The sequence below is a fragment of the Bacillus sp. 03113 genome (assembly GCF_006546985.1).
In the GTDB taxonomy this organism is placed as follows: Bacteria; Bacillota; Bacilli; order Bacillales; family Cytobacillaceae; genus VATK01.
The window spans coordinates 1-57,671 of the sequence record NZ_VATK01000014.1 but is presented as its reverse complement, the minus strand read 5'-3'; the positions used below and the strand labels follow the sequence as shown (position 1 = coordinate 57,671).

Here is a 57,671-nt window from a genome sequence, read left to right as displayed (position 1 = left end):
CGGTCCTGTTAATTAGTTATGATTCTACTAAGAAAAGCGGAAGCGCCCTTGCTCATCGACGTAAAGTGCTGGACTGAATCGAGTGAGATATAGGAGAGTCGAAGGACGTTAGTCGTTCGTTCTCGACTTATCGTAGACGAGGTGAGGGAAGCACTTATAGTCGAAAGGGTGCTGGAGCTAGACACCAGTCTACCTTTCAAAAATTATCTTACCTTTTAATAAAGGAATGGTCCTTCTTGGTAAAAAAAACAAATTACTATCTGATGATATTGATCGCTAGTTTCATTCTTATAGGCTGTATGAATCCAAAAATAAATCAACAAAATCATCAAATTCCTTCAATTGACGAGATTAATACCGTACAAGCTGCTGTCGATCATTACCAAAAAGAAAATGAAGGTTTATTACCAATTAAAACTAAAGATATGAAAACTCCGATTTATGAAAAATATCCCATTGATTTCAACAAGCTTGTTCCTAAATATTTACCTAATCCTCCTGATCATTCTTATGAAATGGGCGGGGTCTTTCAATACGTTCTGATTAATCCAGAGACAAATCCAAAGGTAAAAATATTTGATTTAAGAATTGCCGAGATTATTCGAGATATAACCCTTCGAATTAAGGCACAGGGCTTTCCTCCTTTTAAAGATCAAATTGCTGATAATGTCTATACGATAGATTTTCAGAAACTAGGCTATAAAAAAGATCCTGTAGTTACAAGTCCATATACACACGACGATCTTCCCTTCGTCATTACAAGTAACGCTGAAATTTATGTAGACTATCGAAGTGATATTGTGCATGTGATGAAGACTACACATCAAAAAGCAGATCTCGTAAACATGGATATTAGAACAATTCTTTTAACAAATTCCCTATTTGTTCCCGCTTATTCACTCCCTTATACATTGGATAAACATTTAAATAAGCCAATCTTTTTGGTGAAGTAGTCATAACCCTTCTCTATAAAAATATATTTTAAGAGAAGGGATTTTTTTTACCAAAATGAATGAACAGAATGAAATCAGACAGTTTTGTGATAGTCGCAAAAAAATATAGAAAACAGTCATAACTATCTAGGACAACGTCATACACTTATACTGTCATAAAATAATTATTTGGATAATATTATCCCACTAACTCTACGATTCGGGAGGGGATCGCTTGGAAAAGGTCGATATATTTAAAGATATTGCTGAGAGAACAGGCGGCGATATATATTTTGGAGTAGTAGGTGCAGTTCGCACTGGAAAATCAACGTTTATAAAGAAATTTATGGAACTTGTCGTTATCCCAAATATGGAAAATGAAGCAGATCGGGTACGTACCCAAGATGAATTGCCTCAAAGTGCAGCTGGGAAAACAATTATGACAACAGAACCGAAATTTGTCCCAAATCAAGCAGCAAGTGTACATGTTGTTGAAGGCCTAGATGTTAATATTCGACTCGTGGATTGTGTTGGTTATACGGTGCCTGGCGCTAAAGGGTACGAAGATGAAAATGGCCCAAGAATGATTTCGACTCCATGGTACGAAGAGCCGATTCCTTTCCATGAAGCTGCTGAAATTGGTACGAGAAAGGTGATACAAGAGCACTCGACAATAGGAGTGGTCATTACAACGGATGGGACGATAGGGGAGATACCAAGATCCAATTATCTTGATGCGGAGAAAAGGGTTATTGATGAACTGAAAGAAGTTGGAAAGCCGTTTATTATGATCATTAATAGTGCTCAGCCTTACCATCCTAATACCGAAAAACTACGCAGTAAATTGTCTGAAGAATATGATATTCCTGTATTAGCAATGAGTGTAGAGAGCATGCGAGAATCAGATGTTTTAAATGTCATGCGTGAAGCTTTATATGAATTTCCTGTTCTAGAAGTTAACGTGAATCTACCAAGCTGGGTTATGGTGCTAAAAGAAAACCACTGGCTTCGCGATAGCTATCAAAATGCAGTAAAGGAAACCGTGAAAGATATAAAAAGACTTCGTGATGTTGATCGAGTTGTTCATCACTTTAACGATTTTGAATTTATTGATCGTGCGGGACTAGCAGGAATAGAAATGGGGCAAGGAATAGCTGAAATTGATCTTTTTGCTCCTGATGATCTTTATGATGAAATCTTAAAAGAAATCGTTGGGGTTGAAATAAGAGGGAAGGATCATTTATTAGAGCTGATGCAGGATTTTGCGCATGCTAAAATGGAATATGATCAAGTTTCTGAAGCGTTGAAAATGGTTAAACAAACAGGCTATGGCATTGCATCTCCTTCATTAGCAGATATGAGTCTGGATGAACCGGAAATTATTCGCCAAGGCCCTCGGTTTGGCGTTCGATTGAAGGCTGTAGCTCCATCTATTCATATGATTAAAGTTGATGTAGAATCTGAATTTGCACCTATTATAGGGACGGAAAAACAAAGTGAAGAATTAGTCAGGTATTTAATGCAGGATTTTGAAGATGACCCATTATCTATATGGAACTCAGATATTTTCGGAAGAAACTTAAGCTCCATTGTTCGAGAAGGCATCCAAGCGAAGTTATCATTAATGCCTGAAAATGCCAGATATAAGTTAAAAGAAACGTTAGAAAGAATCATAAATGAAGGATCAGGCGGTTTAATAGCGATCATTTTGTAAAAGAAGGGCTCTGTATAAGAGTCCTTTTTGCTGTTAGCTTTGTTAAAGAATATTGTTAACAAAATACTATAATTTTTCAATATATTCAAGAAAAAGGGTGCAAAATACCCCATTGAAGAAAAGTTTGCCAATAAAACACGAAATTTCCTTGATATGCTGAATTGATTATGATAATCTTTTATCAGACTTAACCATGCAACTGCCTGTAACCCTTATAAATAAAGGATTATTAGTTAAAAAACATTGAAATCTTTTCTTTCTTGTTTTAATATTAGAGCGTGTTCAAACAAAAACACGTTAAGAAGTATAGAATTCAGTAAATTTGTTTACAAATGAAGATAAGAGTTCTTATTTTTAAAGGATGATTGAAATTTTGGGAGGAGGTGAAAGGCATGAACAAGACAGAATTAATTAATGCAGTTTCTGAAGCAAGTGAGCTTTCTAAAAAAGACGCTACTAAAGCAGTAGATGCTGTTTTTGATACAATTTTAAATGCTTTAAAAGATGGTGACAAAATCCAATTGATTGGTTTTGGAAACTTCGAGGTACGTGAGCGTGCAGCTCGTAAAGGACGTAATCCTCAAACTGGTGAAGAAATTGAAATCGCAGCAAGTAAAGTTCCTGCTTTCAAACCAGGAAAAGCATTGAAAGACGCAGTTAAGTAATTACATACAGTGTCATACTCTTGTAAATGAAAAAAACCGCGATTATCGCGGTTTTTTTTCATTATCTTATAAAAAAGCGATTTCACTCAAAACTAAAAACAGCAGGTTTATATTAACTTTCAGAAAAGTAAATGGGTTATTTTAACCTCGCTTTCAATATAAATAAAATGAATATGCAAATATGAAAATGTTATAATAGACAGATAGAGTGTTTAGGAGGAAGAAAGATGTCAAATGTAAACCTCGCTCAGATCGAAGATGCTGTGCGATTAATTATAGAGGCGATTGGGGAAAATCCTAATCGTGAGGGCTTATTAGATACTCCAAAGAGAGTAGCGAAAATGTATGCTGAGGTTTTTTCAGGTTTAAATGATGATCCAAAAGAATATTTTGAAACGGTATTTGGCGAAGACCATGAAGAGCTCGTTTTAGTGAAGGATATCCCATTCTTCTCAATGTGCGAACATCATTTAGTACCGTTTTTTGGGAAAGCACACGTTGCATATAATCCTAGAAATGGAAAAATTACGGGGTTAAGTAAGCTAGCTCGTGCGGTTGAAGCAGTAGCAAGAAGACCACAGCTACAAGAACGTATTACAGCCACAATTGCAGATGCTATACAGGATAAGCTTGAGCCGCATGGAGTAATGGTTGTAATTGAAGCAGAGCATATGTGTATGACCATGCGTGGTGTAAAAAAGCCTGGGGCTAAAACCGTTACCACAGCCGTGCGCGGATTATACAAAGAAGATTCTAAAGCACGCGCAGAAATCCTTTCTCTCATAAAATAATGACTTTGTTTTAAGGGATATATTAATCAAATACTTCAGATGGAGAGTCATCTCCATCTGAATAATCTTCTTTTAGCAAAGAAAAGATCAAGGGCTTAATTATTAGAAATACATGCTAATATGATTATATTTGTTCAATATGTTATAATGTTGAATGCCTTATTTAAAGGGGAAGCTTAATACATAATATAAAACAAAATGCATAACATGAGAAATCTTTGTGGAACAAGGGTGATAAATATGCAAGATATTTACAATTGCATCGATAACATAAAAGAGAAAATAGAGGGAAAAATCTTGCACCCGTATTTACTCCAATATATTGATTCTCCAGTCATTGACGAAGACAAATTATTAATGCTTGTTCTGCTTATGGAGCATGCCAATTTACCAGAAAGTAAAATTCATAACTATGCTTTAACCACAATGCTGATACAAATTGCCCTTGATACCCATGAGATTGTTACAAACTCTAAATTGAATGAGTCCAGCATGAAAACTAGACAGCTAACCGTTCTTGCTGGAGACTATTATAGTGGTTTATATTACAAATCACTTGCAGAAGTGGATGATATCTTAATGATTCGAACATTAGCTGAGGGCATTAAAAATGTAAACGAGCATAAGATCGCACTTTATAGAAAAGTACCAAACGAATTGGAAGAATTAATGAATAGTGTGAAAATGATTGAATCTTCTCTTTTTGAAAGATTAACTGATTATTTTCATTTGTGTGAATGGAACGATGTCATTTTTAATCTACTATTTGTAAAAAGATTAATTGAGGAAAAAAATCAATTCATACATACAGGAACTTCAGTTGTATTTGAAGCTTTAAAGAAATTGTCATTCTCAAAGAGTGATTATAAGGTGAAAGAATTAACCTTTGATCAGAAAAAAAAATTAATGACTATTTGTGACCATTATATCGATTTTGCAAAGCTTATGATTGAAAATGGACTGAAAAAGCTGCCATATATTCGGGAGAGAATGGGGGATCGGATTTTCTCGATCATTAACCAACATCAACCAATGACCAAATCATTTGTGGAAGAAGGATAGGTAATATGCAACAATCGAAAGAAGAACGAGTTCATCATGTTTTTGAAAAAATATATAAGCGTTATGATCAAATGAACTCTCTTATAAGCTTTAGGCAACATAAAAGATGGCGAAAAGACGCTATGAAGCAAATGAATGTGAAACCAGGTTCAACTGCATTAGATGTTTGCTGCGGGACAGCTGATTGGACGATTGCTCTTGCAGAAGCAGTTGGACCAATAGGAGAGGTTCATGGTCTAGATTTTAGTAAAAACATGCTAAAAATTGGCGAGAAAAAGGTGGAACAGCTATTAATGAAGAATGTTCATCTTGTGCATGGAAATGCAATGGAACTCCCTTTTTCAGATAATAGCTTTGATTACGTAACAATCGGTTTTGGCCTTCGAAATGTCCCTGATTATGTTAAGGTTTTAAAAGAAATGCATCGAGTAGTGAAACCAGGTGGTATGATTGTATGCTTAGAGACATCACAGCCTACTAATTTTATTTATAAGAAGATTTATTATATATATTTCCGACATATCATGCCTTTTTTTGGAAAATTCTTCGCGCGAAGCTATAAAGAATATTCATGGCTTCAAGAGTCAGCAAAGGACTTCCCGGGGATGAAAGAACTTGCTAATTTATTTGCTGCAGCCGGAATTGCAGATGTTCGCTTTAAACCATATAACGGTGGAGTGGCTGCAGTTCATATCGGATACAAGCAAAATTAAACTATACATTCTGTATACTAAAGTGAAACAAAACTTAGTGTGTAGATATTAAAGCTAGGTGGAAATAGACATGAAATTATCAATGATCTATTCGTTTTTGAATTCAGATTTAACGTTGATTGAACAAGCTTTAGAGGAGACTGTAAATGCAGAGTCTCCTTTGTTACGTCAGGCCTCCTTGGAGCTTTTGCAAGCAGGTGGAAAAAGAATACGGCCTGTTTTTGTTTTGCTTGCAGGTAAGTTTGGTGATTATGATATTCAGAAAATAAAAAAAGTTGCTGTATCACTTGAATTGATACATATGGCTTCCCTCGTTCATGATGATGTCATTGATGATGCAGAGGTGCGACGTGGAAAGCCGACAGTCAAAGTGAAATGGGATAATCGTGTTGCTATGTATACAGGTGATTATATTTTTGCGCGCTCGCTGGAACTGATGACGCATATTGAAAAAATAGACGCACATAGAATTTTAGCGAATACGATCGTTGAATTGTGTATAGGGGAAATTGAACAAATAAAAGATAAGTTCCGTTTTGATCAACACTTAAAGGACTATTTGCGCAGAATTAAAAGGAAAACGGCATCTCTCATTGCTGTTAGTTGTCAATTAGGTGCAATTGCTGCAAATGCTCCTTGTTCTATACATCAAAAGCTTTATCAATATGGCTACTATATTGGAATGTCTTACCAAATCATTGATGATATCCTTGATTTTGTAGGAACAGAAAAGCAACTAGGAAAGCCTGCAGGCGGAGACTTGCTTCAAGGGAACGTCACCCTGCCTGTTCTATTTGCCATGGAAACGAAAGAAGTTCGATCACAAATAGTAAAAGTTCATGAACATATGGAACAAAATGAAGTAGACTCGATCATTGCTTCGATTAAAAGTACGGATGCTATTGAACGTTCCTATAAAGTTAGTGAACGTTATTTGCATAAAGCTTTGTCTATATTAGAAGAGCTCCCTGATAATAAAGCAAGAAAAGCGTTAAGGGATATAGCAAAATACATAGGGAAAAGAACTTTTTAAGCGTTGCCAAAATTTTTAATAAATGTTAACATTTTCATAAAGTGAAACTTCAAACAGTGGGGGTTTTCCGACGTACAGGACGTGGCGCTCTTAAACGGCCGCATTTCTTATTGTCCAGCTTCAGCGCCTAGCCCTTGTGAAAAATAACCTCATGCCTCTAAAAGTAAAAAACACTTTTTGAGTCATGAGAACATTTTTCTTCAGGGCTGATCAAGGCGCTTACGCATTTCTTATTGTCCAGCTTCAGCGCCTAGCCCTTGTGAAAAATAACCTCATGTCTCTAAAAGTAAAAAACACTTTTTGAGTCATGAGAACATTTTTCTTCAGGGCTGATCAAGGCGCTTACGCATTTCTTATTGTCTAGCTCTGGCACCTAGCCCTTGTGAAAAATAACCCTTTGTCTCTTAAAGCAAAAAGCGCTTTATGAGCCAAAGGAACATTTTTCTTCAGGGCTGGACAAGGTGCCTCCGCATTTCTTATTAGGAGTGGAATTCATGGAGAAAACGTTTCTAATGGTTAAACCTGATGGTGTACAACGAAATTTAGTAGGGGAAATTGTTTCACGCTTTGAATCGAAAGGGTACAAGCTTTGCGGAGCAAAATTAATGGTCATCTCGATGGAATTGGCAGAACAACATTACGCTGAGCATAAGGGAAAGCCGTTTTTTAATGATTTAGTTCATTTCATTACCTCAGGTCCCGTATTTGCCATGGTGTGGGAAGGAAATCAAGTCATTGCAACTGCTCGCCAAATGATGGGTGCAACCAATCCAAAAGATGCTGCAGTTGGAACTATTCGCGGAGATTACGCTGTAATTATGAATAAAAATGTAATCCATGGTTCTGATTCACCTGAAAGCGCAAAAAGGGAAATAGGGCTTTTCTTTAAACCTGAAGAGATAGTAGAATACAATAAAGCTATCCAACAATGGGTTGAATAAAAGAAGATTGATGTGAATGCTTAATTGTTTTCAAGACTCTGATAAAAAATACAAATGTATTAAGAGGATGCCAGTCATTCATTGGTTCATCCTCTTTTTTCTTGTATAATCAGAATTTATATCTGAAGTTAGATTACTGTCTAGCTCCAGCACTCTATCGACTAGAAGTGCTTCCCTCACCTCGTCTACGATAAGTCAGCATTGACGCTTGCGCTCTTCGTGTTTCCTATATCTCACTCGATTCAGTCCAGCACTTTACGTCGATGACCAAGGGCGCTTACGCTTTTCTAATCGAAATGTAAAAAGCTCTAAGATCTATGATAATAGTTTTACACAAATGGAACGAGTAAAAAATAAATCTACCATAAAATTCGGTTTGATAAAAGACTATCCATAAACTTTTAAAATTCGATATACTAGAGATATGTGATTAAATTTATGGGGTCAAGGGGAGAACATAAATGACTCTTGAATATGATGGGTTTGTAAAAGATGTTAAAAGAATAACAGGAATTGATATCTCCTTGTATAAAGAAGCACAAATGAAGAGAAGATTAACATCCATGTATGAAAAAAAAGGCTTTAAATCTTTTAATGAATTCTCAAAAGGATTGAATGAGGATAAGAGATTATTAACAGAGTTTTTAGATCGTATCACGATTAATGTTTCAGAATTCTATCGTAATTCAAAAAGATGGGAAATTCTTGAACATAAAATATTACCTAAAATATTATCGTATAATAATCGTCCTAAAATCTGGAGTGCTGCTTGTTCAACAGGTGAAGAACCTTACACAGTGGCAATGATACTGTCAAAATATATTCCACTATCTGAAGTGCAAATATTAGCAACGGATATTGATAAAAATGTGATAAATAGGGCAAAAATAGGGATGTACAACGAAAAATCACTTATGGAGGTTCCAAGTACTGAAAAGAATAAGTTTTTCAGAAAAGACGGTTGTCATTATTTTGTTTCCGAAGACATTAAAAGAGCTGTCAGATTTAAAAAGCATAATTTATTAGCAGATCCATTTCAAGGTCCTTTTGATTTAATCATTTGTCGGAATGTCCTTATCTATTTTACAGAAGCTGCAAAAAATGATTTATATTATAAGTTTTCAAAATCCCTTCGATCTGAGGGAATCCTTTTTGTTGGCAGTACAGAACAAATTTTTTATCCAGCAAAATTTGATTTAATTCCAGAGGATACTTTTTTCTATCGTAAAAAATAATGGCTGTTTTCTCAAAGTTTGTTGCTTTTGACATAAAAAACATTGGGAGAAACGTTTTGGAGCAGCCTGCAAACACGTAGACTCCTGTGGGAATGCGAGAAAGGCGAGACCCCGCAGAGAGACCCCACAGAAGCGAATGCGACGAGGAAGCTTGACGCTCGCCCACGGAAAGCGAAGTATATGCAGGCTGCGTGTTTAAAAGCAACAATCTATACGAAAACAGCCAAAATAATAAATCTGTTTTTAAGCACTTTTAAATTTCTTTTGTTTTTAAAAGCTATTCCATGTTAAAATGACTTCGTTCGTGTATTTTTTTATGCTTTAATTTATTTTTTTTATTTCTTTTACTATTTTTATGATGAAACGTATGATATATTGAAACATATTTATTTCCTTTAACGAGTTGAAGGGGGAAAGGATTTTTATGAGATACTTAACATCAGGGGAGTCACACGGCCCCCAACTAACCACAATTATTGAAGGACTGCCAGCTGGAATGCCTATTCTTGCGTCAGATATTAATGAAGATCTTGCAAGAAGGCAAAAGGGTCATGGCAGAGGAAGAAGAATGCAAATTGAGAAAGACCAGGCAGAAATAGTCGGAGGGGTTCGTCACGGATATACTCTTGGGTCTCCAGTTGCTCTTGTTGTCCATAATAATGATTGGAAGCACTGGACAAAAATCATGGGACAAGACCCTATTTCTTCTGAAGAAGAAGCAGAGGTAAAAAGAAAAATTTCACGTCCTCGTCCTGGGCATGCAGATTTAAATGGAGCGATTAAGTATGGTCATAGAGATATGAGAAACGTACTTGAAAGATCTTCTGCAAGAGAAACAACTGTAAGAGTTGCAGCCGGAGCTGTAGCGAAGAAATTATTATCATTGCTAGGAATTGAAGTAGCTTCTCACGTGATTGAAATTGGCGGCGTGAAGTCAGCTGTTCGTACATATGATTCCATTCAAAGCTTAAAAGAAATAACTGAAAACTCACCTGTTCGCTGTCTTGATAAAGAAGCTGAACAAAAAATGATGAATGCCATAGATCAAGCAAAAGAAAATGGAGATTCGATTGGCGGAATTGTTGAAGTTATTGTTGAAGGAATGCCAGTTGGAGTAGGCAGCTATGTCCATTATGACCGTAAGCTTGATGCAAAGCTTGCTGGAGCTATAGTGAGTATTAATGCTTTCAAAGGCGTTGAAATTGGAATTGGATTTGATGCTGCACATATTCCTGGAAGTCAAGTTCATGATGAAATCATTTGGGATAAAGAAAAAGGTTATACGCGTAAAACGAATCGTCTTGGTGGTTTCGAAGGTGGAATGACAACTGGAATGCCGATTGTTGTAAGAGGAGTTATGAAGCCAATTCCAACGCTTTATAAGCCATTACAAAGCGTTGATATTGAATCAAAAGAGCCATTCGCTGCAAGCATTGAAAGATCTGATAGCTGTGCGGTTCCAGCAGCAGCGGTTGTAGCAGAAAGTGTCGTTGCTTGGGAGCTGGCAAGTGCTATTGTCGAGCAGTTTTCTTCCGATCGATTTGAGACATTAAAAGCGGCGGTTGAAGAGCAAAGAGCATATGCGAGGGAATTCTAATGAAAGCCATTTCTATAGAAACTGGCTCAAAAAGCTATCCGGTTTTTGTTGATTCTCATTCACTTGAGCATTTAAATGTTTTCCTTAAGGAGAATTTTCCATCTTTGACAAAGCTGCTCATTATTACAGATGAAACGGTTGAAAGGCTCCATCTTTCAACTTTGTTAAAATATGTATCGTCCTATCATCCTGTATCATACACTGTTCCAAGTGGAGAATTAGCCAAAACATTTGATGTGTATTATCAATGTTTAACTTATTCCTTACAAGAAAAGCTTGATCGCCATTCTGTCATTCTTGCTCTTGGGGGAGGAGCTGTTGGCGATTTAGCTGGCTTTGTTGCGGCTACATATATGCGGGGAATTCCTTTTATTCAAATTCCAACAACCATATTGGCTCATGATAGTGCGGTAGGGGGAAAGGTTGCGATCAATCATCCCTCTGGAAAAAATATGATAGGTGCTTTTTATCAACCAGAAGCGGTATTTTATCATATCGATTTTTTGAAATCCTTGCCGATCAATGAAAAAAGGTCTGGTTTTGCAGAAGCGATTAAGCACGCATTAATTAGCGACGAAGCTCTCTATGATTGGATGCGCTTGAACCTGCTTACGCTTGATTCTATCCCTGAAGAAACATTAATAAGTATTTTGACAAGAGGAATAGAAATAAAAGGGGAAATTGTAGCTCAGGATGAAAAAGAAACGGGAGTTAGAGCATTTTTAAATTTCGGTCATACACTTGGTCATGCTATAGAGGCTGAGATGGGATACGGAAACATGACACATGGAGAAGCGGTTGTCATTGGGATGCATTTCGCTTTAAGACTCAGCCAAAAAGTGTCAGACTTGTCCTTCCAATTAGTTGAATGTAATCGTTGGCTTCGGAAGCTAGGTTATGATATTAAAGTTCCAGAACATTTACAAATTAATCGTTTAGTTGATCGTATGAAGCAAGATAAAAAAGCCTATGGTCAAAAACTGCGATTCGTTCTACTTGAAAAAGTTGGTCGTCCAACAATTGTTGAGTTAGAAGAAGAATTTGTTATTAAAGAATTAGAAATGTTTATGAATGGAGGGGAGTGCTGATGATCAGAGGTGTGAGAGGAGCCATCACAGTAAAGGAAAATACTGAAGCTGAAATGACTTCAGCAACAGAAAGACTTATCAATGAGGTCATTGTTAAAAATGGCATCGAAGCTGATCAAGTCGCCTCCGTTTTTATCTCAGTAACAGATGATTTAAATGCGGCATTTCCAGCAAAGGTATTGCGGTCAATGGAAGGATGGACTTTTGTTCCAGTAATGTGTATGAAAGAAATTTCTGTTCCATCTGCCTTACAGAAATGCATCCGTGTAATGTTCCATATTAATACAGATATGTCACCAATGGATATTGAGCATATTTATTTAGAAGGAGCAGCTGTATTAAGGCCAGATTTAATTACTGAATAGAACCCCTATATGCTAACTCATTTTCACATAGGATTATAATAAATAATAGAAATACTGGTGTTGGATGCTCCAAAATGAGGTGGACAAAAAATGAAGTGGAAGAAACAGCTGTTGCATTTAACAGCATATCAACCAGGAAAATCGACAGATGCAGTCAAAAAGGAATACGGATTAAGTGATATTGTAAAGCTTGCTTCAAATGAAAATCCATTTGGGTGCTCGAAGAAAGCAAAAAAAATATTAGAGAGTATGACTGAATCTCTAGCGATTTATCCAGATGGCTATGCAAGTAATTTGCGTTTCCCATTAGCACAATCTTTAAAAGTGAATCCAGATCAACTGATTTTTGGAAATGGTTCTGATGAAATTATCTTAATGATTTCAAGAGCTATGCTTGAGCAAGGAAAGAATACAGTCATGCCTGCTCCAACGTTTCCTCAATATCGACATAATGCCGTTGTTGAAGGGGCTGAAATTAGAGAAGTACCACTTGTGGATGGGGAGCATGACCTAAATAAAATGCTTCAGGCTATTGATCATGAAACAGCGATTGTGTGGCTTTGCAGTCCAAATAATCCTACGGGTACTTATATTACAAAGGAAGATATTCTTTCCTTTTTAAGAAAAGTTCCATCTGATGTTTTGGTCGTTTTAGACGAGGCGTATTATGAGTACGTTGTTGCCAATGACTATTATGACGCTATTGATCTTTTAAATGAATTTTCAAATTTGATCGTATTAAGAACGTTTTCTAAAATATATGGTTTAGCAAGTCTTCGAGTAGGCTATGGTGTTGCAAGTTCTGAGATCATTCGTGCACTTGAACCCATTAGAGAGCCTTTTAATGTGAACACTGCAGCTCTATTAGCTGCAGAGAAAGCATTAGAAGATCAAGAGTTTGTTCGATATTGTCGTGAAGAAAACCGAAAAGGTCTTGAACAATTTTATCAATTTTGTGAGAAAAATAGCCTGACTTGCATGCCATCACAAACGAATTTTGTTTTGATCGATTTCAACACGGATGGAAATGAAGTGTTTCAATATCTACTAGAAAAAGGCTATATTGTTCGATCTGGGCAAGCCCTAGGATTTCCTACATCTGTAAGGGTAACAGTAGGATCACAAAGCCAAAATGAAGGCATCATTAAAATAATGACAGAATTTCTTAACGAAAAGGCTGTCGTCTTAAAAGCGTAATGAAGGCGGTGGATTAGCTTGGACGGACGCGTCTTCGTTATTGGATTAGGATTAATCGGAGGGTCGATCGCACTTTCGATTAAAAATAAGCATGCAAGAGCCACTGTTGTCGGCTATGATATAAGTGAAAAAAATGTGAAGCTAGGTTTTATGCTTGGCGTTATCGATGGAGTGGCAGAAAGTATTGAAGAAGGGGCTAAGGAAGCAGACCTTATTCTACTTGCAACACCTGTAAAGGAAACTGAAAGAATTTTAGGTCTTTTAACGGAAATTCCTTTGAAAAATAATGTCATTATTACTGATGTTGGCAGTACAAAGAACGAAATTGTGAAAAAAGCACGTAAATTAAAAGAGCTTGGCATTGCGTTTATTGGAGGACATCCAATGGCAGGTTCTCATAAGAGTGGTGTTACGGCTGCGAGGGATATCCTGTTTGAAAACGCATTTTATATGCTGACCCCAGAAGATCATATTAAAACGGAAGAGCTTGATCGTTTAATACAATGGCTTGAGGGAACGAAAGCAAAATTTATTACAGTTTCTCCTAAAGAACATGATTACTTAACGGGTGTAATCAGTCACCTGCCACATATCGTCGCAGCATCCCTTGTTCATCAAGCAGATCATGCAAGTCAAAAGCAGCAGCTTGTTACAAGACTTGCGGCAGGGGGGTTTAGAGATACAACTCGAATTGCCTCTAGCAGTCCAGCAATGTGGAGAGATATCTTGCTTCATAATAAAGAAGTACTGCTTCAGCTTTTAAAGGATTGGCAAATGGAAATGCAAAAGGTGTCTGATATTCTTGAAAAAGAAGACGAAGAACAAATTTATGATTATTTTCTTAAGGCAAAAAGATTTCGTGATGAATTACCTCAAAAAGAAAAAGGGGCTATACCTTCCTTTTACGATCTTTTTGTTGAAATACCAGACTATCCAGGAATCATTTCAGAAGTGACTGGATATTTAGCAAAAGAAAAAATCAGTATTACAAATATACGGATTCTTGAAACAAGGGAAGATATTAACGGTATACTGGTCATTAGCTTTCAAACAGAAGATGACAGAGGTCGTGCTGAAAAATGCATCGAATATTATACAAGCTACGCCACTTCCATTGGTCCTTGATTAAGTAAATTAAGTGTAGTAAAGGTGATGAAATGAAACCAATCAAACTGAAAACAAAGATTCCAGCCTTAAAGGGACAAATTTCCATTCCCGGAGATAAATCTATTTCACATCGCTCAGTTATGTTTGGTGCAATTGCATACGGAACGACGAAGGTGACTAATTTTTTAATGGGCAATGATTGCTTAAGTACGATTTCGTGCTTTCAAAAACTTGGTGTTAACATTATCCATCAAGATGGTCAAGTTATTATCGAAGGTAAAGGGATTGATGCACTTACCGAGCCAAAGGACATATTAGATGTAGGGAATTCAGGTACAACGATTCGTTTACTAATGGGAATTTTGGCTGGCAGAAGCTTTCATTCAACATTGATCGGTGATGAGTCTATAGGAAAAAGACCGATGACTCGTGTTGTAAATCCTCTTCGTTCGATGGGTGCTGCGATTGATGGAAGAAAAGAAGGGGAATTTACTCCTCTCTCACTAAGAGGCGGAAATTTACAGCCAATAGAATATAAGCTGCCTGTTGCCAGTGCTCAAGTTAAATCTGCCATCCTCTTTGCTGGACTGCAAGCAGGTGGGACAACCACTGTAATTGAACCACAAGCAACTAGGGACCATACAGAAAGAATGATTAGACGTTTTGGCGGCGAAATTTCCGTCGACAACAAAAAAATTAACGTGACAGGTGGACAAACCTTAACAGGAACGAATATTCACGTGCCAGGTGATATTTCCTCAGCGGCCTTTTTCCTAGTAGCGGGGGCGATTGTGCCGAATAGTGAAATCGTTCTTAAGCATGTTGGGCTGAATCCTACACGAACAGGCATCATTGATGTTATGAAGGCGATGGGAGCAGACATTGAGATTCAAATCAATGAATCGGAAGAGTTTGAACCAACAGGAGATATAATCATTCGAACATCTCAGCTAAAAGGAACGATCATTGAAGGTGATTTGATTCCAAGATTGATCGACGAAATTCCTGTTATAGCCTTATTAGCTACTCAAGCAGAAGGGCAAACGATTATTAAAGATGCTCATGAGCTTAAAGTAAAGGAAACTAATCGTATCGATACCGTTGTAAATGAATTGAAAAAGCTTGGTGCGTCAATTGAAGCAACCGATGATGGCATGATCATTCAAGGAAACCCGCATTTAAAAGGCGGCCAAGTATCAAGTCACGGCGATCACCGCATCGGAATGATGCTTGCGGTTGCTGCTCTTATTTCTGAAAAAGAAGTATTACTTGAAAATCCAGAAGCTATATCTGTATCTTACCCATCCTTTTTTGAGCACTTGGATAGCTTGATTTAGTGTTGATTGATCGTATGTATAAACCATAATAGAAAGATAATAACCTCATTCCAATCTTACTATCAGAATGGAGTGAGGTTTTTGCTTTTTGCTCTTTTAATTGTCATAGTTATAAAATAACTTGCATAGCTTGTCTTAAGACCTTTTTTAGAGGGTGCCATTTTAAGTCTTTGATTCAACCAGGATGTGAAGTAAGTTATAATTAGTCATGAAGGAGAAGGAAGTCAGAAATATTGAACTATCCTCATAAATTCATTATCATAGTCATAGGCTCCGTGCTGATGTTCATAAAGATGTTGTGATCATAGTGAGAGATAATGAGGAATATCAACATGTATTATATGAGCTTATTAAAAAATAATGTACCTTCTTTCTTTACCCTGGAAGATGTTTAGAAAGGACTTTTAAATGGAAAAGATAAATAAGATTATTTCACTTCTAGAGAATAACCAGCATGAAGAAGCGATGAAGCATTATCAGCAAATATTACAAAAAGGTCATAATGACGATCGATTTCATCTGGGAGAAAAGCTATTACAGTTAGGATTTCTTGAAGAAGCTAAGCTCTTGTTTGAAAGACTGTTAAAGACCTATCCTGAAGAAGGAGAACTTCTTGTTTTATTAGCAGAAACGCTAATGGAGCTTGGCGATGAGGAGCAGGCTATTCTTGAGCTTGAAAAAATTCATGAGAATGACCCAAGTTATCCACAAGGTTTACTGTTACTAGCTGATTTGTATCAAATGGAAGGCTTATATGAAGTGTGTGAGCGTAAGCTTTTAATGGCAAAGGAGAAGCTGCCCGATGAGATCATTATCGACTTTGCATTGGGAGAGTTTTATTCTGAACAAGGAAGATTTTTAGAAGCTATTGACGCGTATAAAAAAGTGTTAGAAGAGAAGGATGAGCTTGCTAGTGTTAGCATTAACGAACGACTTGCAGAAGCTTTAAGTGCTGGAGGAGCCTTTGAAGAAGCACTTCCTTTTTATGAAAAATCACTTTCACAAAAGCTCGAGATTAATACGCTATTTAACTATGGCTTAACTGCATTACAAGCAGGCCAAACACGTACGGCGATCGAAAAATTAACTGAATTAAAAGAGCTAGATCCTGAATATCATTCCCTTTATTTGTATTTGGCAAAAGCATATGAAAAAGAAGAGGAACTAACCGTTGCTTATCAAACTGTTCTTGAAGGGATCAAGCAAGACGACTTTAATAAGGACCTCTTTTTCTGTGCTGGTAAACTTGCATTGAAAACAGGGAAAGAAACGGAAGCTGAACAGCATTTTAGAGAAGCGATTGTGCTTGATCCTGAATTTTCCGAAGCAGCATTAACATTAAATAAAATATTGCTAAAGCAAGAGAGATACGAAGATGTACTAGAGATTGTACAATTAATGGAAGCGGAAGATGTGGAAGAACCACAATTTTTATGGGATGCGGCTATTGCTTTTTGGCATACGGAAGAATTTTCACTGGCATTAAACAAATATCAATTAGCATATACTTATTTTAAGAATGATGTAGAATTCCTTTCAGATTATGGATATTTTTTAATAGAAGAAGGAAAAAGAGAGGACGCTGCCGAAATTTTTAGTAAGCTTCTAAATTTAGATCCATTGAACGAGGAATATCAGGATATTTTACAAAGATTGACAGAAAACATGTAATTTCGTTTTAAAGAGAAAATCTTTTTTCTTTATTCAATGTGATGTTTGAAGCCAAGAATCACTATGGTATTACAAATTTTTTATTAAATTACTTTATCCAAATTAGTTGAAAGGCAGAGGAGGGAATCAACGATGAAGACCCCTGTATCTGTAAATGAAAAAAAGGATTTTATCCGCTGGTTTTTAAATCATTATCAATTAAAAAGACGAGAATGTGTCTGGATCTTAAATTATTTAATGAGCCATGATCAGCTAATGGAGAAAGTTCACTTTGTTGAGCAAGCTCAATTTTGCCCAAGAGGACTTGTTATGTCTACCCATTGTGTTGATGAAGTACCATTTCGTTTTTATAAGGAAAATGTCATTACGACTGATGCGGAAAAATCTTTTCACGACATTCGATTAAACAGGGATGAAGACATTTTTATCCAGCTTAATTTTTATTCTTCAAATAAAGCGCATCAATATGCAGCTGTTTTAGAGGAAAATCCTTTTATGCCACAGAATTTGCAGGTAAGTGAAAAAGATCGAATGGTTGCAGAAAAATTCCTTGCCTACAGTATGGAAGCATTTCAAAAGGAGAAACTGCTTCAGCTAATTGATGAAGCGCTTGATCAAAAAGATGAAAAAGCATTTCAGATTTTGACAGAACAATTGAAATCGATGAAAAATATTGTGGAATAAAGCTTGCTAGCAATAGCAGGCTTTTTCCAAATGCATGTAGACTTAACTTTGAAAACGCTTTATTAATTGATATAGAGAAAATTGACCTTCCTTAAATATTCATATAAGATGAAAATGACTTAATATTCAAAATTCAATCTGCCGTATTTTTTGAACTTTTAAAAATAGGGGGGAAAGTATGGGTAAAAAGGAAATTTCAAGGCGCCAATTTTTAAACTATACCTTGACGGGTGTTGGAGGGTTTATGGCAGCATCCATTTTAATGCCTATGGTTCGCTTTGCAATTGATCCAGTATTAAAAGCAGATGCTAAAGGGGATTTTGTCGCTACGAAACAAAAAGTTAGCGACCTAACGCACGAGCCAGTACGTGTGGACTTCACATTTAAACAAAAAGACGGCTGGTATGAATCTGAAGTATCGAATACAGCTTGGGTATATAAGGATGATAAAGATGAGATCGTGGCTTTATCACCAACCTGTAAACATTTAGGCTGTACAGTTGATTGGAATACAAATAAATCCGAGCCAAATCATTTTTTCTGTCCTTGTCATGGTGGACTTTACACGAAAGCGGGAATCAATGTCCCGGGCACACCACCAACTGCTCCTTTGGATCTTTACCCGTATAAAGAAAAAGATGGATTTCTGTTACTAGGGAAAGCAAAGCAGCGAAAGGAGGCATAGCCTTATGTTAAATAAAATCTATGATTGGGTGGATGAGCGTTTAGATATCACACCATTGTGGAGAGATATTGCTGATCATGAGGTTCCTGAGCATGTAAATCCTGCCCATCACTTTTCCGCTTTTGTGTATTGCTTCGGTGGATTGACATTTTTTATTACCGTCATCCAAATTCTTTCTGGAATGTTTCTAACGATGTATTATGTTCCAGATATAAAAAATGCATGGGAATCTGTTTATTACCTTCAAAATGAGGTTGCGTTTGGACAAATTGTACGTGGAATGCACCACTGGGGGGCTAGCCTTGTCATCGTTATGATGTTTCTACATACATTACGGGTGTTCTTTCAAGGGGCATATAAAAAACCACGTGAATTAAATTGGATTGTAGGTGTTTTAATTTTCTTTGTCATGTTAGGGCTAGGATTAACTGGCTATTTATTGCCATGGGATATGAAAGCGCTCTTTGCCACGAAGGTCACGATGCAAATCGCCGAATCAACTCCCATAATTGGAAAGGCAGTTAAGACATTAATTGCTGGGCATTCAGAAATCATAGGTGCACAAACATTAACTCGTTTTTTTGCTATTCATGTATTTTTTCTTCCAGCAGCATTATTAGGATTAATGGGAGCTCATTTTCTAATGATTCGTAAGCAAGGTATTTCCGGTCCATTGTAAAAAGAATATTTTTAATAAACTAGGAAGAAATATTTTCTGAAGGTAGACTGATGTCTAGCTGCAGTGCCTAGCCGCTCGGATCATAAGCCACAATACTCCAAAAATCAGGATTTTCTGCGTATTGCGTCTTATGTCTGTCGCGGCTGATCAAGGCGCTTCCGCTTTTCTATTAAGGAGGGAGACTTTTCTTCATGCATAGAGGCAAGGGAATGAAATTTGTTGGTGATTCTCGTGTGTCAGCCAAGCGCAAGCCTAATATACCAAAGGACTATTCTGAATTTCCCGGGAAAACAGAAGCCTTTTGGCCGAACTTTTTATTGAAAGAGTGGATGGTAGGAGCAGTTTTTCTAGTAGCGTTTCTAACCCTAACTGCATCGCATCCTTCACCTCTTGAGAGGGTGGCAGATCCTACTGATACAGCCTATATTCCAGTGCCAGACTGGTATTTCTTGTTTTTATACCAACTATTAAAATATAGCTATGCTTCTGGACCATATAATGCAATTGGCGCTTTTATTATTCCGGGTCTTGCTTTTGGAGGACTTATGCTTGCTCCATTTTTGGACAGAGGTCCAGAGCGTCACCCGATAAAGAGGCCATTTGCAACTGGCTTTATGCTATTAGCTATTGCGGGGATTACCTATTTAACATGGGAGGCCGTAGCACATCACGATTGGGAGAAGGCAGCTGAGCAAGGCAAAATTGTAGCAAAGGCAGATATTGATAAGGAATCGGACGGATATAAAGTATTTGCTGCACAAAGCTGTGTTTCGTGCCACGGAGGGGAGCTGCAAGGAGGTCCAGCAGCTCCATCCTTAATTGGAACAGGATTAGCTCCTGAAAAAGTTGCTGAAATTGCTAAAAATGGAACTGGTAATATGCCGGCAGGACAATTTAATGGTTCAGATGAAGAGCTGAAAAAACTATCTGAATTTATTTCAAATCTTGAAGGAAAATAGGCTGACGAATTCGTCAGCTTTTATTTATGATATGTTTTTAAACATAAAAGGAATTTCTTCTAAAATGATGTAAAACTCTCCCTATGTTAAAATAGGAAAAGATACAAAGATGAGAAGAGGTATATTGAATGAAGTGGATGTACTCAATTTTAGGAAATAAACATACATTATGGCTTTTATTTATCGTAAATCTTGTTGGAACTGCATATGGATATTATTGGTATAGATTTCAATTAGCAGAAACGCCAAATATTTTTCTCCCTTTTGTTCCTGACAGTCCAACAGCTAGTTTATTTTTTACAATCGTGCTTTTCGCTTTTTTATTGAAAAAAAACTGGCCATACATAGAAGCTCTAGCAATCATTACGTTATTTAAATATGGTGTTTGGGCCGTTGTAATGAATGCATTAGTCTTGATCGTAACAGGAAATTTAGATATATATGGCTATATGCTTATCTTTTCACACGGTGCGATGGCTGTTCAAGGCTTGCTTTATGCACCATTTTATCGAATGAAGCTGCGTCATCTCGTTTTAGCGAGTATCTGGACGTTGCATAATGATGTGATTGACTATGTCTTTTTTATGCTGCCAAGCTATCAAATGCTTGATTTGTATACTCCTCAGATTGGCTATTTTACATTTTGGCTAACCATGTTATCTATCGCGATTACATACTATTTAACTGTAAAAAAAGATCATTTTTCTTTAAAAATCTTTTGATTATCGTCATATAAAGAAAATTCTTGTATAAGAATAATTGGTCTAATCTTGTCCACCTCAACATACATTTTAGTAACGAATAGGGGGGACAAGGATGAAAGCAGGAATTCTTATTATAGCTGCCGTGTTTTTCTTACTAATGCCATTTTCAGTATACGCAGATCATAAGTCGCCTATCGATGAACTTGATTTATTATCCGATGAAGCTTTACAGATGGTAAAGCTTCATCGATATAAGGATGCCAGGAAAATTCTTGAATACTTTTCAGATCAATTTCCAGCGGCATCCTCTCATGAGAGTGTTTTTTCTATGGATGAATTAAGCATGATCACACTAACACACGATGAAGCAGTTGAAGCAATGACAAATACTGCCTTAAATGATACTGAAAGAATCAATCGTGTGACGAAGTTTCGACTTGTGATGGATGCGATCTCTTCCAAGAATCAACCGTTATGGGTCGAAATGAAGGAACCGATTATGTCCGATCTAGAAGGAGTAAAAAAAGCGATTGCTCTAAGTGACAATGAGGATTTTCATAAAAGCCTGAACTCATTTTTATCATTATATGATGTCATACATCCAAGCTTAAAAGTAGACCTACCAATGGATAAAATCAAAAACATTGACACGAAAATTCAATATATTGATCAATACCGTCTTCAAGTTTTAAAAGAAGCTGCAAGCCAAAAAGAACTTTATGCACTAGAAACCGATTTAGAAAATATTTTTGATAGCTCTTCTGAAGATGAAGCAGATCCATCCCTATGGTGGGTCATCTTTACTACTGGTGGTATTATTATCAGTACATTATCGTATGTTGGCTGGAAAAAATATAAAGGAGATCGTGAAAAGAAAAAGAATCGCTCGATCTAGCTAGCCATTTGACATTGTTTGTTTCTCATAATTATAATATAGTTATAGGAATAATTGAAATGGGGGAGTAGAATGGAGATTTTAATCTATTTTGCAATCATCATCATTATACCCCTTTGGGCACAAATGCGGGTAAAAAGGACATATGCGAAATATTCAAAAGTAGCTTCTTCATCCAGAATGACTGGTGCCGAAGTAGCAAGAAATATATTACAAGCTAACGGTTTATATGATGTTGCGGTTGAGGAAACAAGAGGGTATTTATCAGATCACTATGATCCAAGAACGAAAACAGTTCGATTATCGTCTCAAAACTTTCATGGACACTCTGTTGCAGCTGCTTCTATTGCTGCTCATGAGGTCGGGCATGCTATACAGGATCAACAAGACTATGCGTTTCTACGCTTTCGCCATTCTTTAGTGCCTGTAGCCAATATTGGCTCAAATTTTTCTTGGATACTAATTTTAATTGGAATGCTATCCTCTATGAGCGGCTTAGTATTATTAGGGATTATTTTCATGGCTGCGGCTGTCTTATTCCAGTTTGTAACTTTGCCAGTAGAATTTGATGCATCTAATCGAGCGATGGATCAAGTCGTTGCTCTTGGAGTCATAAGAAATGAAGAGGAAAGAGAGACAAGGAAAGTATTAAATGCAGCTGCGCTGACATATGTTGCAGCAGCAGCAGTAGCAGTTGCAGAATTACTTCGTCTTATTTTGATTTATACAGGAATGCAAAGACAGGATTAGGAACCAATAGCGCAAGCACCTTGATCAGCCCTGAAGAAAAATGTTCTCATGACTCAAAAAGTGTTTTTTACTTTTAGAAGCATGAGGTTATTTTTCACAAGGGCTAGGTGTTGGAGCTGGACGTAGATACACTTCTATCGAAGTTTTCCACAGTAAACTATTTTATAGTTTCCTATCCTATAAAAAGAAGAAGGTACCCCATATTAAAGTGCAAAACGCTTTTGATGGTACCTTTTTTCTTTTTCAACAATAGAGACAAATGAAAGTTGAGAAATTATGGAAAAAATCATCATTATTGGTGGCGGTATTGTAGGCATGAGTGCGGCCAACTCCTTATCAAAAGCAAAGTGTCATGTAACGGTTATTGATCGAAGTGACGCGGGTCAAGCGACGGATGCAGCAGCAGGAATCATTTGTCCTTGGCTTTCAAAACGAAGAAATAAAGCATGGTATGAGCTTGCAAAGAATGGAGCGCGTTATTATCATCAATTAACGAAGGATTTAAATGCTGATGTTCAAATGGATACTGGTTATAGACAGGTAGGAGCACTTTGTATCCGTGAGAATAAAGACGCTTTAACTGATCTTGCTGAAATGGCTTCACTTCGGAGAAAGGAAGCACCTGAAATCGGTGAAATTACACTCTTAACGGAAGAGCAAGCAAAGGCTGAATTTCCATTGCTTAGAGAGGGCTTCAGTGCTGTTAAAGTATCCGGTGGCGCTCGTGTAAGTGGCAGGGCTCTTCGGCTGGCCCTTGAAGCTTCAGCAAAGAAAAATGGTGCGGTGATTATACGTGATACAGCAGTGCTTCATGTAAATGCAGGGAAAGTAGATGGTGTTACACTCACCTCTAATCTAAGACACTTAAAGGCAGATAAGATCATTGTCGCACCGGGGGCTTGGGCCAGAGACATTTTATCTCCCCTTGGAAAAATCGTTGATATCGGTCCGCAAAAAGGACAGCTATTACATGTACAATTAGATGTCGACACAAAGCTTTGGCCAGTCATTCTGCCGCCAAGTTCACAAAGTATTGTTCCATTTGACGGAGGAAGGCTTGTGATTGGAGCCACTCATGAAAAAAATCAAGGCTTTGATATTGCTCCAACTGTTGGTGGTATAAATGAAATTATTACTGAAGCGTTAAAATTTGCTCCAGATATTGTTCATGCAAAGCTAAAAGAAATAAGAGTGGGGTCAAGAGCTTTTACCACAGATTTTTCTCCTTTTATAGGTCAGGTGCCTGACCATCCAATGATTTGGATGGCAAGTGGATTGGGAGCATCAGGACTAACGACAGGTCCTTTTATTGGTCACCTTCTTGCACAGGCTGTAATGGATCAATCTCTTGAGATCGATATACAACCATATCAGTTGAAACCATATGTCGAAATGAAATAGGCCCCTTAAATGAAGGAGCCTATTTTGTCGTAGTTATACTTCGTATAGTTGTAAATTTATGTATGGATGTTTACTTAAGCAGCGTAGATTTTTTTTGAGCTTTTCTTGTGTCAGACATTGCTTCATTCGTTTTAATCATGTAATACAGCATTTGATTAACTGGGGTATCGACTCCATATTTTTTTCCTAATTCACAAATCACACCAGCGAAAATGTCAACTTCTGTTTTTCTGCCTAATTCAATGTCTTCTAGCATAGAAGTCCTGCTGGCCGGATTAAGTTTATTCAGTACATGATACCAGCTGTTGATATCTTCTCCTGACAATTGAACCCCTATTTTATTTGCGACATGGATGACCTCCCACATCGTTTCTTCCATAAGTTTTTTAGCTTCATCGATCGTTTGGAAAACCCCATATCGTCCTCTTAATACAGCTGAACATTGATTAATTCCAACATTCACCATGAATTTCCACCATAAAGAGTGCATCATATCCTTTGGAATCTCATAGTTTATACCAGCTTGATCAAATAAAATTTTCACAGCGTGTACTCTATCAGAGTAGATATTGTTTTGTTTTTCTCCAAATACAATGGTCCCTGAGCTTGTAAAATGAGTATGATTTTCTATCCGATTGGCATCGATTCCTACACACATAGAATAGAGCAGCTTATCCTTTCCAAACACTTTACCGATCTCATCTTCGCTAGTAATTCCATTTAATAGGGAAAGGATGATCGTATTTTTACCGACATGATGCTTCATATCTTGAATAGCTTTTGAAAGCTGAATTGCTTTCACAGAGACAATGATTAAATCTGCGGGTTCTTTTTTTTCATCAGGTCTCGTAAATGGGAAATCATAGCGCTTACCATTTACGAGGATCGGATTTTCTTTATATTTTTTGATTCGGTCATCGTTTGCAATCACTTGTAAAAGATGAGGATCTAGATCGAATAGTTTACTTCCATATGCACACCCAATCGCTCCAAGTCCAATGAGTGAAATGGTTTTAATTTCTCTCACAATGAAAATCTCCTTTCAAAAAAACAATTTTACTAGTTTTATCTTACCTCTAGCTTTGCATAAAAATCTAGTTGTTTGAATTGACTTATGATTTCTAAGTTTTTCACAAATTCAATGGTAATGTAATGACTTTTTATTTGGCTGTTTTCGGATAGATTTTTGCTTTTAAACGCGCAGTCTGCATACACTTCGCTTTCCGTGGGCGAGCGTCAAGCCTCCTCGTCGCATACGCTCCTGCGGGGTCTCGCCTTTCTCGCATTCCCACAGGAGTCTACGTGTATGCAGGCTGCTCCGAAACGTTTCTCCCAATTTTTTTATGTCAAAAGCAACAAACTTTGAGAAAACAGCCTTTTATTTCTATTAGATGGCCTATCAATCCAGTATGATCCACTAACCTTAGGAGTTTTAGTTGATATAAATATGAAAAAACTTCAAAAAGCTTGTGAAGTCTTCTTACCAAATTCATGAAAATATCTTATTATTCTGTATAATTCACCTCATACATATTTTTTTAATTTGGAAATTATGTAAATATATGAAAATTTATAAATGAGGTTGATGAATGAATATTTTATTTATAAAGAAAAGTATTTTTTTGTAAATTAATAGAATTTAAGCTAATTTTAATAGACTAAAGTTCAATAAATCCGTTTAATGGGGGAGGAATATTGAATGGAAATCAATGACGTCGTATATCGATCGAAGCAAGAAAGAGTAGAGTTAGTACAATTTTTGTACGTAGATAATGGTGGGAGCACACGTGGTAAGGTAACTCATACTGATCATCTCAAGGGACGAATGATCGGAGGAATTGGTTTGACGCCAGCGATGATGGCTATGAACATGCTGGATCAGCTGCAGCCAATTCCTGAGATGAGCGCGGTTGGGGAAGTCCGATTGATACCAGATCCTGAATCGTACAGGGTACTTCCATACTCACCTAAAGTTGCCGTGATGATGTGTGATCAAATCAATTTGAATCATCAACCTTGGGAAGCGTGTCCAAGGAGCTTTTTGAAATCTGTCATCAAACAAGCTGAAGAAATGGATATTCAGATTATGGCGACATACGAAAATGAGTTTACATTAGCTAGGCTAAATGAGGAAGGAAAATATATTCCGATTGATAATTCCTTATGCTTCAGTTCAATTGGTATGGCCTCAGGTACTCCTGTGATTCTTGATATTATGAGTGCACTCAAAGCCCAGGGGATTCAACCGGAACAATATTATCCGGAGCTTGGTCATGGCCAGCATGAACTATCTATTAGTCCTACAGATCTCCTGACAGCTGCCGACAATCAAGTACGTTATCGAGAAACGGTCAGAGCCATCGCGAAGCAGCATGGAATGGTGGCTTCCTTTGCTCCAAAGCCGTTTGCGGATCAAGCAGGAAATGGAGGGCATATTCACTTTAGTCTTTGGGATAAAGAGACGGATAAAAATCTTTTTTGGGATCCTGATGATCAAAACCATTTAAGTGAGATAGGATACCAATTTGCAGCAGGATTGTTAAATCATCTTCCAGGTCTTGTCGCTTTAACTTGCGCAAGCGTTAATTCCTATCGTCGACTCCAGCCTGGTTCTTGGAGTTCGGCATATACGGCATTTGGAAAGGATAATCGTGAAGCTGCAATACGGATTGCCTCAACCTTTTGGGGAAATGAAGAAAAATCGATGAACATGGAATTGAAAGCGAGTGACTCATCAGCCAACCCATACCTAGCCTTAGGAGCGATTATCGCAGCCGGTCTTGACGGAATTCGCAATAAGTGGATGCCTGGGGATTGTGTTGAAGTTGATCCTGCTACTTTATCAGTCGAAGAAAGAGCGAAAAGAGGCATTAAGCGATTGCCAGCCAGTTTACTTGAAGCTGTAAATGCGATGGAAGCTGATCCCTTCTTTTCTAACCTACTTGGCGACCTGCTTTACAGTTCGTTCAAAAAGGTGAAATTATCGGAGCATGCTGCTTTTGCAGAAAAGGATGTTGAATTCGAGTTGAAACACCACTTTCATAAATTTTAAAAATAGTTAGCAAGAGTTTAAGTTGCTATTGAGGAAGGAAGGTGAAAGGAGAAAAATGAAAGACGATCTCTTACATATCCCTTTAATTGACCACCATTGTCATGCGATTGTTGATGAAGGCAGAAAAGGAGATGTTGAGGCGCTTATTCGAGTGACGTCAGAAGCACCTAGTTCCTACTCATTATTCGATTTGAAGCAGAGACCTATCTGGCATGCAGTTAAGACAATTGTGAGACGATACACGGGAGGAGAATTTATCAATGATGATGAACTAGCTTATGTATTGCGGCAGCAAGATTATAAAGCCTATTGCCGATCTTTATTTAACGACTCTCGTTATCAAGCTCTTTACATAGATACTGGATATTCGCCGGCATCTGCTCTAACACTGGAGAAACTAGCGGATTTGACGGATATAGATATATACCCGATTTTGCGCATTGAAAGCCTTGCAGAAAATGAATTTGAAAGTAGAAAAACATTTTCTGAGTGGTGGGAGTCCGTCCTTTATCAAATAAAAGCAGCAAGGGAAAGTGGGTATATTGGAGCCAAATCCATTGCTGCATACCGTTCCGGTTTAAGTCTTTATCGTGTAAGTAGCGAAGCTGCCAAGGAATCTTTTGAACGATGGAAAAAATCAGGAGCAAACCGGCTAACGGAAGGGGATGTATTAAATTTTCTAGTGTGGAACGCTGCGCCAGTCCTTGCCGAGCAATCGCTCCCTCTTCAATTTCATACAGGGTACGGGGATCCTGATACAGACTTGAGGCTTGGAAATCCACTTTTGCTACGTGATTTTATTGAGACGTTTACGCCGAATGGATTGTCTGTCGTTCTATTGCATTGTTATCCGTACCATCGTGAAGCAGGGTATTTGTCAAGTGTTTATGATAATGTGTTTTTTGATACGTCCCTAATCTTACCGCTTGGACTAAGCTCTGCCCGCCGTGTCGTGGCAGAAGCGTTAGAACTAGCCCCTTATTCAAGATACTTATTTGCATCAGATGCCCATACAAGGCCAGAAATGTTTGCACTTGCTGCTGAATTATTTCGAGACGCGTTTGCGTTTCATTTGGAAGATCCATTAATGAAGCACTACACGAGTGGCGAGACACGAGAAAATTGGGCTAAACACGTTTTTCAGCTTAATTCAAAAAAATTATATTTTGGTATAGATAATTAGATTTTTATGGCAGTGATTCTTTTTATTCCGTTTGAGCCAAATATGAAAGGTTGAATAATTATTTTTTTCATGTATCAATCCATTGACAAGATTCTATATTGTGAGTAATATGTTTTAACAAGAAATAAAAATTTAATATTTCTTATCAAGAGAGGCGGAGGGACTGGCCCAGCGAAGCCTCAGCAACCACTGGATTTTTCCAGAAAGGTGCTAATTCCAGAAAAGCTTAGTCTTAGAAGATAAGGAAGGGGATTTACCAATGTATTCATTAGAAAAAAGACGAGTGGATGACTACTTAGATTTATACCTCTATGCGAAAAGTATGGGTGACGTATTATGGCAAGAAGAGATTTTACTAGCATTACGTCAATCGGAGATAAAAGCTGAAGAAGAGAAAATGACGTCAAATTCAGAAAATCTTTTAAAACAGTATAAAAAAGTCAATGATGACATTTTACAGTATTATCACCAAATGCAAACCTTTTCGCCAAGTGCAAACTCAGAGAATAGACTTCGGTTATTGAAAGAACAGCGGTTAGCTTTAGGACGTCGAATTAAGATGTTAAATAAACAAACCGATTGTTCGGAGAATTCCGAAAGACAATAAAATAAACAAGTTTAGAAGATTCAGCAGAATGAAGAAATAGTTTAGCTGAATCTTTTTTTATTACTTTTTTTGAATTCTATTAATAACCAATTCCATTTGAGAAAACTTGAAATATTCACATAATTATGTTAAATTGTATTTATTAGTAAAAGAAGATAGATAATTTAAAAAACGCTTTACATATTATTTTTGTAATTGTTTGAAAGAGTAATTGCTTAAATAGATTTTGTAGGCGTTTTCTTTTATCTTCAATACTATATTATTTTCTAGGAGGGTTAATAAATGGAAAAAATGCAAGAAATGATGATGCCAATGATGATGATGATGTCAATGGAAAAAATGATGTGCGAAATGAAATGTATGAAAATGATGACGGATCAAATGAGTGAGATGGATATGATGAGCATGGGTATGGATATGGATCAAATGATGGCTAAAATGCATGAATGCGATGAAATGATGACATCTATGATGAGCATGATGTCAAAAGAAAAATAATAGTTATGGTAACCCCCCTCAAAAGAAAAAGTGGGGTGCTTTTGCATGGGAAAATCATCAAATATCATGCCTTAAGGTATCCTAATTTAAGAGCCTCTTATTTGTGTTACCTCATTTGATTCAACATCTCTTTTTTTTGTGAAAAAAGAAAGCGTTTTCTTTATTGATTTCTAGCTGATAATATTGAAAATTATTAGGTATTTCATTCTTTATACAGCCTCTCATCTGTTAGTCTACCATATTTTTCCCTTCATTAAGAGTAAATCCTTCTCCTAATACATCATGTACAATAGTGACGGATACAAAGGCAAGAGGGTCAACGGAAGTCACAACATTTTTTAGACGTATAATTTCATTTTTTCCGACCACACAATAAAGAACCTCTCGTTCTTGATTTGTATAGGAACCACGTCCCTTTAACACGGTTACGCCTCTTTCCATCTCATTCATAATTTTCTCGGCGATTTTTTCGTTTTTTTCTGAAATAATGATCGCCCCACGTGCTGCATAGGCACCTTCTTGAATAAAGTCAATGACTCTTGAGCCAACAAATACGGCAACTAACGTATACATCGCTTCTCGATAGGTCAGATAAAAAATTAAGGACAAAGTAATGACAATCGCATCAAAAAGAAACATCGTTTTCCCCATGCTCCATCCATAATATTTATAGACAAGCCTTGCGATAATATCAACGCCCCCGGTTGTCCCTCCAAAGCGAAAAATAATTCCTAAACCTAATCCGATAAACACACCCGCAAATAAAGCAGCCAACGTCATATCATCGTTTAAAGGCATTTTGATTTGATACCGCTGAAATATCCATAAAAAGACTGAAACACTTATTGTACCAATGATCGTATAAATAAAAGCATTTTTCCCTAGCAATTTCCATCCTGTGAAAAATAGTGGAATATTTAACAACAAATTTGTAATAGAAGGATCAAAGTGAAACAAAAAATAGAGGAGCAGGGTAATCCCTGTAAAACCTCCTTCAGCTAGGTTATTTTGCATATTAAAATGAACAAGTCCGAATGAAAAAATCGCTCCACCTAACATGATAAATACAATATGATTCCACTTTATTCGCGATAGCATCTTATCCCTCATTTATACTGTATTATAGACTTTATCATATGAATATCAAATTAAACGAATAAAATCCATTCTATTTTTTAGGATACCATTTTCTGTCTTATTATTCCTAATAAGGAGGAAAAAACTTCAAGTGACATTTGAAAATAAATTTAAAAGGAAAAATAATTGTCAAAAAGCTAGCATTTAGCTAACATGATAGATGATGTCATCTACTGTTTTAATAATTTCAATATGTGTAATCATTCGTCTGTAGATGATATCAAGTTCCAACACCTGAGGTGAAAATGTTGAAGCAGGAAAAAACGGTATCAGATCTTCAAAAGGAAGTCCATTCATACATAAGCCAATTTAAAGAAGGTTATTTTAGTCCTTTAGCTATGCTGGCAAGAATGACAGAAGAGTTAGGAGAACTAGCTCGAGAAATTAACCATTTTTATGGAGAAAAACCGAAGAAAAGCACGGAAGCAGAAAATACGGTTGAGGAAGAGTTAGGTGATTTATTATTTGTATTAATTTGCTTTGCAAATTCGCTTGATATCAAATTAGATGAAGCACATAATCGAGTAATGGAAAAATTTAATACACGGGATAAAGATCGTTGGACAAAAATTGATCAAGAGTAAAAGGAGATTTAAAGATGGAAAAAATTAAAATTGTTATAGCAGGACCGAGAGGAAGAATGGGGAGAGAGGCTGTTAAGCTTGTACAAGATACAGAAAATTATGAGCTTGTAGCAGTTCTAGATCATAAATATAACGGAAAACAGCTGAGTGAAATAGAAGGGTTTTCAGGTTTAGAGATCCCAATTTATTCAGATATAGAAGCTTGCTTTCAAGAAGTAAAACCTGCGGTACTGATTGATTTAACAACTCCTGAGGTAGGGATGTATCACACCAAAACAGCACTTACATATGGAGTTAGGCCTGTAGTGGGAACAACTGGATTTTCACCTGAAGATTTGAAAGAACTTGAAGGCTTATGCAGTGAAAAAGAGCTGGGCTGTATCATTGCCCCTAATTTTGCTCTTGGAGCAGTATTGATGATGAAATTTTCACAATGGGCGGGAAAATATTTTCAAGATGTTGAAATTATTGAATTGCATCACGATCAAAAGCTAGACGCTCCTTCTGGGACAGCAGTAAAAACAGCTGAAATGATCGCAGAGGCAAGAACAAAGAAGGAGCAAGGTCACCCAAATGAAAAAGAAGTAATCCAAGGAGCAAGGGGAGCAAATTTTGAAGGAATGCACATACATTCTGTCAGGCTGCCAGGACTTATTGCTCATCAGCAGGTTCTGTTCGGCGCAGATGGACAGACATTAACCATTCGCCATGATTCTTATAATCGTGCTTCATTTATGTCTGGAGTAAAACTAGCCGTTGATACAGTGCTAACAATCGATGTTCTTGTGTATGGATTGGAAAATATTATGGAATAAACAAGGAGTGACAGTGATGAATATTGCCTTAATTGCACATGATAAGAAAAAAGAGGACATGATTAAATTTGCCATTGCATATAAACTCGTTTTAGAAAAACATACTTTATATGCAACAGGTACGACTGGTCTAAAAATCATGGAGGCTACAGGTTTAAACGTGCATCGCTTCCAATCTGGGCCTCTGGGCGGAGACCAAGAAATTGGCGCCTATATTGCTAATAACAATATGGACTTGGTACTTTTTTTCCGAGATCCATTAACAGCACAGCCGCATGAGCCAGATGTTTCCGCCTTAATCCGTCTATGTGATGTATATTCTGTACCACTTGCGACGAATATGGGAACAGCGGAAGTGCTAATTAAAGGACTGGAGCACGGTGATATTGCTTGGAGAAATATTATTCACGGAAAAACTGGTGAGTTTCATGACTAATTCAGATTTGCATATTCTAGCTTTTGGAGCTCATCCAGATGATGTTGAAATAGGAATGGGTGGAACATTGGCAAAATATGCTGAAGCTGGAATGAAAATTGGTATTTGTGATTTAACAAATGCTGAGCTTTCATCAAATGGGACTGTAGAAATCCGCAGAGAAGAAGCTATGAGGGCTGGTCAAATATTAGGAGTCCAAATAAGAGAGACGCTGGATTTACCTGATAGGGGCTTATTCTTACAACAGGAATCGATTAGGAAAATCGTTCGTATGATACGAAAATATAAGCCCAAAGCTATATTTGCCCCCTATTGGGAGGATCGTCATCCTGACCACGGACATTGTGCACAACTAGTAGAGGAAGCCGTTTTTTCTGCTGCTGTAAAAAAATATGATCATAATGAAGGATTATTGCCACATCGTGTTCAGAATCTCTTTTTCTATATGATTAATGGTTACCATAAACCAGATTTTGTTATAGATATAACGAAATTTATGGATAAAAAACGTGCAAGCCTACAGGCTTATAAAAGTCAATTTATCAAAGACTCCAACTCTTATGATACCCCATTGGTGAATGGATACATAGAAGCCATTGAAGCGAGAGAAAGCTTATATGGAAAAGATGCAGGAGTAACTTATGCTGAAGGGTTCAAAGGAAAAAAACCGCTGCTTATATATAGAGATTTGCTAGGAGAAGGATCATGGATAAAAAGTTAAAGATTGGTATAACCTGCTATCCGACGGTTGGAGGGTCAGGGGTGATTGCTACAGAGCTTGGAAAAATGCTTGCTGAAAGAGGACACGAAATTCACTTTATTTCCTCTAGTATTCCTTTTCGGCTAAATAAAATGTACCACAATATTTATTATCATCAGGTTGAAGTCAATCCTTACGCTGTTTTTCAATATCCGCCTTATGATATTGCCCTCGCGAGTAAAATGGCTGAGGTTATTAAAAGGGAAAATCTTGATATTATGCACGTTCATTATGCTATTCCTCATGCGGTTTGTGCTATTTTAGGGAAGCAAATGAGCGGGAAAGATACGAAAATTGTGACAACTCTACATGGAACGGATATAACTGTCCTTGGTTATGACCCTTCCTTGATTGACGCTATCCGTTTTGGAATCGAAAAATCGGATGCTGTTACTGCTGTTTCAAACTCATTAATTTCCCAAACTTATGAATTAATTGAAACACGAAAGAAGATCCATACCGTCTACAATTTTATTGATGAACGAGTATATCATAAAGTGGACGCCAATCATTTAAAAGAAGAATATGGAATTTTAGATCATGAAAAAGTAGTTATTCATGTTTCAAATTTTCGACAAGTGAAAAGAGTATCCGATGTTGTAAAATCTTTTGCAAAAATAGTACATAAAATGCCTGCAAAGCTATTATTAGTAGGTGATGGGCCTGAGATGACGCTTATGATTAAACTTGTGGAGAAGCTCAATATTACTAATCAAGTATTATTTCTTGGAAAACAGGAAAATCTAGAGGAATTATACTCGATTAGCGATCTCAAGCTGTTATTATCGGAAAAAGAAAGCTTTGGTTTAGTGGCATTAGAGGCAATGGCATGCGGAGTTCCTTGTATCGGAACGAAAGTTGGGGGCATTCCTGAAGTTATTGTAGACGGAGAAACAGGATATATATGCGAGTTAGGGGACATAGACGGCATTTCTAAAAAAGGTTTGCACCTACTTCAAAATTCAAGCTTGCACAGACAATTTTCAATAAACTCTGTTAAAAGAGTTCAAGAATATTTTCATGGAGATCGTATTGTCTCTCAATATGAAAAAGTATACGAAGATATTTTAAAATCTGGTGATTAAAATGAATAAAGCTTTTATAAATGCTATTCCTTTACTAAAACAAATCGAAGACGCAGGCTTTGAAGCCTATTTTGTAGGTGGCTCGATAAGAGATTTTTTGCTTAAAAAAGAGATAGCAGATGTTGATATTACAACGTCAGCAACTCCAGAAGAAGTAAAGGGAATTTTTAAGAAAACGATCGATATAGGGATCGAGCATGGAACGGTGGCTGTTATATGGGATCAGACGATCTATGAAATCACAACCTTTCGAAAGGATGCTGCCTATGTCGATCATCGCCGCCCTTCAGAGGTGTCCTTTATTCGATCATTGTATGAGGATTTAAAAAGAAGAGACTTTACAATGAATGCCATTGCAATGAATTGGAAGGGTGAAATAATTGATCCTTTCCATGGACAAGAAGCGATAAAGAAGATGATTATTCAAGCAGTGGGAAACCCAGAGGAACGATTTTCTGAAGATGCATTGAGGATGATGAGAGCGGTAAGGTTTGTCAGTCAATTAGGTTTTACAATCGATAAAAGAACAAGTCTAGCTTTATATACTTATGGTCATCTGCTTGAAAAGATTGCCGTAGAAAGAAAAACTGTTGAATTTGAGAAATTACTAGGCGGTCAAGATCGGATTCGAGCTTTTAAAGTATTGCTAAATTCAGAAATCTATCGGTTTTTACCTGGTTTAATCAACCAAGAAAAAGCTATAAATAATCTATTAAAGGTAAAGTGCACCTCATTGAATGTGGAAGAAATGTGGTCATTGCTCCTTTATTTAATGGAGAAAATAAATAAAGAGGCAGCTCGCTCTTTTTTAAGAGAGTGGAAGCTGCCAGTTCAAAAGATGAAAAGGCTTCAAAGTATCCTTCATTGGCTCGTTTTTCGTCATCAAAACAGGTGGACAAATCAAACGTTGTATGAAGCTACGCTAGAAATCGCTCTTTCATGTGAGCGTATTTTTAATGTTTTACAAGGTGTTAGTTGCCAAATAGGTAATGAAGAACTAGTAGAGATGTTTCATCGCTTACCGATAAAGGATCGTAAAGATATCACTGTTACAGGGAATGATTTAATTGAGTGGTATCATATGACGGGCGGTGCTTGGATAAAGGATCTGCTTAATAATGTTGAAAAGGCCATTTTATCGGGTGAAATCATGAATGATAGAGAGATCATAAAGGAGTGGCTTTTCAAATGCAATCGGAAATAAGAAAACAATTAATAGAAGCGTTTACAAGTCAGCCAAACTCTTATTTATCTGGTCAATATTTAGCAGATTTAATGGGTTGTTCAAGAACGGCTGTTTGGAAGCATATTGAGGAGCTTCGAAAAGAAGGCTTTGAATTGGAGGCTGTTCGAAAGAAGGGCTATCGAATTATTGGGAGACCTGAGAAGGTGACAGCGGATGAAATTAGCTTAGGGTTAACAACCCATTTTCTAGGTCGTAATATTTTTTATCAAGAAACAGTTGATTCTACTCAAAAAATTGCACAGCGTTTAGCTTACGATGGGGCTGCAGAAGGAACGATTGTCGTTGCAGAGGAACAAAAATCTGGGAGAGGAAGAATGGATCGAAGCTGGTATTCGCCAAAATATACAGGTGTTTGGATGAGTATCATCTTACGACCAAACATCCCCGTTTTAAAAGCGCCTCAGCTTACTCTCATTACTGCTGTAGCGGTCGTTCAAGCCATTTTAGATTTAACGGACTTGAATCCAAAAATTAAATGGCCAAATGATATATTACTTAATGGGAAAAAAGTAACAGGCATATTAACAGAGCTGCAAGCAGATTCTGACCGAATTCATTCGGTAATTATTGGGATTGGCATAAATGTAAATCACTTATTGAGCGATTTTCCTGAAGAGCTTCACTCCATTGCAACCTCACTTTCGATCGAAAAAGGAGTAAGGCTTGAAAGAGCCAAGCTAATACGGTTAGTGCTTACACATTTAGAAAAATTATATCTGCTATATTTAGAGGAAGGCTTTTATCCAATTAAACTATTGTGGGAGAGCTACGCCATAAGTATTGGACAAAGGATTAGGGCGCGGACCTTAACGGGGACGATTTATGGAACAGCTCTAGGAATCACTGATGATGGTGTCTTAAAGATTGAAGAAGACAATGGGAATATCCAACATATTTATTCTGCTGATATAGAAATAGAAAAGTGATTTTAGTATCCATTCAAACATGAAAATGATATAATGCTTTTGTAAATGGCTAGCTACAGCGCCTAACCCTTATGAAAAATAACCTCATGCCTATAAAAGTAAAAAACACTTTTGAGTCATGTGAACATTTTTCTTCAGGGCTGATCAAGGAGCTTACGCTTTTCTTATTGGGCGGTATCATGTATTTGAACTGCACCTAAGTATTATTAGTAAGGCGAAAGTTAATTAATTGATTTTAGTGAAAATACTATAATTAATCATTCAATTAACCGCCTATATGAAAAAAATGATCTGCCTAGATCCAATCAGGACCAGGACAGAGGGATGAAACAATGTTGTATGCCGATGGGATCCTTCTGTTTATGAAGGGTTTTTTTGTGTCATTTTTTATAAAGTTTTGTCTTCTCTTCCGAAAAAAAGGAGGAAATATATGAAACAATCGATCGATTTTCTCAAAATGAAAACGGAGAATGAAAAGATCGCGATGATTACTGCTTATGATTATCCATCAGCAAAATATGTAAGTGAAGCTGGTGCTGACATGATCTTAGTCGGTGATTCATTAGGAATGGTTGTCCTCGGATACGATTCGACAGTGCCTGTCACAATAAGTGATATGGTTCATCACGGGAAAGCAGTTAAAAGAGGAGCAAAAGACACATTTATTGTGATTGATATGCCTTTTATGAGCTACCATTTATCAACGAAAGATACATTAATGAACGCCGCAAAGCTCATCCAGGAAACAGGAGCCCATGCAGTGAAGGTTGAAGGAGCTGATGAGGTGATTGATCAAATTCGCGCTCTGACGAAATCTGGAATACCTGTTATGGCTCATCTTGGTCTTACTCCACAATCTGTGGGTGTATTAGGGGGCTATAAGGTGCAGGGGAAAAGCAAGGAAGCTGCATTAAAGCTGATTGATGATGCAAAAAAATGTGAGGAAGCCGGTGCTTTTTCACTAGTTCTTGAGTGTGTGCCTAAAGAGCTAGCAAATGAAATAACCCGCCAATTAAATATTCCGATAATTGGGATAGGTGCTGGTATTGATACGGATGGACAAGTACTCGTCTATAATGATCTATTAAATTATGGTGTGGCGAGAACGCCGAAATTTGTTAAACAGTTTGCTGATATTAATGAATCAATTGCTTGCGGATTGAGTGAATATGTAATGGAAGTAAAAATGGGACAATTCCCAGACAATAAGCATAGCTTTACAATGAAAAAAGAAGAGTTGCTTACATTATATGGAGGGAAACAATGACTACAGTGAATTCAATCATTCAACATGCAATGAAAAAGGTATCATCTATCCATGAAATGCAAACATATGCGATGAAATTAAAGCAAGAGAATAAATCAATTGGTTTTGTACCTACAATGGGCTATCTTCATGAAGGTCATCGTGCTTTGATCAAGAAAGCAAGAGAAGAAAATGATATTGTTATTTTAAGTATTTTTGTAAATCCTTTACAGTTTGATTCTAAGGATGATTTAATGTTCTATCCGAGAGATTTTAACCGAGATGAAGCGATTGCCTTAGAGGACGGTGTCGATTACTTATTTCATCCCGAAGTAGGTGAAATGTACCCGACAGAGCCTTCTGTAAAGGTAAAGGTTCAGAAAAGAACGGATGTATTATGCGGCAGCAAGAGACCGGGACATTTTGATGGAGTAGCCACCGTTTTAACAAAGCTATTTCAAATTGTTCAGCCAGACCGAGCTTATTTTGGGAAAAAAGATGCACAGCAAGTTGCCGTTGTAGATGGCTTAATTCGTGATTTTCACTTCCCTGTTACTCTTGTTCCAGTCGAAACAATACGTGAGGAAGATGGTCTAGCAAAAAGCTCAAGAAACGTAAATCTCCTTCCAAATGAAAGAAAGCAGGCAGTTGCTTTGTATCAAAGCTTAGCAAATGCAAAAGATATTGTTGAAGCTGGAGAAAGAAATCCAGTAGCCATTAAAGAGATGATCAAAAACGAAATCAAGGATAAGTGCGATGGGATCATTGATTATGTCGAGATCTATTCTTATCCTGAATTAGAGCCAATTGATAACCTAAAAAGCTGTTTTATTATTGCAGTAGCCGTGAAATTTACGCGTGCTCGTTTGATCGATAACATCATTTTAACCATTTCATAAAGGAGTGCTCATCTTATGTTTCGAACGATGATGAATGGGAAAATACATCGTGCTCGTGTAACCGAAGCGAACTTAAATTATGTAGGTAGTATAACGATTGATGAAAATATTTTAGATGCCGTTGGAATGATGGCAAACGAAAAAGTACAGATTGTCAACAATCATAATGGAGCTAGACTCGAAACATATATCATCCCTGGAGAAAGAGGGACAGGGACCATTTGTTTAAATGGAGCTGCAGCCAGACTTGTACAAGAAGGGGATATCGTGATCATTATTTCCTATATCCTTGTGGCTGAAGAACATCTTTTAACGCACCAGCCAAAAGTGGCCATCATGAATGAGCACAATCAAATCGTTGAACTTCTTCATCAAGAACCTGAAAGAACCATCATGTAAAAGTAAAGGGCGGCCTAAATATAGTCCTACATCAAGTTGAGGAGTTATAGGTATTGCAAACCTATACACAGATGTTAGAACAGGACTAATAGGTTCCCTTTTTTTGTTATATTTCCATGAAATGATGGAAAAATATTAACGAGATGATCGTTTATCCTTTTTCTTTTTTCACTTTTATGATACGGTTTGATTGAATGAGAGTTAGAGGTGTGTGTAATGAGGAACAAATACGTTGTCGTTGATTTAGAAACGACTGGAAATGCTCCGAAAAAAGGCGATCGAATCATTCAATTCGCAGCTGTAGTAGTAGAAGATGGAAAAATAATAGAGGAGTACTCTTCATATGTCAATCCGGAGCAATCGATCCCGGTCTTTATTGAAGAGCTGACTGGCATATCGGATGACATGGTAAAGGATTCACCAAAATTTATTGAGATAGCATCTAAAATTATTTCCTTACTTGAAGATGCTTATTTCGTCGCTCATAACGTCTTGTTTGATGCTTCATTTCTTCAAGCGGAATTACAACAGGCGGGCTATCATTCATTTTATGGACCGCTTCTCGATACAGTTGAGATGGCACGAATTTTATTTCCAACTTCAGATAGCTACAAGCTGTCGGACATAGCGGCACAGCATGGTCTGAATCATGCACGTCCACATCAAGCCGATAGTGATGCAATGGTTACTGCTGAGCTGCTTTTGATTATATTGCAAAAGCTGGGTGAACTACCATTAACGACAATTAAGCAATTAAGAAAGCTTGCTGATGGGTTAAAAAGCGATTTAGACGTACTACTGGATCAAATAATTGTTATGAAAGAAAAAACCATTGAAGAGCTTCCATCTGATTTGGAAATCCATTATGGAATCGCCTTAAAAAAGTTATCGACAGAAAAGTGGGAAGATGGGGATGATTCTCCTTATCCAATACAGCATAGTCATAAAGAGCAAATTATTCAAAAAGCCTTTCCTTCCTTTGAAAAAAGAAGTGGTCAATTTAATATGATGGATAATGTTTATCAGTCCTTTCATAATAAACAGCATTCGTTAATTGAAGCTGGGACGGGTGTAGGAAAGTCGTTAGCCTATTTACTGCCAGCTGCTTTTTTCGCAAAGGAAAAAAAGAAGCCGGTAGTGATCAGTACTTATACCACACAGCTACAGGAGCAGTTATTAACAAAGGATTTGCCTCTTTTGAAAAAAATGCTCCCATTTTCTGTGAAAACGGTCCTATTAAAAGGAAGAGATCATTATATAAATTTGTCCAAATTTGAAAGAAGTCTCCATGAAGAGGATAATCATTATGATTCTTCCTTGACTAAAATGCAAATTCTAGTCTGGTTAATAGAAACAACAACAGGTGATAAGGATGAATTAAACCTTTCAAGCGGAGGGATTCTTTATTGGAACAAAATTAAGCATGATCAAACGATTTTTGGGCAATCGAATCCATGGCATTCAAAGGATTATTATTTAAAAGCAAGAAATGATGCTTATAATGCTGATATCATCCTAACAAATCATGCGCTGCTCTTAACAGATCTTGTATCTGACAAGCCAATCTTACCAACCTATGAATATGTCATGCTCGATGAAGGACATCATTTTGCGAAGGCAGCCGGAAAATATTTTGGTTATTCATTTGATTATTTAACGATGCGAATTCTTATCAACCAAATAGGTGTATTTGAGCAAAAGCAATTATTTTATAAGCTAGAAATAATAACGAAAAAACAAGAGACTGTTTCAGGTTCAATAAACGATTCGTTCATAGTGGATCAATTTATTTCCGAGCTGCAATTTGAGATGGATGAATTATTTAAAATCATTAGCAGCTACGCAAAAAAGAAATCCAACAAGTCTAGCTTTCAGAGAATGGTCTGCCGATTGCATCATGACAACAAAAGTAATCAGTACGTGGCTATGAAAGGTGTTGCAGAACGGTTTTCTTTTTTATTAAAGGATCTCATTATGTCTTTACAGTCAAGGCTTGACCTATTTCAATCATACTATGTACATACTTATCCAAAGGATGAAAGAAAAGTCCTAGAAGAAACGGAAGCAATCATAAAACAGCTCGAAAAGTTTAGAGAAGCCATAAGCAAACTGTTTTTAGTGCGAGATGAAAACCATGTTATATGGATAGAAATGGATGGGAAAGCTCCCCATAACGCTACTACTGTGTATGCACAGCCCATTCGTGTAAGTCAATATTTGAAGGAACATTTTTTCTCAATGAAAAAAAGTGTAGTTTTGACATCCGCAACGTTAACCGTGAATGGTTCTTTTCATTATATTTTAGATGAGCTTGGACTTGATTCACAATTATGCAAACATGAAAGAATCGAGTCACCGTTTGAATATGGTAAACAAGTTCAATTATTAATACCAAAAGGTCTTCCAGAAATTAATACCGTGCCGATCGAAGAGTATATTATTTCAATAACAGAGCATATCATTTCTGCTGCTGAAGCGACAAAAGGCAGAATGCTGATTTTATTTACGTCCTATGATATGCTTAAAAAAACGTATGAGCTAATGAAAGAAAGCGGATTTCTTCTTGATTACTCGATCTTAGCCCAAGGCATTACAAGTGGAAGCAGAATGAGATTAACGAGGAACTTTAGAAGGTTTGAGAAGTCAATATTATTAGGAACAAATAGCTTTTGGGAAGGAATTGATATTCCTGGTGAAGACCTTTCTTGCCTTATTATTGTTAGACTTCCGTTTTCACCTCCAGACGAACCTTTGACAGAAGCAAAAAGCGAAAAGGTAAAGCAAATAGGCGGGAATCCCTTTAACGAAATTTCTTTGCCAGAAGCTGTACTGCGTTTTAAGCAGGGATTTGGGCGTTTAATTAGGGCGAAATCAGATCGTGGGATTATTATTGTCTTTGATCGAAGAATCGTAACAGCATCATATGGAAAAACCTTCTTACAATCAATCCCAAATATTCCTTTGCAAATTTGCTCCATTGATGAAATGGTTGATACAATTAAGCGATTGCTCCCTTAAAAGCATAAGGGATATTTCCATCGATAGTGGTCGTACTGCCGGATAAAATAAAAGGCTGTTTTCTCAAAGTTTGTTGCTTTTGACATAAAAAACATTGGGAGAAACGTTTCGGAGCATCCTGCATACACGTAGACTCCTGTGGGAATGCGAGAAAGGCGAGACCCCACAGGAGCGTATGCGACGAGGAGGCATGACGCTCGCCCACGGAAAGCGAAGTGTATGCAGGCTTGCGCGTTTAAAAGCAACAATCTATACGAAAACAGCCAAATAAAAAAAGGGTGATCATAAAATCACCCTTGCCAAAGACATTCAAGGACTAGAAATGTTGTGTTAAATGGTTTTTTCATATCCATATTATTGTTATAATATTGGCTGTGAATGGTTGTTACTTATAAATATTTTATCCTTACATTTTAATAAATATGAGTTGCAGATTTTGTATTGGAGGTATATATATGGAAAGTAAAATTGAAGTTATTTCTTCCGTCAAGCTTCAATATAGTCAGGATTTATACAAAGTGGTTGACGCGTTAAACCGTACATTAAAAGAACGAGATTTAATGTTTGGTCTTGCACTTGACAAAGAAGATCAAAAAAAAGCAATCTTTACAATTTATCGTACATAAGAGTGATATAAATGAAAAAATGGATATTCATTATTATTGGAATTATAGCTATTGGATTAGGATTGATGACAAATATTTATTTAAATGCAATGGAGCCTGTAAAAGCAGCTGAAAAAAAAGCCATACGGACGGCAAAGGAAAAGGCTTCGATAACAGAGGTCGAGGATTTTACTCTTTTTCATGAAGATAATGCGTATTCAATTGTAACGGGGAAAAATAAAAAAGGTGAAGAGGTCATCGTATGGATGCCACAAGGAAATAAAGATGTAATTATAAAAAAGGAAAAAGATGGACTAAGTAAGCAGGAAGCTGTAGATGAAGTGCTAAAGCAAGTATCACCAAAAAAGATTACCTCTGTAAAGCTTGGTATGGTGAAGAATATTCCTGTGTGGGAAGTCTACTATGAGTCAGGGAATAACCTTATGAACTACTTTTATGTGGATTTTGAATCAGGAAAAATTTTAAAAAAAATACAAAATTTATAAGAAAAAGCGGACATGCTGTAAATGGGCAGTCCGCTTTCCAATTGCTTGCTAACTAAAGGAAGCGTATAATAAATGTTAATAGATTCCATAGACCTATAGAATGTATAGGGGATACATAGCAGTAAAATGATCGTTTTTGGAGGGAACAAGTTTGATTAAATCGACTATATCGGATGTCAACAAATATGTTGGAGATGAAGTGAAAATCGGTGCATGGATTGCAAACAAACGTTCAAGCGGAAAAATTGCCTTTTTACAGCTAAGAGACGGAACAGGATTTATTCAAGGAGTTGTAGTAAAAAGTGAAGTTTCGGATGAAATTTTTAAGCTAGCCAAGTCAATCACCCAAGAATCTTCTCTTTTTGTAAAAGGAATCGTTCAAAAGGATGAAAGATCTCCATTTGGTTATGAACTACTTGTAAAAGAAATTGAACCAATACAAAACGCTGTTGATTATCCAATTACTCCAAAAGAGCATGGAACTGAATTTTTAATGGATCATCGCCATTTATGGCTGCGATCACGCCGTCAGCATGCTATTATGAAAATTCGTAATGAAATCATAAGAGCCACCTACCAATTTTTTAATGATCAAGGCTTTGTAAAGGTGGATCCTCCAATTTTAACAGGTAGTGCACCTGAAGGGACTACTGAGTTATTTGCAACGAAGTACTTTGATGAAGATGCCTATCTTTCACAAAGTGGACAACTCTATATGGAAGCAGCTGCAATGGCTTTAGGAAAGGTCTTTTCTTTTGGACCTACTTTTCGTGCAGAAAAATCAAAAACGCGTCGTCATTTAATAGAATTTTGGATGATTGAACCTGAAATGGCCTTTATTGAATTTGAAGATAACTTGAAAATTCAAGAAGAATATGTTTCCTATATTGTGCAAGCTGTTTTAAATAACTGTCATTTAGAATTAAATACACTTAATCGCGATATTAGCAAACTAGAAGCAATCAAAGTTCCATTTCCAAGAATTACTTATGATGATGCGATCAAATTTCTTCATGAAAAAGGCTTTACAGATATTGAGTGGGGAGATGATTTTGGATCCCCGCATGAAACAGCGATTGCAGAAAGTTTTAACAAACCCGTATTTATTACCCATTATCCAACGTCATTGAAGCCTTTTTATATGCAGCCTGATCCAAATCGTGAAGATGTAGTATTATGTGCTGACTTAATTGCTCCTGAAGGATATGGAGAAATTATTGGAGGATCAGAACGGATTCATGATTTCGATTTACTTCAACAAAGATTAAAGGAACATAATCTTGATCCCAAAACGTATCAATGGTATATTGAATTGCGCCAATTTGGATCTGTTCCTCATTCTGGCTTTGGTCTTGGTCTTGAAAGAACAGTAGCGTGGATTAGTGGGTCTGAGCATGTAAGAGAAACAATTCCATTCCCAAGATTATTAAATCGATTATACCCATAATAGGAAAAAAATCCGCGGTTTCGTTTAGCGGATTTTTCATTATTTAATTATTATCCGCTCCTTACGTCCATTAAAGCTTCATGATATACTAAAAAGGAGGTGTCCTTCATGAACAAATCAGTATGGATAAAATGGCTGCAGGAAGGAAGTATGTCTATCCCTGTAGCATTGTTAACACAATACCGCCAATTAAAATTAAGTGAAAAAGAATTTGTATTACTTTTACAAGTGCGTTTATTTATTGAAAAAGGTAATGATTTTCCTACTCCTACAGAATTATCTTCCTGCATGACGATTGAAGTTTCTGAATGTATAGAAATACTTAGATCATTGATCCAAAGAGGCTTTATTGAAATTAAAGATGGGAATAATCCTGATGGAATAAGATATGAAAGATATTCATTAGAACCTTTATGGGAAAAATTATTTCATTTAATGGTGATGCAAGAAAAGCAAAGTGAAAAATCTTTATTAAAACAAGAGGAAACGGACTTATATACTTGTTTTGAAAAAGAATTCGGTCGCCCTTTATCACCCTTTGAATGCGAAACACTTGCAATGTGGATGGATGATGATCGGCATGATCCAATCATCATTAAGGCAGCCTTGCGTGAAGCTGTCATATCTGGAAAATTAAACTTTCGATATATTGATCGAATCCTATTTGAATGGAAAAAGAACGGGATAAGAACGATCGAGCAAGCCAAAAGCTATGGCAGAAAGTTTCGCCAGAATCATTCACTGTTAAAGACTAAACCTGATTCCTCGAATCATCAATCTAATTCAGTTCCATTTTATAATTGGCTAGAGCAATGATGGTTGATGGATCTTTTACTAGATTTCCTACAATAATAACGGGTAAAGGAGAGCAGGGCGCTCTCTTTTTTTCTGGAAAAAAATTTTTAAATGTTGAGTGGTGAAAATATGTTAAATAAAAAGGAAATAAGATTTTGTTTGGATGAAATGGGGAGAATGTTCCCAGATGCTCATTGTGAGCTTGTTCATTCCAACCCATTTGAGCTTGTAATTGCTGTCGCACTCTCAGCTCAATGCACTGACGCACTCGTAAATAAAGTAACAAAAGAGCTTTTTAAAAAATATAAAAAACCAGAAGATTATTTAAGGGTTGAATTAGAAGAGCTGCAGCAGGATATTCGATCAATTGGACTATTTCGAAATAAAGCAAAAAATATACAAAAGCTTTGTAAAATGTTAATTGAAGAGTACGATGGAATCGTTCCAGAGGATCGTGATGAGCTAACGAAGCTTCCTGGAGTTGGACGAAAAACAGCCAACGTAGTAGCTTCAGTTGCATTTGGCATGCCAGCTATTGCTGTTGATACTCATGTAGAAAGGGTAAGTAAGAGATTGGCCTTTTGTAAGTGGAAGGATTCTGTGCTAGAAGTGGAGAAAACGTTAATGAAGAAAATTCCAATGGAAGAGTGGTCCGTCACTCACCACCGATTAATCTTTTTTGGACGATACCATTGTAAAGCTCAAAATCCACAATGTGAATCGTGTCCACTTTTAGAAGTATGCCGTGAAGGGAAAAAAAGAATGAAAGGAAGCATGAAGAAAGATGTTAGCTGATAAACAAATGGTTATACCTGATCAGCTCAGACACTCATTTTTTTTTCAAGAAAACGAAATGATATGGAAAGATGAGTACAACAATAACTTTCAAATTGATTTTCTATTCCTTTATGAAGCCGCCCACTATTCACATATACCAGCTTTTAGGCCATGGGAAAGTATTGAACAATCTATTCCCACTCTCTTGAATAAATGGAAGATAGTAAAGGAAGAGCTGGAAGAAATATTTAAAAAGAGAGAAAAGAAAAAGGCATATGGTCTAATGAAAATAGGGATTAGTCTTTTAATTGAACTTATTTTTTGGACGAATGAATTGCCAGTACAATTACGTTCGATGAACGATATTGAAAAAATGAAAATACATCCTGTTAATATAAATGAAAGACTAGAATTTCTTTTAAAGCAGCCAGCGATTTTTCCATCCTTTATTCAGCTGAAGGAACTCATCAATGAAATGGAAAAGCTCTATGCAAAAAAAATGGCAATAAAAAAAGCGTCTAAGCGATAGCTTAGACGCTTTTTAACATGTAATAATATCAAATATTATGTTCCATTTGTTTGCCCAGTTCCATCTGTGTTTGGAGGAGCTGGAACAGCTGGAATCGTAGGTGTGTTTCCGTTATTTTGATTTTCGTCAGTATTTCCATTATTATTCGTATTTGGAGCAGGAGTATTGCTATTTGTATTGCTGTTATTGCCTTGATCGTTGCTGCTAGGGTTATTGCCGTTTTCATTTTGATTCCCATTATTTTGGTTATTGTTGTCATCAGACTGATTTTCATCGCTCTTATCATCTGTGTTAAATTCATTATCATTGTTTTGATCAGGTATTTTTACAGATCCCGTTGACGCGTCACTTTTCTGATCGCCCTTAACAGCCGTTACTTTAAATGTATAGGTACTTCCAGAGGTGGCACCTGCTATTTTAAGGTTTGTTTCACTAGTTGTCGTAATCGTTTCCTCATTCCCACCATCTTTTGAAAAGGTTACATTAAACTGGACATCCTTTTGATTTTGATTATAACTCCATGATAAATTAATCCCATTTGCCATTTCATCGTATACAGCTGATACATTTGATGGAGCTTCAAGCTTATCATATTTTTGAGAAACTTGACTAGGAAGGTTTCCTTTTACTGCATATTCATATACAACTTGATTATCAGGTGTGAATTTTCCTGCCAGCTGTGCTGGCATCGTTCCCTTTTCAATCGCTACCTTTTCTACACTTTTAGGAACGGTAAAGTCTGCTGTGTGAGTACCTTTAGAAACCTGTTGCATAACATTTTTAAATATTTGCTGTGCTATTCTCTGATTACTTCCTTTTGAAACATAATTTTTACGATCTTTATATCCGGTCCAAACTGCGGCTGTGTAATTTGTCGTGTAGCCTGCAAACCAAGCATCAGGTACTGCATCTCTTGGGATTTTATATTTTGATTTTTCTTCATTTGTATAATTTGTTGTCCCTGTTTTCCCAGCAAGCGGAAGACCTGGTACATTTGCAGTGCGCCCAGTTCCGGTTGAACTGTTCACAACACTTTTTAGCATATCTGTAATCAGGAACGCTGTATAATCCTTCATTACAACCTTTGATTCGGGCTCTAAATTGATTTTCGTCCCATCACGCAGCTCTAACGATTTAACAGCGTGGGGAGTGGTATAAATTCCTTCATTACCAAAAGCACTGTAGGCACCAGCCATTTGAAGGGTGGTAACCCCATTTTTTAATCCACCAATCGCATACGCTTCAACAATATCATTTAAAGGAATTCCTAATTGTACAGCGAAATCCTTCGCTTGATCTAATCCTGAAGAATCTTCTACAGCTTGAAGAGCCTGCAGTGCTGGAATATTTCGTGATTGAGCTAATGCCTCACGCATCGTCATTGGTCCCAAATGCTTGTTATCCCAGTTGTTAATTGGAGTCCCGTTCTTATAGGTATAAGGTTTATCATCTAGTGTATGATACGTACCCCATTTTAAATATTCAATCGCTGGACCATAATCTAAAATTGGCTTGATTGTGGATCCTGGCTGACGAGTGTGTTCTGTTGCATAGTTAAATTCAAATTTGCCATTCGGATTGCGATCACCGCCAATTGCTCTTATTTCTCCCGTTTTGGTATCTAAAAGGGTAATTCCTGCTTGGAATTGCTCATCTGGAAATTGAATGATTTCATTTCCATACATGATTTGATCGACATAATCCTGTGCAGTGGTGTCTATGGTTGTATATATTTTTAATCCATCCGTAAAGGGATTAATGTCAGGATACTTTTCCTTAAGCTCCTTTGTTACTTCTCCAATAAAATTATCATAAGGGAGGTCATCTTTTTCACGGTCTTCCTCCTTTCTAAGAGAAGCTGTAACGGGAACTTTTTTTGCTTCTTCCATTTCTTGTTGTGTAATATACCCATGCTGATGCATTAATGACAGGACAATATTTCTTCTTTTTTCTGCTCTGTCAGGATTTGTGAAAGGGTTATAATTATTTGGACTTTGCGGCATGCCTGCAAGCATAGCAGCTTCAGGTAATGTTAGGTCCTTTAACGGTTTTCCAAAATATACATCAGAAGCGGTAGCAATCCCACTTATTTGACCGCCCATAAAGATTTTATTGACATACATTTCAAAGATTTCATTCTTTGAATATTTTCGCTCAAGCTGCACAGCGAGCCAAGCTTCCTGAGCCTTCCTAGATAATGTTTTATCAAATGGCAAGAAGTAGTTTTTGACGACCTGCTGTGTAATCGTACTTCCGCCTTCAGCTCCATATCCATCCTTAAAGTTTGCTATCACAGCTCCGCCAAGCCGGATTGGATCAACACCATGATGCTTATAAAAGCGAGAATCCTCTGTAGCAATTACTGCATTTTTGACTAAATCAGGAATATCCTTATATTCCACATATTCTCGTTTGACAGAACCAATTCTAGTCACGAATTTTCCATCTTTATCATAGATTTCCGAGGAAATCGGATCCTTAAGTGCTTTATCATTTAATTTTGGCGCATCTTTTACCATCATAGCAAATGTGACAACGCCAGAAATCATTCCAATTAATCCAAGTGCCAACAAGATCAGAAACAATCGTTTAAAGAAGCCTTTGCGTTTCTTTTTGCCTTTTTTACTGCTTTGCTTAGCAGCTTCAAGCTGTCTGCGGCGCTCCTCTCTTGTCTGATACTTATCTGCCATAGCTTTTTCCTTCCTTTCTGCCTTTTAAAACACAAACCTTTTCGTTTAATGGAGCTTATATATTTCGTCTATTATTTTAATATAGTCAATTCTCGGCTGAAAACCAAGTGATATGGCATGCCCATTTTCATGGATCTCTTGCTTCGTAATTGATTTTCTTCCACCTTTCACCATTCTATCCCAATAAGATACAATGTAGCTTGCATCGAGAAAATATATTTCCTCTGTTGCAGAAAATCGTACAATGACAAAGCAAATGCCGTTTTGAGAAATTACCTGCTTCATATGCTGTACTTGATGAGCGTGAAAGTTTTTTAAAGGAAGCGAAGTAAGGAATTTTGTTTCCTTTGCTTCAAAATCAATATATCTCCCTTTGTATACACCATTAAAATCTGTTGTGGAAGCTTGTTTAAAATAAGCTTCTTTAATGACGGCTGCACTTCTTTTAGGGTAATCGACTTTTACAATTTGAATGGGCGTTGGTTTTTTATGAATAACGGCTATTTCTTGTTCAAGATAAAATTGGTTTGATTCATTAATATCTTCTTCAAGCGTCATTCCACGATTTCCATACATCCATTTCTTTTCTTTTTTTGGCTTCCCTTCTTTTTGAGCAGGATTATAGCGTTTCCCGTTTGGATAATGAAAGCTCATTGTAGTCACCTCACGAACTACTCCTAATCATACCAAATGTCATTAACTTTTTGGGGGATAAATTTTTTCAAAGAAAAACCTATTTCATTTATTGCTCTACTACTATTCGACGAAATTCTATGGATTCTTGTTTCATTTTTAAAAAAATATTAAATTTTACCAATGAAAAATAGGAAGAAAGTATTTGAGGATTAGCATACGGGAAAATAAGAAAAAAGCAAGGAAGTTGAAATCCTTGCTTTTTCAAGTTGGAATTTGAAATTCTATATGATTTGCTTTTTTATGTAGACGGACGGTTTTCACCTTGAAGTTTTTTGTCTCCAAAACCAGTTTTTGTATTTTCGTTATTTCTCGGTTGTGTTTTGTTTTGTTGTTCCTTTTTTTTCATTTATCTCACCTCCAAAGGATAGTATGGACCTTTTCTTATCTTTTATTCATATAGATTTTTGTCGAAAGAACTAGGTGAAATCGAAAAAATCTTGTTTCTTTGACGAATTGCTTCTAGTTTTGTCAAGGTGGAAGGAGGTTTTTTTAAAAGAGCGAATCATTTTATTAAGCTGTAATTCATGACATTTGGGTTTTCTGCTCGTAAACGTAGGGATCAATGGTGTATGACCTAAGTCCTTTATATGAATAGGAGGAATCTGAAATGGGAAAATCCATTCAAAAAGAAGAGTTGCTCACGATGCTAACGGATCTGAGTTGCGAGTTAGAGAAAATCGAATCAATGATTCAAAGAAATGTTATCCATTTCAAAAAGGATTTAAATGATCAACAGATAGAGTTACTTTCAAGCTGTCGCCAAAAAATGAGAGTTTTAGAATCAGAGCTTGTTGGATCTCATAATGAAATAATTACTGAATCAAGAGAGATGAAGCTCGAATTTGGACATTTATGAAAATATAGATATACTTTTAGAGAAGGTGCCCAGCATTTTGGCACCTTCTTCTTTTCTTTAGTTGTTGATGGAGTTGATCAAAATGAAAAAGGATTTATTAGAACTAACAAAGGAATTAATGACTTATTCAATTGAAGTCATGCACACTTTTGAAAACGTAAAAGCATCTGGACAGGCAGCGGATTTTTTTACGGTGGTTAAACCTTTCGCTGATAAAGTCAAGCTTGTGAATGATAAATGGAAAGAGAAGGTTTATATTTGGATAAATAAGGATAATCCTAAGCATATTCATATGGAACAGATTGAGTCAACATATAATCATATGGAATTAATCTCTATCCAAGCCTTCTTTCCAGAAACAAGTCGTACAAGATTTATAAACTATGTAAAGTCGGTCCAGTTCATTTTAGAAACGATTATACTGGATCTGAAAAGGAGCGAATAAAACAATATATCTTGCTAAACTGTCAATACAGGATGCACACAGTTTAGTAGGATGATTTGTATATTTAATATTAGCACCAATTGGGCGCCTGATTCATATTTTGTAGTAGTGAACCATTGAAGGAGATGATTGTTTATGTTTGGGCGTAAAAGAATGTTTTCCAGTCGTCCTGAACAATTTTCTTATCGAAATCAATATAGGCCTCAAATTAATAATTACAGCAATTATTATCCATATCATTTTCGTGAACAACCATACCCTGGAATGGGGGGGATGTCATATTGGAGTTATCAAGGGCAAATACCCTATTCCCCTTATCTACAAAAGGAGCCATTTCCACAGCAAAGTATTTATCAAACACCCTATCAATATCCTCAAAATGTAAATCAATATGCATTTCAAAGCAACCAGCATTCTGTTTTTCACAACCCTTTGCAGCCAAAGGAAGAACCCATTCAAAATAAATATCAACAGGAGCCAGTAGGAGGAGGGTATCCTTATATGAATCCTTATCCTAAACCATCCTTTTTGCCAAAGCAGCCATCGGGTATGCAATCGATCATGAATTCCTTTAAAACACAGGAAGGATCATTTGATTTTAATAAAGTAATGGATACAGCTGGAATGATGATGAACGCTGTTAATCAGGTTTCGGGATTAGTAAAAGGTTTTGGAGGTTTTTTTAAAGCATAGCATTAGTAGGTGAAATTCTATTGATTTTTGACTCATTTAGCATGATTTTTCATGAAATGCAGGAGGCAAACTAGCTTCTTCCTGCTTTTTTTTATTTCGAAAATTAAAATAATTTAATGAAAGTTATTGACAATCTATGTATGAAAATGGAAAAATAATCGTAAATGTGTGACTCCGAGTCAGCGAAGGAGATTGTTATGTTAAGACATATCGAACACTTTATTTTGGTCATCCTGTTAATTCTTTTCTTAGCAGCTTTACCTACGATTATTAATGTAAACAATCAATCAATTGATTGGAATTTCGAGTTGCTGCCGAAAGTTTATCAATCCTTTTTTTCTGAATTAAGCAAAGGTAGTTTAGGGACGTACCAGTTAGGCTCACAGACCCGTATGATTTCAGAGGATATCGGAAATAATTTTTGGATGAGCTTAAAAATTGTTATCGTAGGAGTCATTACGTCTATCATTGTTAGCTTACTATTTGGGCTTTTTATTAGTAGATTTTGGTTTACAAGAATATTTAATTTACTATTAAATATTTTATCTGCTATTCCAGATTTTATCTTAATTGTTTTTTCAATGGTGCTTGCGATCCTATTTTATAAAGTAACAGGGATTAGAATCATCTCTTTTAGACCAGACGCAGGCCCATTGAATACATGGTTCCCAACCTTATTAATTGGAATTTCTCCGACACTCTACTTATTTAAAAACATTTCAGTTAAATATTACCAATCGAGTAGTGAGGATTATGTTAGAACTGGTGTATCTAAAGGATTATCGACTCATTATCTAAATACTCAACATATCTATTTAAATATTGAACCTTTTATCCTATCAGAATTAAAAAAAGTGATTTCCATAGCAATTGGAAATTTATTCATTGTTGAATACATAATGAATGTCTCTGGAATTACGAAATTTATTTTTCAAAGCAATGAAATTCAACCGATTGCCATAGGTTTATTTTTAATTCTGGCCATCTCAATAATTGTCTTTTTTTCAGTAAGATTATTACTCTATGTATTTAAAAGAGGTTTTATCCATGAATAAGCTAAGACGCTTTAATTACTCTTTGATTTTGGGTGTTTTTTTTGTAACGGTAATGCTTTTTTTTGCAAGCTTTGGATCATTTCTCGCTCCTCATTCGATAACAGAAACACTAGAGCCACATTATCATAAAGGAACAATGCTTGCACCACCATTGGAGCCATTTAAAAATCAAAACTATCCATTTGGTACAGACAGATGGGGGTACGATTTATTTTCCATGATTCTTAATGGCTTGAAGTATACTGTTTTTATCTCTCTAGCAGTTACGATCATAAAAATGTTGATTGGTTCTATAGCTGGATTATACATAGGGATTTGGAAAAAAACTCCTGGGTGGATGATCGCATTTGAGAATGCTTGGAGCTATATCCCATTATTTTTAATTTTGTACTTTTTTTTAAATCCTATTAGTTTTAATAGTCCCCTTTCAACAGCTACTTTGGTTGGCTATTTTATTTTAATAGCTTCTATGGTTAGTATTCCAAGCATTATTTCGTCTGTTCGCCAGAAATCTTCTCAATTATATTCATCGATGTATGTAGAATCTGCTAAAGCGTTAGGAGCTAGTAAACATCGAATCATTTGGAAGCATATTTTTCCACAAATAAAAGAATCCTTGCTTATTATGTTTGTTTTAGAAATTGTATATGTCATGACCATGATGGGGCAGCTGGCGTTGATCAATATTTTTATCGGCGGTACGAGGATGGTGTATGATCCTATTCTTTACCACTCCATAACGAATGAGCTGGCAGGTCTTGTTGGACAAGCGCGCCAAAATATTTATGGGAATACGTATATATTAATGATTCCATTAACCATTTTGCTTTTTACTACAGTCTCTTTCACATTATTAGCCAATGGGTTAAAAAATCGATTTCAATCAAATTATCAACGAACGCCATGGATCAAAACAGGACAAGATCCTCATATTAAGCCAATACGGAAAAAATTTGGAGATCAAAGAAAATGGTGGAAATTAACGGGGGGAAAGTGGGGACTCCTTCTTCTATTGATTTCTTTTATCTCAGCAGGATCCTATGTTGTAGCGGCTAAGGATTCGAATATAGGTGTAAAAAATGGCAGCTTAGCGAACTATAATCTCCAATTAAATATGACTAAAAATGGAACATTTAATGTTGTCGCAGCTATAGAAGTCAAAAACAAATCAGACAACAATTGGAATGATCTTGAATTTTACTTTATTCCAAATGTTTTTAAGAAAGGTCATCATTTAGATGGTGTCGAAGGCTTTTCAACCGTTGACATAAAACAAGTGAAATGGAACGGGAAGAACGTACCTTATTCACTAAAAAAGGATACATTTAAAATTTCTTTAGCAAACCAATTGGAAAAAGGAAAAAAAGGTTCTGTAAAAATAACTTATTCGTTTACAGTACCGGAGGAAGGAAGCCGATTTTCAAAGATAGATGAAAATTACTATTTAGCTCAATGGTACCCTATGCTTGCAACCTACCAACAACATCATTGGAATAAGGAAGACTATCTTGATGGGCTTGAAACGTACCATACTGATTTCTCAAATTTTCATGTGTCTTATAAATTGCCAAAAGGCTATTCTTTTATATCTTCCGCAGATCAGGATCCTTCTATGAAAAGGAATGAAGGGACTGTAACATTAAAAAATGTTCGTGAATTTTTTATTGCAGCTGTTAAAGATATGAATGTATATGAAAAGGAAGCAAGGAATGGTGTTACGGTTAGACTCTTTACAAAAAATGACCATAATAAAGACCCTAAAGCTGCATTAAATTTGGCAGTTAACGCTTTATCCTTTTATCAAGAAAAAATTGGAGAATACCCTCTAAGGCAATTTGATATCATCATGGATAAAGGTGAGTTTATGGAATATCCTGGTATTGTAACGATAGATCCATATATAAAAGACGAAAGATTTTATCAAGAATCTATTGTTCATGAAACTGCACATCAATATTTTTATGGAGTTGTTTCCAATGATCCATATCATGAAGCATGGCTTGATGAAGGAATGACCGAATTTGCAACGGATATGTATTATTATGTCGCTAAAAATCAATTGGAAGATCAAGCTTTTGGGATGTCCATATATCGAATGGAAAAAATCAAACAAAGAGGTTTGTACAATCAAGCTTCGAATGTAAGTTTAAACAAAAATAAGGATGTTGGATATATTTATGGCCAGCCTGCACTCGCTCTTTTTAAAATGATTAATGAACGATACCAATTAAAAGGGAGCAATGTTAAGGATGTAGGTATGCAATATTTATCAGACTATTATAATGAATTCAAATATAAGGAAGTCAATACGAGTGAGTTTATTCGATTTACAAAGAATTATTTTCAAGTCCCAACTGCTTATTTTGAGGAATGGCTCGATGTAGATAAAAAGTAATAAGGAAGGAAGTATCCCAAAGTGCCTAGCCCATACTATTTCAAATAAAAGGTACTTGGCACTTTTTATTAGGGGCAATTAGTCAATATTAATCTTTTTTCCGATGCCTTTTTGGATAAGGATGCTTAATAATCCATCTTCATAGGATGCTTTTACCTTTTTCTCGTCAATAGGCTGATGGAAGGTGATCGTTCTGCTTGATTGCTGGATCGGCTGTTGTCTTTTATAAATGTGCCTTTTATCATCTTCTTCTGCTAATATAGAATGATTTTTTACTGAAATCTTCATACGGTTTTCAAAAATATCGATATGAATTTGTTCTTTTTTTATACCTGGGAGTTCTGCTAAAACGATATACTCTTGATCTGTCTCTTTCATCTCAACGTGAAATGAAGAAGAAGGAAAAGGAAAAGGGTTGTTAAAAAACTCATCAATACTTTGTAAAAAGCCTTTGACGGGTTTTTCTTGAAAAAAATGATTCATTGATTTAAAAAAATCATTAAAAGGTTCCTGTTTCTCTTTTTTATTCGGTTCCTCAGGTGATTTAGAAGACATGCCATTTATCTCTCCTCTAACAGCTTAATCAGTCTATTTTATGCAAGAGACTTAAAGCTGTTCATATCTTTATGTTTTTAATTGTATTGGAAATTATTAAATAGTTGTCTGGGATAACTTTTATCGTAATGTATCGACGTCCAGCTCCGACGTACAGGACGTACTAGTGCCGATGTTGCCACAGGATGTGGCGTTCTTAATCGGCCAGCGCCCAGCGACTAGTGTCCACCCCACTCCTCCCTACGATAAGTCAACATCGAATCGCTTTCGCTCTTCGTGTTTCCTTTTTCACGTTTTAACGGGCAGTAAGATATAACCTAAAAAAATGTACAGTGGATAAAAAACTGCCCGTAAAAACCTGATCGGCTCAACTAACCATCAGGGAAAGAACACCCTGATGGAAGGTTCGCCTTATCTCAGTCGAAGCGGGGCCCAGTCCATACGTCGCTAAACGGGCGCTTCCGCTTTTGTTCTTGGAGTAGTACGCTTGTTCGTTTATAATGAATGTTAGAGGTATTTGAAAAAGGAGTGTTGATAATGGATGTAAACCTTCACTATCATGAATTTGGAAAAGGTGAGACAATTGTTCTTTTGCATGGCTTTTGTGGGAGTACTGATTACTGGAAGGAACTTGTTCCTTACTTTCAAGAAAAGTTTCACATAATAACCATTGATTTAAGAGGTCATGGACAATCAGATATTCCGTCTGCCCCCTTTTTAATTGAAGATATGGCAGAGGATGTGTATTCCTTTTTAGTACATAAAGGCATCAATCAAGTGTATTTATTCGGACATTCCCTTGGCGGCTATGTCACTTTAGCATTTGCAGAAAAGTATCCAGAAAAGCTTAAGGGTTATGGATTAATTCATTCAACTGCTTATCCTGATACAAAGGAAGGAAAGGAAGGACGTTCAAAGGCGATTGAAAAAATAGCAGCAGAAGGGATTCATAGTTTTATAGATGGATTAATTCCTAAATTATTTGATGACGAATCGTTAGAAAAAATGCCAGAAGTAGTGCAAGAGATGAAAGAAATTGGCTATGCAACGAGTCCTTTAGGAGCTGCGGATACGTTAAAAGCAATGCGGGAACGGAAAGATCGGAACGATGTACTTGCCAACGAAAATATACCTGTTTTAATCGTTAAAGGTGAAAAAGACAAGGTTGTTCCAGCTGATAGGGTAAACTCTGTATCTGGTAGTCATATTAGTGAACAAACGATCAAAATGGCGGGACATATGAGTATGCTGGAGGCACCCAAAGAATTAAAAGAAGTAATAGAAAGCTTTATATCCAAGCATTGTTAAAGGGTAGGCGGCGATAACAGTTGAACCGTACTGTTACGTCGCCCATTTTTAATATAGGCTCTGTGAAACGATAATGATGATTTTGGAAGTAAATTTGCGAGACTCCTGCGGAAAAACGGGCTGGAAAGACCCCGCAGTGAGGGACAGAGGCCACTGAAAAAGTCCAATTTTTTATTAGGCAGTTGAAAGTTTGATTTAATCGAACTTTCAACTGCCTTTTTGT

Annotated in this window: 57 protein-coding genes and 1 riboswitch (1 of these 58 running past the window's edge); of the genes, 52 read left to right on the top strand and 5 right to left on the bottom strand. The window is 36.5% G+C overall.

What is annotated here, in order from left to right; genetic code table 11:
• From FDO66_RS14375 to FDO66_RS14255, 25 genes are all read left to right on the top strand, one after another.
• Positions 1-16: the 3' portion of a DUF2768 domain-containing protein gene (locus FDO66_RS14375; RefSeq protein ID WP_141433346.1), read on the top strand. It extends 185 nt beyond the left edge of the window; 16 of the gene's 201 nt are visible here — the last part of the coding sequence; its start codon lies off the left edge, out of view; the stop codon is at positions 14-16.
• Between the two features lie 283 nt (positions 17-299).
• Entirely contained in the window at positions 300-953 is a 654-nt protein-coding gene (locus FDO66_RS14370; RefSeq protein WP_258535737.1) for a hypothetical protein, read from the top strand.
• Between the two features lie 214 nt (positions 954-1,167).
• Positions 1,168-2,646, top strand: coding sequence for a stage IV sporulation protein A (gene spoIVA, locus FDO66_RS14365; RefSeq protein WP_141433345.1), 1,479 nt, complete (start codon positions 1,168-1,170; stop codon positions 2,644-2,646).
• A 392-nt stretch (positions 2,647-3,038) separates the two neighbouring features.
• Positions 3,039-3,311, top strand: a complete 273-nt coding sequence (locus tag FDO66_RS14360) for an HU family DNA-binding protein (RefSeq protein ID WP_141433344.1) — start codon at positions 3,039-3,041, stop codon at positions 3,309-3,311.
• Positions 3,312-3,538: 227 nt separating this feature from the next.
• Entirely contained in the window at positions 3,539-4,102 is a 564-nt protein-coding gene (folE, locus tag FDO66_RS14355; protein ID WP_141433343.1) for a GTP cyclohydrolase I FolE, read from the top strand.
• Positions 4,103-4,342: 240 nt separating this feature from the next.
• The gene (locus tag FDO66_RS14350; protein ID WP_141433342.1) at positions 4,343-5,164 is read left to right on the top strand and encodes a heptaprenyl diphosphate synthase component 1; all 822 of its coding nucleotides are present in this window, start codon (positions 4,343-4,345) and stop codon (positions 5,162-5,164) included.
• A 5-nt stretch (positions 5,165-5,169) separates the two neighbouring features.
• A complete protein-coding gene (locus FDO66_RS14345) occupies positions 5,170-5,877 on the top strand; it encodes a demethylmenaquinone methyltransferase (RefSeq protein WP_141433341.1) in 708 nt (235 codons plus the stop codon).
• Positions 5,878-5,947: 70 nt separating this feature from the next.
• On the top strand, positions 5,948-6,910 hold the full coding sequence (gene hepT / locus FDO66_RS14340; RefSeq protein ID WP_141433340.1) for a heptaprenyl diphosphate synthase component II: 963 nt from the start codon (positions 5,948-5,950) through the stop codon (positions 6,908-6,910).
• A gap of 494 nt (positions 6,911-7,404) precedes the next feature.
• Entirely contained in the window at positions 7,405-7,851 is a 447-nt protein-coding gene (gene ndk / locus FDO66_RS14335) for a nucleoside-diphosphate kinase (protein ID WP_141433339.1), read from the top strand.
• A 461-nt stretch (positions 7,852-8,312) separates the two neighbouring features.
• Positions 8,313-9,086 (top strand): CheR family methyltransferase, encoded by a 774-nt coding sequence (locus FDO66_RS14330; RefSeq protein ID WP_141433338.1) that lies wholly within the window; start codon positions 8,313-8,315, stop codon positions 9,084-9,086.
• 424 nt (positions 9,087-9,510) lie between these two features.
• A complete protein-coding gene (gene aroC, locus FDO66_RS14325) occupies positions 9,511-10,683 on the top strand; it encodes a chorismate synthase (protein WP_141433337.1) in 1,173 nt (390 codons plus the stop codon).
• Positions 10,683-11,771 (top strand): 3-dehydroquinate synthase, encoded by a 1,089-nt coding sequence (gene aroB / locus FDO66_RS14320; protein WP_141433336.1) that lies wholly within the window; start codon positions 10,683-10,685, stop codon positions 11,769-11,771. Before aroC ends, aroB begins: the two co-directional genes overlap by 1 nt.
• Positions 11,771-12,136, top strand: coding sequence for a chorismate mutase (aroH, locus tag FDO66_RS14315; RefSeq protein WP_141433335.1), 366 nt, complete (start codon positions 11,771-11,773; stop codon positions 12,134-12,136). The genes aroB and aroH overlap by 1 nt, the downstream gene beginning before the upstream one ends.
• A 90-nt stretch (positions 12,137-12,226) precedes the next feature.
• Positions 12,227-13,333, top strand: coding sequence for a histidinol-phosphate transaminase (gene hisC / locus FDO66_RS14310; RefSeq protein ID WP_141433334.1), 1,107 nt, complete (start codon positions 12,227-12,229; stop codon positions 13,331-13,333).
• Between the two features lie 18 nt (positions 13,334-13,351).
• Positions 13,352-14,458: a prephenate dehydrogenase gene (locus FDO66_RS14305; RefSeq protein WP_141433333.1), complete on the top strand. Its 1,107-nt coding sequence runs from the start codon at positions 13,352-13,354 to the stop codon at positions 14,456-14,458.
• A gap of 32 nt (positions 14,459-14,490) precedes the next feature.
• Complete coding sequence (aroA, locus tag FDO66_RS14300; protein ID WP_141433332.1) at positions 14,491-15,777, top strand: 3-phosphoshikimate 1-carboxyvinyltransferase; 1,287 nt, start codon at positions 14,491-14,493, stop codon at positions 15,775-15,777.
• Between the two features lie 408 nt (positions 15,778-16,185).
• A complete protein-coding gene (locus FDO66_RS14295) occupies positions 16,186-17,448 on the top strand; it encodes a tetratricopeptide repeat protein (RefSeq protein ID WP_141433331.1) in 1,263 nt (420 codons plus the stop codon).
• A 132-nt stretch (positions 17,449-17,580) separates the two neighbouring features.
• Positions 17,581-18,132, top strand: coding sequence for a ReoY family proteolytic degradation factor (locus FDO66_RS14290; RefSeq protein WP_141433330.1), 552 nt, complete (start codon positions 17,581-17,583; stop codon positions 18,130-18,132).
• Positions 18,133-18,310: 178 nt separating this feature from the next.
• A complete protein-coding gene (locus FDO66_RS14285; protein ID WP_141433329.1) occupies positions 18,311-18,817 on the top strand; it encodes a QcrA and Rieske domain-containing protein in 507 nt (168 codons plus the stop codon).
• 4 nt (positions 18,818-18,821) lie between these two features.
• Positions 18,822-19,496 (top strand): menaquinol-cytochrome c reductase cytochrome b subunit, encoded by a 675-nt coding sequence (gene qcrB, locus FDO66_RS14280; RefSeq protein WP_141433328.1) that lies wholly within the window; start codon positions 18,822-18,824, stop codon positions 19,494-19,496.
• A gap of 191 nt (positions 19,497-19,687) precedes the next feature.
• On the top strand, positions 19,688-20,455 hold the full coding sequence (locus tag FDO66_RS14275) for a menaquinol-cytochrome c reductase cytochrome b/c subunit (protein ID WP_141433327.1): 768 nt from the start codon (positions 19,688-19,690) through the stop codon (positions 20,453-20,455).
• A 128-nt stretch (positions 20,456-20,583) separates the two neighbouring features.
• Positions 20,584-21,177 (top strand): lipoprotein heptaprenylglyceryl N-acetyltransferase LhaT, encoded by a 594-nt coding sequence (gene lhaT / locus FDO66_RS14270; RefSeq protein WP_141433326.1) that lies wholly within the window; start codon positions 20,584-20,586, stop codon positions 21,175-21,177.
• 94 nt (positions 21,178-21,271) lie between these two features.
• On the top strand, positions 21,272-22,054 hold the full coding sequence (gene ypjB / locus FDO66_RS14265) for a sporulation protein YpjB (protein ID WP_141433325.1): 783 nt from the start codon (positions 21,272-21,274) through the stop codon (positions 22,052-22,054).
• A gap of 72 nt (positions 22,055-22,126) precedes the next feature.
• Complete coding sequence (locus FDO66_RS14260; RefSeq protein ID WP_141433324.1) at positions 22,127-22,804, top strand: zinc metallopeptidase; 678 nt, start codon at positions 22,127-22,129, stop codon at positions 22,802-22,804.
• Between the two features lie 276 nt (positions 22,805-23,080).
• On the top strand, positions 23,081-24,205 hold the full coding sequence (locus FDO66_RS14255; protein ID WP_141433323.1) for an NAD(P)/FAD-dependent oxidoreductase: 1,125 nt from the start codon (positions 23,081-23,083) through the stop codon (positions 24,203-24,205).
• Between the two features lie 70 nt (positions 24,206-24,275).
• On the opposite strand, the gene FDO66_RS14250 is transcribed toward FDO66_RS14255, so the two are convergent.
• The gene (locus FDO66_RS14250) at positions 24,276-25,232 is read right to left on the bottom strand and encodes a ketopantoate reductase family protein (protein WP_141433322.1); all 957 of its coding nucleotides are present in this window, start codon (positions 25,230-25,232) and stop codon (positions 24,276-24,278) included.
• Positions 25,233-25,904: 672 nt separating this feature from the next.
• Here FDO66_RS14250 and FDO66_RS14245 point away from each other — a divergent pair.
• From FDO66_RS14245 to FDO66_RS14230, 4 genes are all read left to right on the top strand, one after another.
• Positions 25,905-27,257, top strand: a complete 1,353-nt coding sequence (locus FDO66_RS14245; protein WP_141433321.1) for a glutamine synthetase family protein — start codon at positions 25,905-25,907, stop codon at positions 27,255-27,257.
• Positions 27,258-27,312: 55 nt separating this feature from the next.
• Positions 27,313-28,440 (top strand): amidohydrolase family protein, encoded by a 1,128-nt coding sequence (locus tag FDO66_RS14240; RefSeq protein WP_141433320.1) that lies wholly within the window; start codon positions 27,313-27,315, stop codon positions 28,438-28,440.
• 139 nt (positions 28,441-28,579) lie between these two features.
• Positions 28,580-28,686, top strand: a riboswitch (SAM riboswitch).
• Positions 28,687-28,699: 13 nt separating this feature from the next.
• Positions 28,700-29,047, top strand: a complete 348-nt coding sequence (locus FDO66_RS14235) for a hypothetical protein (protein WP_141433319.1) — start codon at positions 28,700-28,702, stop codon at positions 29,045-29,047.
• 282 nt (positions 29,048-29,329) lie between these two features.
• Complete coding sequence (locus tag FDO66_RS14230; protein WP_181444585.1) at positions 29,330-29,545, top strand: hypothetical protein; 216 nt, start codon at positions 29,330-29,332, stop codon at positions 29,543-29,545.
• Positions 29,546-29,773: 228 nt separating this feature from the next.
• Here the strand turns inward: FDO66_RS14230 and FDO66_RS14225 are convergent, their stop codons facing one another.
• A complete protein-coding gene (locus FDO66_RS14225; RefSeq protein ID WP_141433318.1) occupies positions 29,774-30,643 on the bottom strand; it encodes a YitT family protein in 870 nt (289 codons plus the stop codon).
• Positions 30,644-30,930: 287 nt separating this feature from the next.
• Between FDO66_RS14225 and FDO66_RS14220 the strand changes: the two genes are divergently transcribed.
• The 17 genes from FDO66_RS14220 to FDO66_RS14140 all read left to right on the top strand — a co-directional run bounded on the left by FDO66_RS14220 (position 30,931) and on the right by FDO66_RS14140 (position 46,755).
• Complete coding sequence (locus FDO66_RS14220; protein WP_395939789.1) at positions 30,931-31,266, top strand: nucleotide pyrophosphohydrolase; 336 nt, start codon at positions 30,931-30,933, stop codon at positions 31,264-31,266.
• Positions 31,267-31,280: 14 nt separating this feature from the next.
• Positions 31,281-32,081, top strand: coding sequence for a 4-hydroxy-tetrahydrodipicolinate reductase (dapB, locus tag FDO66_RS14215; protein ID WP_141433316.1), 801 nt, complete (start codon positions 31,281-31,283; stop codon positions 32,079-32,081).
• Between the two features lie 16 nt (positions 32,082-32,097).
• Positions 32,098-32,517 (top strand): methylglyoxal synthase, encoded by a 420-nt coding sequence (gene mgsA / locus FDO66_RS14210; protein ID WP_141433315.1) that lies wholly within the window; start codon positions 32,098-32,100, stop codon positions 32,515-32,517.
• Entirely contained in the window at positions 32,510-33,238 is a 729-nt protein-coding gene (bshB1, locus tag FDO66_RS14205; protein ID WP_141433314.1) for a bacillithiol biosynthesis deacetylase BshB1, read from the top strand. The genes mgsA and bshB1 overlap by 8 nt, the downstream gene beginning before the upstream one ends.
• Complete coding sequence (bshA, locus tag FDO66_RS14200; protein ID WP_141433313.1) at positions 33,223-34,362, top strand: N-acetyl-alpha-D-glucosaminyl L-malate synthase BshA; 1,140 nt, start codon at positions 33,223-33,225, stop codon at positions 34,360-34,362. The genes bshB1 and bshA overlap by 16 nt, the downstream gene beginning before the upstream one ends.
• A 1-nt stretch (position 34,363) precedes the next feature.
• On the top strand, positions 34,364-35,566 hold the full coding sequence (locus tag FDO66_RS14195; protein WP_141433312.1) for a CCA tRNA nucleotidyltransferase: 1,203 nt from the start codon (positions 34,364-34,366) through the stop codon (positions 35,564-35,566).
• Positions 35,551-36,534 (top strand): biotin--[acetyl-CoA-carboxylase] ligase, encoded by a 984-nt coding sequence (locus FDO66_RS14190; RefSeq protein ID WP_141433311.1) that lies wholly within the window; start codon positions 35,551-35,553, stop codon positions 36,532-36,534. The genes FDO66_RS14195 and FDO66_RS14190 overlap by 16 nt, the downstream gene beginning before the upstream one ends.
• 430 nt (positions 36,535-36,964) lie before the next feature.
• Positions 36,965-37,801, top strand: coding sequence for a 3-methyl-2-oxobutanoate hydroxymethyltransferase (panB, locus tag FDO66_RS14185; RefSeq protein ID WP_141433310.1), 837 nt, complete (start codon positions 36,965-36,967; stop codon positions 37,799-37,801).
• 29 nt (positions 37,802-37,830) lie between these two features.
• Positions 37,831-38,679 (top strand): pantoate--beta-alanine ligase, encoded by an 849-nt coding sequence (panC, locus tag FDO66_RS14180; protein ID WP_141433413.1) that lies wholly within the window; start codon positions 37,831-37,833, stop codon positions 38,677-38,679.
• 15 nt (positions 38,680-38,694) lie between these two features.
• On the top strand, positions 38,695-39,078 hold the full coding sequence (gene panD / locus FDO66_RS14175) for an aspartate 1-decarboxylase (RefSeq protein WP_141433309.1): 384 nt from the start codon (positions 38,695-38,697) through the stop codon (positions 39,076-39,078).
• 216 nt (positions 39,079-39,294) lie between these two features.
• On the top strand, positions 39,295-42,096 hold the full coding sequence (gene dinG, locus FDO66_RS14170) for an ATP-dependent DNA helicase DinG (protein WP_141433308.1): 2,802 nt from the start codon (positions 39,295-39,297) through the stop codon (positions 42,094-42,096).
• 455 nt (positions 42,097-42,551) lie between these two features.
• Positions 42,552-42,722 (top strand): YpmA family protein, encoded by a 171-nt coding sequence (locus FDO66_RS14165; RefSeq protein ID WP_141433307.1) that lies wholly within the window; start codon positions 42,552-42,554, stop codon positions 42,720-42,722.
• Between the two features lie 11 nt (positions 42,723-42,733).
• On the top strand, positions 42,734-43,207 hold the full coding sequence (locus tag FDO66_RS14160; protein WP_141433306.1) for a cell wall elongation regulator TseB-like domain-containing protein: 474 nt from the start codon (positions 42,734-42,736) through the stop codon (positions 43,205-43,207).
• A gap of 154 nt (positions 43,208-43,361) precedes the next feature.
• Positions 43,362-44,654, top strand: coding sequence for an asparagine--tRNA ligase (asnS, locus tag FDO66_RS14155; RefSeq protein WP_141433412.1), 1,293 nt, complete (start codon positions 43,362-43,364; stop codon positions 44,652-44,654).
• A gap of 108 nt (positions 44,655-44,762) precedes the next feature.
• Positions 44,763-45,470 (top strand): DnaD domain-containing protein, encoded by a 708-nt coding sequence (locus tag FDO66_RS14150; protein WP_141433305.1) that lies wholly within the window; start codon positions 44,763-44,765, stop codon positions 45,468-45,470.
• A gap of 108 nt (positions 45,471-45,578) precedes the next feature.
• Entirely contained in the window at positions 45,579-46,244 is a 666-nt protein-coding gene (gene nth / locus FDO66_RS14145; RefSeq protein ID WP_141433304.1) for an endonuclease III, read from the top strand.
• On the top strand, positions 46,234-46,755 hold the full coding sequence (locus tag FDO66_RS14140; protein ID WP_141433303.1) for a YpoC family protein: 522 nt from the start codon (positions 46,234-46,236) through the stop codon (positions 46,753-46,755). The genes nth and FDO66_RS14140 overlap by 11 nt, the downstream gene beginning before the upstream one ends.
• Positions 46,756-46,790: 35 nt before the next feature.
• Here FDO66_RS14140 and FDO66_RS14135 read toward each other — a convergent pair whose 3' ends face one another.
• Complete coding sequence (locus FDO66_RS14135; RefSeq protein ID WP_141433302.1) at positions 46,791-49,445, bottom strand: penicillin-binding protein 1A; 2,655 nt, start codon at positions 49,443-49,445, stop codon at positions 46,791-46,793.
• Between the two features lie 45 nt (positions 49,446-49,490).
• Entirely contained in the window at positions 49,491-50,099 is a 609-nt protein-coding gene (recU, locus tag FDO66_RS14130; RefSeq protein WP_141433301.1) for a Holliday junction resolvase RecU, read from the bottom strand.
• 649 nt (positions 50,100-50,748) lie between these two features.
• Here recU and FDO66_RS14125 point away from each other — a divergent pair.
• The 5 genes from FDO66_RS14125 to FDO66_RS14105 all read left to right on the top strand — a co-directional run bounded on the left by FDO66_RS14125 (position 50,749) and on the right by FDO66_RS14105 (position 55,585).
• Positions 50,749-50,997, top strand: coding sequence for a hypothetical protein (locus FDO66_RS14125; protein ID WP_141433300.1), 249 nt, complete (start codon positions 50,749-50,751; stop codon positions 50,995-50,997).
• An 82-nt stretch (positions 50,998-51,079) separates the two neighbouring features.
• The gene (locus FDO66_RS14120) at positions 51,080-51,442 is read left to right on the top strand and encodes a YppE family protein (RefSeq protein WP_141433299.1); all 363 of its coding nucleotides are present in this window, start codon (positions 51,080-51,082) and stop codon (positions 51,440-51,442) included.
• A 135-nt stretch (positions 51,443-51,577) separates the two neighbouring features.
• Positions 51,578-52,135, top strand: a complete 558-nt coding sequence (locus FDO66_RS14115) for a YppG family protein (RefSeq protein WP_258535736.1) — start codon at positions 51,578-51,580, stop codon at positions 52,133-52,135.
• Between the two features lie 197 nt (positions 52,136-52,332).
• On the top strand, positions 52,333-53,190 hold the full coding sequence (locus FDO66_RS14110; protein WP_141433298.1) for an ABC transporter permease subunit: 858 nt from the start codon (positions 52,333-52,335) through the stop codon (positions 53,188-53,190).
• Positions 53,183-55,585, top strand: a complete 2,403-nt coding sequence (locus FDO66_RS14105) for an ABC transporter permease subunit (protein WP_141433297.1) — start codon at positions 53,183-53,185, stop codon at positions 55,583-55,585. Before FDO66_RS14110 ends, FDO66_RS14105 begins: the two co-directional genes overlap by 8 nt.
• 78 nt (positions 55,586-55,663) lie before the next feature.
• On the opposite strand, the gene FDO66_RS14100 is transcribed toward FDO66_RS14105, so the two are convergent.
• On the bottom strand, positions 55,664-56,140 hold the full coding sequence (locus tag FDO66_RS14100; protein WP_141433296.1) for an Hsp20/alpha crystallin family protein: 477 nt from the start codon (positions 56,138-56,140) through the stop codon (positions 55,664-55,666).
• A gap of 537 nt (positions 56,141-56,677) precedes the next feature.
• On the opposite strand from FDO66_RS14100, the gene FDO66_RS14095 reads away from it, so the two are divergent.
• Positions 56,678-57,448, top strand: a complete 771-nt coding sequence (locus FDO66_RS14095) for an alpha/beta fold hydrolase (protein ID WP_258535735.1) — start codon at positions 56,678-56,680, stop codon at positions 57,446-57,448.
• Positions 57,449-57,671: the final 223 nt, after the last annotated feature.

What these genes read in the sequence shown, in the direction of transcription:
- FDO66_RS14370 (WP_258535737.1), top strand. Translation starts at nt 300, where the DNA reads ATGAATCCAAAAATAAATCAACAAAATCATCAAATTCCTTCAATTGAC.
- FDO66_RS14360 (WP_141433344.1), top strand. Translation starts at nt 3,039, where the DNA reads ATGAACAAGACAGAATTAATTAATGCAGTTTCTGAAGCAAGTGAGCTT.
- folE (WP_141433343.1), top strand. Translation starts at nt 3,539, where the DNA reads ATGTCAAATGTAAACCTCGCTCAGATCGAAGATGCTGTGCGATTAATT.
- FDO66_RS14350 (WP_141433342.1), top strand. Translation starts at nt 4,343, where the DNA reads ATGCAAGATATTTACAATTGCATCGATAACATAAAAGAGAAAATAGAG.
- FDO66_RS14345 (WP_141433341.1), top strand. Translation starts at nt 5,170, where the DNA reads ATGCAACAATCGAAAGAAGAACGAGTTCATCATGTTTTTGAAAAAATA.
- hepT (WP_141433340.1), top strand. Translation starts at nt 5,948, where the DNA reads ATGAAATTATCAATGATCTATTCGTTTTTGAATTCAGATTTAACGTTG.
- ndk (WP_141433339.1), top strand. Translation starts at nt 7,405, where the DNA reads ATGGAGAAAACGTTTCTAATGGTTAAACCTGATGGTGTACAACGAAAT.
- FDO66_RS14330 (WP_141433338.1), top strand. Translation starts at nt 8,313, where the DNA reads ATGACTCTTGAATATGATGGGTTTGTAAAAGATGTTAAAAGAATAACA.
- aroC (WP_141433337.1), top strand. Translation starts at nt 9,511, where the DNA reads ATGAGATACTTAACATCAGGGGAGTCACACGGCCCCCAACTAACCACA.
- aroB (WP_141433336.1), top strand. Translation starts at nt 10,683, where the DNA reads ATGAAAGCCATTTCTATAGAAACTGGCTCAAAAAGCTATCCGGTTTTT.
- aroH (WP_141433335.1), top strand. Translation starts at nt 11,771, where the DNA reads ATGATCAGAGGTGTGAGAGGAGCCATCACAGTAAAGGAAAATACTGAA.
- hisC (WP_141433334.1), top strand. Translation starts at nt 12,227, where the DNA reads ATGAAGTGGAAGAAACAGCTGTTGCATTTAACAGCATATCAACCAGGA.
- aroA (WP_141433332.1), top strand. Translation starts at nt 14,491, where the DNA reads ATGAAACCAATCAAACTGAAAACAAAGATTCCAGCCTTAAAGGGACAA.
- FDO66_RS14295 (WP_141433331.1), top strand. Translation starts at nt 16,186, where the DNA reads ATGGAAAAGATAAATAAGATTATTTCACTTCTAGAGAATAACCAGCAT.
- FDO66_RS14290 (WP_141433330.1), top strand. Translation starts at nt 17,581, where the DNA reads ATGAAGACCCCTGTATCTGTAAATGAAAAAAAGGATTTTATCCGCTGG.
- FDO66_RS14285 (WP_141433329.1), top strand. Translation starts at nt 18,311, where the DNA reads ATGGGTAAAAAGGAAATTTCAAGGCGCCAATTTTTAAACTATACCTTG.
- qcrB (WP_141433328.1), top strand. Translation starts at nt 18,822, where the DNA reads ATGTTAAATAAAATCTATGATTGGGTGGATGAGCGTTTAGATATCACA.
- FDO66_RS14275 (WP_141433327.1), top strand. Translation starts at nt 19,688, where the DNA reads ATGCATAGAGGCAAGGGAATGAAATTTGTTGGTGATTCTCGTGTGTCA.
- lhaT (WP_141433326.1), top strand. Translation starts at nt 20,584, where the DNA reads ATGAAGTGGATGTACTCAATTTTAGGAAATAAACATACATTATGGCTT.
- ypjB (WP_141433325.1), top strand. Translation starts at nt 21,272, where the DNA reads ATGAAAGCAGGAATTCTTATTATAGCTGCCGTGTTTTTCTTACTAATG.
- FDO66_RS14260 (WP_141433324.1), top strand. Translation starts at nt 22,127, where the DNA reads ATGGAGATTTTAATCTATTTTGCAATCATCATCATTATACCCCTTTGG.
- FDO66_RS14255 (WP_141433323.1), top strand. Translation starts at nt 23,081, where the DNA reads ATGGAAAAAATCATCATTATTGGTGGCGGTATTGTAGGCATGAGTGCG.
- FDO66_RS14245 (WP_141433321.1), top strand. Translation starts at nt 25,905, where the DNA reads ATGGAAATCAATGACGTCGTATATCGATCGAAGCAAGAAAGAGTAGAG.
- FDO66_RS14240 (WP_141433320.1), top strand. Translation starts at nt 27,313, where the DNA reads ATGAAAGACGATCTCTTACATATCCCTTTAATTGACCACCATTGTCAT.
- FDO66_RS14235 (WP_141433319.1), top strand. Translation starts at nt 28,700, where the DNA reads ATGTATTCATTAGAAAAAAGACGAGTGGATGACTACTTAGATTTATAC.
- FDO66_RS14230 (WP_181444585.1), top strand. Translation starts at nt 29,330, where the DNA reads ATGGAAAAAATGCAAGAAATGATGATGCCAATGATGATGATGATGTCA.
- FDO66_RS14225 (WP_141433318.1), bottom strand. Translation starts at nt 30,643, where the DNA reads ATGCTATCGCGAATAAAGTGGAATCATATTGTATTTATCATGTTAGGT.
- dapB (WP_141433316.1), top strand. Translation starts at nt 31,281, where the DNA reads ATGGAAAAAATTAAAATTGTTATAGCAGGACCGAGAGGAAGAATGGGG.
- mgsA (WP_141433315.1), top strand. Translation starts at nt 32,098, where the DNA reads ATGAATATTGCCTTAATTGCACATGATAAGAAAAAAGAGGACATGATT.
- bshB1 (WP_141433314.1), top strand. Translation starts at nt 32,510, where the DNA reads ATGACTAATTCAGATTTGCATATTCTAGCTTTTGGAGCTCATCCAGAT.
- bshA (WP_141433313.1), top strand. Translation starts at nt 33,223, where the DNA reads ATGGATAAAAAGTTAAAGATTGGTATAACCTGCTATCCGACGGTTGGA.
- FDO66_RS14195 (WP_141433312.1), top strand. Translation starts at nt 34,364, where the DNA reads ATGAATAAAGCTTTTATAAATGCTATTCCTTTACTAAAACAAATCGAA.
- FDO66_RS14190 (WP_141433311.1), top strand. Translation starts at nt 35,551, where the DNA reads ATGCAATCGGAAATAAGAAAACAATTAATAGAAGCGTTTACAAGTCAG.
- panB (WP_141433310.1), top strand. Translation starts at nt 36,965, where the DNA reads ATGAAACAATCGATCGATTTTCTCAAAATGAAAACGGAGAATGAAAAG.
- panC (WP_141433413.1), top strand. Translation starts at nt 37,831, where the DNA reads ATGAAAAAGGTATCATCTATCCATGAAATGCAAACATATGCGATGAAA.
- panD (WP_141433309.1), top strand. Translation starts at nt 38,695, where the DNA reads ATGTTTCGAACGATGATGAATGGGAAAATACATCGTGCTCGTGTAACC.
- dinG (WP_141433308.1), top strand. Translation starts at nt 39,295, where the DNA reads ATGAGGAACAAATACGTTGTCGTTGATTTAGAAACGACTGGAAATGCT.
- FDO66_RS14165 (WP_141433307.1), top strand. Translation starts at nt 42,552, where the DNA reads ATGGAAAGTAAAATTGAAGTTATTTCTTCCGTCAAGCTTCAATATAGT.
- FDO66_RS14160 (WP_141433306.1), top strand. Translation starts at nt 42,734, where the DNA reads ATGAAAAAATGGATATTCATTATTATTGGAATTATAGCTATTGGATTA.
- FDO66_RS14150 (WP_141433305.1), top strand. Translation starts at nt 44,763, where the DNA reads ATGAACAAATCAGTATGGATAAAATGGCTGCAGGAAGGAAGTATGTCT.
- nth (WP_141433304.1), top strand. Translation starts at nt 45,579, where the DNA reads ATGTTAAATAAAAAGGAAATAAGATTTTGTTTGGATGAAATGGGGAGA.
- FDO66_RS14140 (WP_141433303.1), top strand. Translation starts at nt 46,234, where the DNA reads ATGTTAGCTGATAAACAAATGGTTATACCTGATCAGCTCAGACACTCA.
- FDO66_RS14135 (WP_141433302.1), bottom strand. Translation starts at nt 49,445, where the DNA reads ATGGCAGATAAGTATCAGACAAGAGAGGAGCGCCGCAGACAGCTTGAA.
- recU (WP_141433301.1), bottom strand. Translation starts at nt 50,099, where the DNA reads ATGAGCTTTCATTATCCAAACGGGAAACGCTATAATCCTGCTCAAAAA.
- FDO66_RS14125 (WP_141433300.1), top strand. Translation starts at nt 50,749, where the DNA reads ATGGGAAAATCCATTCAAAAAGAAGAGTTGCTCACGATGCTAACGGAT.
- FDO66_RS14120 (WP_141433299.1), top strand. Translation starts at nt 51,080, where the DNA reads ATGAAAAAGGATTTATTAGAACTAACAAAGGAATTAATGACTTATTCA.
- FDO66_RS14115 (WP_258535736.1), top strand. Translation starts at nt 51,578, where the DNA reads ATGTTTGGGCGTAAAAGAATGTTTTCCAGTCGTCCTGAACAATTTTCT.
- FDO66_RS14110 (WP_141433298.1), top strand. Translation starts at nt 52,333, where the DNA reads ATGTTAAGACATATCGAACACTTTATTTTGGTCATCCTGTTAATTCTT.
- FDO66_RS14105 (WP_141433297.1), top strand. Translation starts at nt 53,183, where the DNA reads ATGAATAAGCTAAGACGCTTTAATTACTCTTTGATTTTGGGTGTTTTT.
- FDO66_RS14100 (WP_141433296.1), bottom strand. Translation starts at nt 56,140, where the DNA reads ATGTCTTCTAAATCACCTGAGGAACCGAATAAAAAAGAGAAACAGGAA.
- FDO66_RS14095 (WP_258535735.1), top strand. Translation starts at nt 56,678, where the DNA reads ATGGATGTAAACCTTCACTATCATGAATTTGGAAAAGGTGAGACAATT.